This window comes from Mesorhizobium sp., from assembly GCF_005063415.1.
Taxonomy (GTDB): Bacteria; Pseudomonadota; Alphaproteobacteria; order Rhizobiales; family Rhizobiaceae; genus Mesorhizobium.
In genome coordinates, this window is sequence record NZ_SUEG01000023.1 from 1 (window position 1) to 53,301 (window position 53,301).

Genomic DNA, 53,301 nt, shown 5'->3' on the forward strand with positions numbered 1-53,301 from the left:
ACGAACGCAGTTCTGGCATTCAGGCAGGTGTAGAAGCCATGCAAGACGCCTCATTCGAGGTCACCTGTCGTATCTAGCTGCTTGAGGGGCGGGGCATTGTGATACAGGGAGGGCTGTGGGGTCCCTCCTTGTCGGCCTCGACGATGTGGGAGGAGCCTGTGCGGCGAAACGGGCTAGACGCCCCCCAGGCCCAGAACTTGGGCGAAACCAACTCCCACCAAAGGACAGCCGGTTTAGTAGCCGAACAATGAAACCTCGCTCGACGAGCCGCCGTCTCTACTGTCTCCGGCCTCACGCGGTTGAAGCGAACAGCGCAGCGGCTACTGTTCCGCACAACTCGGATGGCAATTGGGACAAGTCCGCACATGTCGTCACGTACGCTGAACGCCGCAGGTACAGCCAAACTGGGGGCGGGGCGTTTCTGCCGTTTTGATAGAATTCTATCAAACTGACAATTTTCCTTGCATAAATGCAAGGAGAGCTCGGTTGACTCCCCTCCTTTCTTGTCAAGGATGGGTTTGCAGGCTGCGGTGCGGCAGAAGCCGGACAGAACAGCGACCGGTCGAGTAAAGGCCTGCGCAAACCGCATATTGCGAGCGCCCGCGCGGAGGAGAAGACGCTCGTCCTGGTGAAAGGCAACGATGCTCAGGCGCCATTGCCATTGCCGAGGGCGTCCGCGCGCCGGAAATTTCGAAGCAACAAAGGTGAGATCGAGAATGATGATGACGAAATACAACACAGCTCACCGTCCAGTGCAGTTCTACCGGCGGGTGGCGGAGTGGGATGGGCTGCCAAATGGAACGTAAAAAGATCAGCAAGGAGATGCTTGGCGATAGTCAGGCGCTGCGCAAGCTGCGTGAGCACCTTGTCAAGGTGGCCAAGGCGAAGACTACGGTCCTGTTGCGAGGTGAATCCGGAACCGGCAAGGAGCTGGTTGCCAAAGCCATTCACGAGCTCTCGCCTCGCGCCAAGCAGCCCTTCATCAAGGTCAATTGCGCGGCGCTCACCGAGACGCTTCTGGAATCTGACTTGTTCGGTCATGAGAAGGGTGCCTTCACCGACGCGAGCAGTTTGCGCAAGGGGCGCTTTGAGGCTGCCGACAAAGGCACATTGTTTCTGGACGAGATTGGCGAAATATCAGGTTCGTTCCAGGCTAAGCTGCTGCGTGTCCTGCAGGAGCAGGAGTTTGAGCGCGTCGGCAGCAACCACACCATTAAAGTTGATGTTCGCGTGATTGCCGCAACGAACAGGGACTTGGAAACGGCAGTTCAACGCAAGGAGTTCCGGCAAGACCTCTATTATCGCATCAACGTCGTCACTTTACGCGTGCCGGCATTGCGCGAAAGGCGAGGTGATATTCCGCTCTTGGCCGCTCAGTTTCTCAAGAATTTCAATACTGAGAATGATCACACGCTGACCTTCGCTCCCGAAGCGATTGAGGTGCTGATGAACTGCGAATTTCCAGGCAACATCCGAGAGCTCGAAAACTGCGTTCAACGGACGGCAGTTCTGGCGACGGGTCCATCAATCCTCAGAACTGACTTTGCCTGTTACGCGGATCAGTGCTTGGCCGCGGCGCTGTGGAAGAACGGACCGGCGACGTCAGAGAAGTCGACTACGATCGAGCCTTCCGCCGCCTGTGCCACCCCGCCCGTCGGCGACGGGCAAGCGCCGATAGGCCCTGCCACGAGTCGTGGTAGGGTGCCCGATGCCGATACGGTCATTGCTGCCATGGAAAAGTGTGGCTGGGTGCAGGCAAAGGCGGCGCGGCTGCTCGGTTTGACCCCGCGCCAGATCGGCTACGTGCTGAGAAAACGCGGTATCGAGATCAAGCGTCTCTGAAACAACCCGCCGAGCAAGAGCTGGAGCAGGCCAAGCATTGGTGCTCTGGCGCCGAGCCCATCGGCCAGGCTTACGAAGTGGGTGTGAACAGCGCTGCCAAGATTCCGGCCGTGTGCTTTCTACCACGCAGTCATACTGGGGCTCTGCGACTGACAATTAAAGAGGAGTAATCCTATGGCTAGTAACTTCGCTCTACACCGCAAGGGCAAATCAATTCGACGTGCCTGGAATCCAGAAATAATCGATGTATCATTGGTGACACGCCAGCATGCGTAGAGGCGACGCGCAGATCTCCGCTGGCGGGACCTGGTCGATACATTAGCTGATGGCTTACCGCTCGATATCACGCAATCTGAGATGGCATGAAAGTGAGTTCGACCGCTGGACAGTTGCCGACCTCGTCAGGTATTGGCCCCTGCGACCGGTTGATCTGCGATATCCAAATTCGCGGAAGTTGGTCGAGACGAAACTGTCGCCCCGGCTCGTGACCGACCGCGCGCCCGGCAAGATCGAGTTACAAAGTTGCCGAGGCAGTTTGATGTGCGTTCCTGCATCACTGTACGGGACACGACCTGACGGGAGACTATGATGCGTAGCCAAAAAGAAAAGATGCTCGCAGGCGAGTTTTACAATGCGGCGGATCCGGAGATCCAAGCTGACCTGTTGGCCACCGGGGCTTGGCTCAAGCGGTACAATGATACGCTGGGGCAGACCACGGGGCATTGGCATGAGCTTTTGTCCGAGCGGCTGGGAGAGGTTGGGCGCGGAACGGTCATCCGTCCGCCCTTTTTTTGCGACTACGGATTCAATATCCGCATTGGAGCCAATGCCTACATCAACTTCAACTGCGTTATTCTTGACGTGGTAGAGGTCAAAATCGGGCAAGGAACGGCAATTGGGCCTGCTGTGCAGATTTATACCGCCGATCATCCACATGATGCCGAGCAGCGGCAGGCCGGCCTGCAGGTCGGGCGTCCTGTTCACATTGGCAGCCGTGTCTGGATCGGCGGTGGAGCAATCATTCTGCCTGGCGTCACGATTGGTGATAATGCAGTGGTAGGCGCTGGCTGCGTGGTCACACGAGATGTTCCCGCCGGGGCAAAGGTAGTGGGAATTCCTGCTCGCGTGGCCGACCCACATAAACAGGCATAATCAACCTCGTTGACCCTGGAGGTGCATGCGAACTGTCGAAACTGTGCCGAATTTTTGTCGAAGCCATTGAGCGCTGCATATGTTGTCGCGACTCGGGCGCTTCAGTTCTTTTGCCACGGGGGTCACAAGATCATGTGCGTAATGCCGCCGCAACGTGCTCACGTCCCGCAGCAGCGGACCCTTTCACATGGCCCAACGAATTCAGAGCCTACGTTGTGCTGCCACTAGCATTACTGCTCACGAATGTATTCCCAACTGAGTTTTCGCCCTTGGAGGCAAGCAGCGACTCACCAGCAATCGCCGGCCATTAATCCTGGCTAGCATCGACCCCGACGAGGCGAGCCGCGGCGTTGCGGATCGGCATGTCGATGACCGTGATTGCGCCTTCGGCAAGGAAACGACGTTCGTTTCTGGTCAGCGTAGCCGAATCGATCACCGCAAAATGTGGGCCAGTGGAGCGCTTCATCAGCTGTCTGGCATATGTGCGCAGCATCTGATCGTTGAAGCGGCAGCCCACGAAGAAAAAACCCCGGTTGACGCGCCGTTGCTTCACCGCGTCCGGGATCGGCGTCTGGATATCAATTTCGGTTAGGACTTCGACGTAATCGGAATCAGCCACGAGGAAGTTTGCCGCCGGCCTGACGCTGCCGTGCGGCGCATAGAGCACCGTCCTAGCCACTTGTTCGGCCTCGAGTTCTGTTCCTGACAAATCGTAAGTTCTCGTCCAGATGTTACCGATTCCGGTCGCGCGCGTCGTTCCTTGTATCTCGACAACGTCTGTTTGGCCGGCCTCTGCAAGGGCTGCTCGCATGGCGCCATCGTACCAGCTGTCGATGATGACAGACAGTTGAAGGGTTGCGAGCCAGGCGTGAAGAACGGTCGGCTCGGCGGGGGCTGCGAATATCTCCGCCATCCACGCTTGGAGAGTCCGACGATGTCGGCGCTGCTCGATAAACTGCGCGACCGACCACATATTGGTGCGAATCCTGGAAGGGGCAGGCGCCCGCTTGTTGAGGGCCGCGGCGACATCTTCAGGGGTGCAAGGTACAGGGGATTCCGGTGGGTTAAGCTGCAGAAGACCAGGACCGAGATAGGGGATCACTCGATCGGCCTTGAGAGCGCCGTCCAGCAGGTCAATCAGTTTTTTGGCAAAACTGCCCCGGACGACGACGAGATGGTCCCAGCTCAGCATCGTGTTCATACGCGTTTCCTCTCCGCCACTGAACCCACCGGCATCAGGCCCCGTCGGAAATCTTCATCGCCTCGACGGTGATCGGCAAACGCGTGTCGCGCGGAAGGTCGGGCAGCATGAGCCGCCAACCGTTCCTGAGCGTCACGGTCCCGCCCCATAAGTCAGCGTTCTCAATCTCGGTGATCGGCTCTTCGAGATCCTTCTTGGGGACATAAGCCGACAAGCCAGTAGCGGTCCTGCGAATCATTACTTTCATCCGGCTGTTCCCCCGTTGGAAATGCCTTCAGCTCCGCAGGGAACCTCGACTTTGTCGAGGCTAATGAGTTCGCGCGCTCGCATGCCGACGACCGTGCCACGATCGATCCATTCGACCGCATAGATGAAGAATTGCTGGAGAAAGGTTCCAATGTCGCGCACGTAGCCTTCGTCGCCCTTCCGCACGAGGTTTTCGCCGATCTCCTTGCCGGGATAGGTGCCGTCGTTTTTTATGTGGCGTATCGCACGGACCCGCTCACCCTGCATGAACCGTGGCGGTCTGCCGATTTCGACCTCCTGTTCGCGTCTGGACCACATGCTGTCCATTCCTTTCTCGAGGCTTTTGTTGTGGTCGCGGGTTGCAGGCGTCGTCGTGCGGCGAACCCGACCGTTTCGGTAGGAATCAAGCGGGAACGCAGGTTTTCGGTACCGGACAGACCGACACGCATTGCTGCGTATCGAAGGCCTCCTTGCATTCGGTGCACTTGTTTGGATCGATCACATAGGCGTCGCCCTTGAACTTGATCGCTTCCGAAGGACATTCGAACTCGCAGGCCCCGCATTGGGTACATTGGGATGCGATGATCTTTAAAGCCATTCTAACTCCTGGTTATCGGACGAGACGGCTCAGGCCGTCGCCGCTAGTGGTCTGATCCCAAACTCTGCCGCGTAAAGTGCGCTGACTGCGGTCTCGATGTAGTCATGGCCATAGGCGTCGGTTACGCGCAGTCCAACTCGCGAGAGTTGTTCCTTCGGGCGATTTCCGATCTTGGCGCATAGCACTATGTGTATGCCTTCGAGCGCTGCGATGACGCCCTCGAGGATGGCGTCTTCGCCCCCGCCTCCGAGGCAATACCGCTCGACCTTCCGATGCCCGACCAAGCTGATCCCTCTAGGCGAGACTTCATAAACCTGGAATTCCTTCGCGTGGCCGAAGTGTTCGTTGACCCGTCCACCTCCCTTAGTGGCCACCGCAACCAGAAGCGACTTTTCGGAGTCTGTTGCCTTGACCATACCGATGGCCTCGCTCCTCGCCGCCTCATGATCACGGCGCTCGTGTGCGACCACCTGCCGATAGGCCTGACGCTTGCCAGCATCGTAGGCGACATCGTCGGGAATACCGTCCAGCGTGAATTCCTGGCCACGATCTTCACCGAGCAGGCCGACAGCATCTGCCCGGCACTGCCGGCAGTGGCGCATCAACTTGGCGCCACCTTCAAGTCGATCCTGAAGAGCCATCATCTCCGTTGCCGTTGGGCCGCGCTGCCCGATGAGTCCGTAGTGGGTACCGTGCGCCGGGTCCGAAATCAGAGGCATCACGTTGTGCAGAAACGCGCCCCGCTCCCTGACCATTTTGTTCACCTCAAACAGGTGCTGGTCGTTCACTCCAGGAATCATCACCGAGTTGATTTTGGTGAGGATGCCGCGCGCGCTCAGCATCTCCAGGCCCAGCATCTGCCGCGCGTGCAAGATTCGAGCGGCTTCGATGCCGAAGTAGCGGCGATTTTCATAAAAGATCCATGGATAGATTTTCGCGCCGACTTCCGGGTCGACCATGTTGATGGTGATCGTCACGTGATCAACATTCATTTCGGCAAGCTCGGCGACATGGTCCGGCAGCACGAGCCCATTAGTGGAGACGCACAGCTTTATGTCGGGGATTTCCCTGATGACGCGGTCGAACGTTGCCTTCGTTTTCTCCCAATCGTAACAGGCATCCCCCGGCCCAGCGATGCCAAGAACCGAAAGCTGCGGAACTTTGTTGGCAACGGCGATGACCTTGCGTAGCGCTTGGTCGGGCGTCAACTTCTCAGACACAACACCAGGCCGGCTCTCGTTGGCGCAATCGTATTTGCGATTGCAATAGTTGCACTGGACATTGCAAGCCGGCGCGACCGCCACATGCATACGCGCGAAATAATGATGCGCTTCCTCCGAAAAGCAGGGGTGATCCTTGATCCTTTCCCAAATAGCCGGATCCTCTTCGCCCGGGCTGGTCGGCGACGAGCCGTAGGAAGACGATGCGCAGCCACCGGATTTCGCGGCTGCCAGAAGACCCTCGGATGTCGTGCTAGTCGGCCCCTCAATCGAAACTGTCGGTGAGGACATCAAACGGCTCCGTTGCTGGTAACGTCGCGGTTCAAGGTGCAAGAGCCATACCAACTGAAAAAAGCGGCTTCAGTTCACTATTCGGGTCGATATCGCATTGTGTCAGGCCGGCGCGACACAATTTTGTCCTGCTTGCGACAGTGCAAGTCCAAATCCGTTCAGAAGCACGAAGCACTCCTTGTCGCGCACAGGGCGCGCAAGACCACTGGCCTGACGATTGGCTCATCAGGCTCTTAGAAGTTCCTTCACCTCGATACTATGCCGGCGTATCGCCTAGCCGACTTGTCGCAGCTTGAGGCCGAGAATTCGAGCCGCATTAGCCTGAACCCAGCCGGCCTTCTCCATTGTGTCGATCAGCCGTCACGCTCCGTCCGCCGCGGTCCCAGCCCCCGTCCGGCCGTATCGTTAGAATCGCAAGTGGCCATCTCGTGTTCAGGCGGGCGCCGATGCGCCGAACCGGCATCGTGCTGGCCCGTGAGAGCTCGTCGATGACATTGCCACGTTCCGAAAGATTGGTTCCTTCCAGAGGAGAACGCCAAGCACGCAGTTCTCCGGCTCGCGGACGTTGCCGGGGAAATAGCATTGCGAGATCAGCTCAACTGCCGACGGCGCAAAGCCATGGTTCTCCATATTTCAAGGGTAAGCGCTGTGTCCTTCCAGGAGGACCCGCGATCTGTGGGCCTGCCGATTCTGAGGTGGATCGGAGATCGGCTTGTGTCTGAACTTGAACTTACGATTGACCCTGAGCGGCAGCCTCGGCGTTTTCGAGGGTGATCAACGGCGCTGTTGGTCGGCGGCATTGGTCGATGGACGACAAGGCATGGAGTCATCTCCGAGACCCTGGAGCCGACGCGGTGATCTCGGAGGTTGCCCGGCGCTACGGGCTGCGGCCGCGGCGGAACGCTCGCAAGCTTGCGACGTCGGCAGGACAGGCCACTCCCGCCTAGTGGTTTCGGTGGCGCCACCGGAACGACCCGTTGGGCCTACATCCTTGCACCAGAGCTCAAGGCCACGGCCTGAGAATCGGCCGCCGCTCCCCCTACTTGGTTCCTCAGCCGACAGCGCTAAGAAGGAGAGCAACTTCCGTCGGCGCGAGGATCATTGCGTCGTGGCCAGTGGCGAGTTCCTGCCACGCCCAGCCATCCTGCTTCGCGACCCATTCTCGCGCTCCCGCCATCGGCGGGTGGAGTGGATTAGTGCAGACGACATAGGTTCGGGGTCTGCCGTTGCCGAGCGGGTGCTCGAGCTTAAGTCCGCTTTCGTAGGTGCCTGCCGGATGCGGTGTTATCCGGCGCCGCACCCAGTCCGTGAGCGAGTGTCCCTCGGGAGTGCCGAATGCTGTTGGCGGCGGAGTCGGCATGAAGATACCCCGTCCTTCCTCCGCAACCAATTTTCGACGGGCGGCGACGATGTCGGGGGGCATGGTGCTGAATACACTTTGACCGCTCTCGACGATGGCGCCGTCGAGATAAACGAGATGGCTGATATGGTCGGGTATCCGGTCGGCGGCGCCGGTGATGCTGATGCCGCCTAGACTGTGACCGACAAGGATCACATCGCTCAGCTCTTCCGTTACAATGTGGTTGACGATGTCGGTCACGAATGTGTCGGGCGTGATGTCCTTGCACAGCAAACGTGCGCGTTCGCCGACACCTGTCTGGGTAGGCGTGGTCACGTGGCATCCCATCTTGCGAAGATTGGCGGCGACGTCCCGCCAACACCATCCGCCATGCCAGGCACCATGCACTAGCACATACGTCTTTATCATGGATTGTGCCGTTCCATTTGCTCACCGGCCGTTGTGGCTGCCATCCGGCACGATGGCCGGACATTGTCCAAAGGGGCTCGACCACGTTACCGGTGGTAAGTCCGGCACAGGCGCCCCGTGGCCTGAGGATACCCCTACCAAGTCGAGGAAACTTGAATTGCGAAACCCAATATTCACTAGCTCTTTGCAAGTGGATGGAGAGGCTCATGGTGTGCCGCAGTTGCTCGCTGCCGGCATGCTCTTGGCACCGGCTGATCATCCGAACTTGAACAGGACACCAAAGCCGCCGCGCGGATAGTTCCACTCGATGTCGCCGCCTTTCTCGCACAATATCCGGCAGGTGCCGCATTCCATGCAGCCGTCGGCGGTGATCTCGACTTGACCCTTGTCATTCAACTCATAGCATTTCGCCGGACAGACGTAGGTCAACGCAAGCAAGTTCGCGCTTGGCTTGTCGTGCGGTCGCACTATGATATGGGGGCGGCCGGAATCGACCAGATAGCGGTTCTGGTAAAGTTTGTCCTCGACACGAACCTTCGTCCCTGCGATCGTCATCTTGTACCCTCTTCAGCGCCATGCCAATGCCAGGCGGACCGCGTCGCTGACCAACCCCCAGCGCGAGCGCGCGTTGATGAAGGCGGCCGTGGTGTTCTTTTCCTTCTCGATCTTCGGCGTGCCGTCGACACGCATGAAGGTCTGAGCGGCATGCGACATCAACCGCGGATAGCTGTCAAAAAAGTTGCTGGAATTGGTGTGGAGTAAGGCTGGCATGTCCTTGTATTTCTTAAGATCCTTGATCACAAAGGAGTCATCCAGCATCGTCTTGTAGAGCGCAAGGTTCGCTTTGGTCATAGGACCGTTGCGGCTTTTGACTTTGATGATCGCCTCAGCCGCGACACGACCCGAGGTCATGGCAAGGTTCGAACCCTCACGGTGAATGGCATTGTTCAGTTGCGCTGCGTCGCCGACGATGACCCAACCGTCGCCGAAGAGCTGCGGAATGGCCCTGTAACCACCTTCGGGGATAAGATGGGCGGCATATTCTTTCACCTCCGAGCCAGCGATCAGCGGCCGGATCGAAGGATGGTTTTTCATCGCATCCAGGAGGGCGGACGGGCTCTCCATCGTCGCGGCGAAATCCGAGACCAGGCAGCCGATGCCGAGTGAAATCGACTCCTTATTGGTGTAAAGGAAGCCGAGCCCGGCCATGCTGCGAGAGATCGTGCCCACGGCCTCGATTACGCAGCCTTCATCGCCCTTCACCCCGAACCGCTGGCCAATGACCTCTTCGGGCAAGAAATGCATTTCCTTGACGGCAATCGCCACGGTCTCCGGCTTCGGCATCTCGCGCAGGCCTGCGCGAGTGCCAAGCAATCCCGACACCCCTTCTGCGAGAACGACCACATTCGCGAAGACCACTCCGCCAGCCCGGTCTGTGCGGACGCCGATCACCTTGCCATTGCCATCACGGACGAGTTCCGTCGCGGTCGTCTCACACAGGACCGTCGCGCCAGCCTCGCGCACCTTGCGGGAAAACCATTTGTCGAACTGGGCGCGGATGATCGTGTAGCGGTTGGGTTTCGCCTCATTGAAGTCGTCCGACCGGTAATGAATTCCGGTGTGAGACGTGTCGTCCATCACCCAAAGTCGCTGTTCGACCAGGTGCCGCTCGAGGGGCGCATCATCCCGGAAGTCCGGGATGATCTTCTCCAGCATGTTCGCGTACATTATGGCACCCTGGACGTTCTTAGAGCCCGGATATTCCCCGCGCTCCAACTGCAGTACCTTCAGCCCCTGGCTTGCCAAAGTGTAAGCAGCTGCGTTTCCAGACATGCCGGCTCCGACCACAATGGCATCGAATTGTTCAATCATGTCCTCTCCCTCAACTCGCAAGCTTGTCTCGACTGTGCGGCGACAGCCGCCGGGTGAAGGCTTCCGTCAGTGCGGGCAGGAAGCGGATTGCATCCGTGACGATCCCGAGGTGGGCGAACTCGAAAATCGGCGCATTCGGATCGGTGTTGATCGCGACGATGAGATCGGCCCCCTCGACCCCAACTCGGTGCTGGATGGCGCCGGAAATTCCGGCCGCGATGTAAAGCTTCGGTCGAATGGTCTTGCCAGTTTGTCCAATCTGTCGATCAGCCGGCATCCAGCCCTTCTGGACCAAGGGGCGCGAACAGCCATGCTCGGCGCCGATCGCTCGGGCAAGATTCTTCACAAGCTGAAGGTTCTCCGCCGCTCCGAGACCGAGGCCTCCCGCAACCACGACATCCGCATAGGCAAGATTTGCCATTGCCGACTGGTTATCCGGTAGGAAGCCGAGGACTTTGGTGACGATATCGTCCTCAACGAGCGACAGCTTGTGCCGCATGACACGCCCGACCGGCTTATCCACCCGTTGCGGCATAGGCATGACCCTTGGTCGCACCGTCGCCATTTGCGGCCGGTAATTTAGTGTATAGATCGTACACAACAATGAGCCACCAAAAGTCGGACGGGTCGCGGCGAGTGAACCGTCGGAATCTACATCAAGTTCGGTGCAGTCGGCCGTGAGCCCCGTCTGCAGGGTCGTCGCTACCGAGCCTGCAAGATCCCTGCCCAGTGTGGTCGCGCCGAGAAGGAGGATTTCGGGTTTATGGGTATTGACCAGATCCGTGAGCGCCTTGGCGAACGGCTCGTTCCGGTAGTCGGCGAGCGGCGGCGCATCGACGATGTAGACAAGATCCGCCCCGTAAGCGAAGGCCTCGGCAACAGCGTCCTCGACCATTCCGCCCGGCGGTCCCAGCACGACGCCCGCGAGCTGGACTTCAAGCTTGTCGGCTAATTTGCGGCCTTCGCCCAGCAGTTCGAATGATACAGGATGCACATTGCCGCGTTCGAGCTCGAGGAAGACCCACACGTGCCGGTAGTCTTTGAAACGGTCGGGAAGTTCTTTCTTTACACCGGCACGGCCGGGGGCAATGCGAGGGGTAGTTTGGCTTGCGGTCGACATTTTCTGCTCCTGGCCGTCACGTGCCGCTGTTGAAGGCCAGCTCATGTTCCAGCGCCGGCCGGCGGGTTAAGATATCGGCGATGAGTTCATCGGCTATGTCCTGCAAGCCCCTTTCCGCGGTGTCGATCTGCGCCGCGCTTTCTGCCCGTGCGGTGGGGGCGAAAACACGCTTGACGACTGTAGGCGAGCCACGCAGACCGCACCGGGTGAGATCGTCAATGCCGGCGTCGGCTGCAGTCCACTTCACGACTTGGCTGCGCGCCGCGCACAGAGCCTGCTGGAGCGAGCCCCGGCGGATTTCGTTGGTGTCTTCCAGCATGGTAATGAGGCAAGGGAGTCTGCTCTTCAGCAACTGGGTGCCGCCTTCGGCGCGACGCGCGACTTCGATCTCTCGCGTATCGAGATCGATGGAGGCAATCTTCGCGACATAGGTAAGTTGCGATAAATCTAGGCGCTTGGCTATGCCCGGTCCGACCTGGGCGGTATCGCCGTCAATCGTCTGCTTGCCGGTGAAGACGATGTCCGGCCTGCCGAAAGTCTCCCCAATTTTTGCGATTGCTTGCGAAAGAGCAAAGGAAGTCGCCAGCGTATCGGATCCGGCAAAATAGCGGTCCGTCAAGAGAACTGCTCGGTCAGCACCGTAACCGAGCGCCTTTCGCAGCGAGTCCTCCGCCATGGGCGGACCCATTGTGAGCACAGTAACCTCGCCACCATGAACGTCGCGCAGTTTGAGCGCTTCTTCGAGGGCGAACAGGTCGTAAGGATTGATGATGGTCGGAACACCCTGACGCATGATCGTGTTCGTCACCGGGTGCACGCGGATCTGTGCCGAATCCGGCACCTGCTTGATGCAGACTACGATATGCATTGGCGGTTTCTCTAAGCTCCCAGTCCGGATTCGTGCTTGGCGGTTCACCTCATTGCCTGCATCGTTCATGCCAAGTCGTCTTCCTGCCTCTATTCCAGAAGGTGGCTTCGTTTGCTTCCGAGGAGGCGTCATGAGGACTGGATTTGTCGACTTCTCGACATTGTCGCGTCGCAGCCGTGTCGGGCTCATTACTTTCCGAACCGCTTCTGTGCAGAGTCGAGCGGGACGAAGGCGCGGCCAGGTGCGGGACATATGTTTGGATCGTGGTCCCTTAGCACCTTGAACACACGTTGCGTGAGCGGCGAGGAAGTCGCGAAATCTTCGTAGGCGCGTTCCAGCTTGGCGCGCACCCGCGCGGCGATTACCTGGTTAGGCAGACCGGAGAAATCTTCTTCGGCAAGGTATTGGCCCACGCGCTTCATGATATGGAGCCGCGAGACATTCATCACTTTCGGGTCGTAGGAGACGTCAAGGCAGGCGAAGAAGTCCTCCGCGGCCGACAGGCCCTTCAGTCGCGCTAGGATATCGGTGCGATCGATCGGGCGGCTATCAGCGGAGCAGTTCATTGTATTCTCCCGGCGCGAAATTGTGGTGTCGATGCATTGGTGACATTGCTGACGGCGTGCCGACCTCTGGCACGGCGGCTGGGCAAGAGACTTGGCGATCTCAAGCTTTTCTGAAGTGGTGAAGGCGACCCCGAGTTTAACTGCTCTCCTTGCGCAGGGTCGTCACGTTGAGGAAGACCTCACGGCTCGTCGGCTATTGTGCCGCTCGGACCCGGGCCGGAATGAAGCTGTTCTGCACCTCGCCCGCACAGTCCAGCACTGGGAACGGCCCGTAGCTTCTCGGTGATCGCAGGCAGGACCTCAAGCACGCGGTCTACGTCATCTTCGCCGTTGTCACGCGACAAGGAGAAGCGGACTGCCCCACATGCCGCGTTCATAGCGATCAGAACATGGCTCGGTTCCAGTGAGCCAGAGGCACAGGCGGACCCGGCGGAACAGGCGATTCCCAGCCGGCTCAGGACAATTGGAATTGCATCGCCTTCGATACCTTCGAATCCAATGTTTGCAGTGTTTGGCAATCGCTCTTGCGGATCGCCGTTGATGGATGTGTTTGGGATGCGCTGGATGATCCCGTTCTCAAGGCGGTCGCGCAACCATTTTATTCGTTTTGTCTCGTCCATGAATTTCAAGGCGAGTTCGGCCGCCATGCCCAGTCCGACTATGCCGGGTGTGTTTTCAGTGCCTGCACGCCGGTCGCGCTCTTGGTGCCCACCCTTGATCATGGAGGAGAAGCGCACGCCACGTCTTACATAAAGCGCGCCTATCCCCTTTGGACCATGCAGCTTGTGGGCGGAGAGCGACAGCATGTCGATCGCGGTCGATTTCAGCTCAATCGGAAGCCTTCCGACCGCCTGCACTGCATCAGTGTGGAAAAGCGCGCCGACTTCCCTGGCTAGATCGGCAAGCTTAACCACGGGAAAGATCGTACCGGTCTCATTGTTCGCCCACATTATCGAGACGATTGCCACTTGTGGGGTGAGGGCGGTTCTGTAGGCGTCCAGGTCGAGCCGGCCGTAGTGATCGACTGGGATAATGTGCACCTTGACGCCGCGCGTCTTCTCAAGGTGCGCGCACAACTTCAGAACGGCCGGATGTTCAACCGCGGAAGTCACTATTTCCGTTCGGTCGGGCATCACCTCCAGCGCCGAAAGGATGGCTGTACTGTCGCTTTCAGTCCCGCCCGAGGTGAAGATGATCTCGTCCTCGAATCCCGCGCCGATGAGGGCTTGCAACTGTTGCCTCGCCTTTCTCACGGCTTCAGCAACCGATGCGCCATAGGCGTGCATGGACGAATGATTGCCAAATTGCTCCGTAAAGAAAGGCAACATCGCTCCAACGACTGCAGGATCAACCCGCGTCGTTGCGTTGTTGTCGAGATAGACAGGGTTCATGGGAGGGATCCTTCAACTGCTGAAATGATTCAAGGGTAGTCGGGCCATTGAACCTCTGGCGCATATCGTATCTGGTAAGGTGGGCGGCCGGGCGAGCGATGGCTTGGCTGACCGGTCGCTGTCGACATTGCCCTTTGGTGGCGGCATCCGCCGGGAATTCAGCTGTTTCGGGCAATTTTGTTTGCTTGCCCACGGCAACGATCGATGATCGCGATTTGGTGCATCACCGAACGCAATTGTTCCGGGCCGACAGTGCGTGTCGGCCGGTTCCAGAGCGCCGGCGGTTACCGGTTCGACGCAGTATTCCTTGGCGTCGCTATAGTCGAACATAGCCTGTTCCCTCGCAATCATTTGCAGGACTTGCCGCAGCCGCACGTCTCACGCGCATTGGGGTTATCGAAAACAAAGCCGGATGTTTCGAGCCCAGTGACGAAGTCCACGGTCATGCCGGCGGCATGGGGTTGGGAGCCTCTATCCATGAACACCTTGAGCCCATCTCGCTCGATGATCGCATCGCCCTCACGTGAGACGCTCTCCAGGCCCATTGAGTATTGGAAGCCGGCGCAGCCGCCGGCATGGACCATGATGCGAAATCCTTCCGCCGGCTCGCTGGCGCGGTAAAGAGCGGCCTTGATGGCGGCAACAGCGTTGTCGGTGAGCGTAATCATGGCTCGATTTCTCCTCGGTCCGGCGTTTTCGCGGATCATCTCGCATGGACCGTGCCAAAGGGAAGACGTGTCAAAAACCGTAGGACATCCCGACGTCTCTTATGCTCGATTGCTGGGGAGACGTCCGACAACCGACACTTACTGTCGGGTTTGTCGCGTCCGCGTCACAGGAAGGGCGCCTGAGTTCGCGATGCACTCACGCGTAAAGCAATGAACAGAGCCAAAGATGTTCAGAGCTTGCCGCGGAGCAACTGGCACGATTTTTGTGAAGCCTTCGTTGCGGCGGCAAAATTGCCGGCCGATTCACCTTTGGGTTGCCCTCGCAATCGAAGAACGAAGGAAAGCAATATGATCCATCAGACCCGCCTTGGTGGGAAAGCAGCACCGCGGGTGGTACCCGAATGCTCGATCGGCCGATTGGCGCCGACCACCCAACAATCGCTCGCTACCGGCGATTGGCCGCTGACCGCCCGGAGACAGGATTCGACTGGCATGTGCCTGACGATCGATCGCGTCCGCCGTGCACATCCCTGAGGCCCGTTTTTCGATCGATCGTCAAAAGAAGAACGGGGCAGGGGTAAAAACATGGATCAGCGCAAGAAGCGGTCGCCCAACGAAATCCGGCGTGCGTGGGAAGTCTGTCCGAACATTCCCGCGCGTGATTTCGCCGCCCAATTGGCCATTTCGGAAGCGGAACTGGTCGCGGCCCATTGCGGTTTCGGCGCGGCACGCATCGACCCGCGCGTCAATCACCTTCTGACGGGCCTCGAATTCGTGGGCGAAGTGACGGCGCTGACCCGCAATCAAGGTGCCGTGCACGAAAAGATTGGCGTCTTCAACAGAGTGATAACCGGCAACAATCACGCCATGGTCCTTGGTGACGAATTCGACCTTCGCGTCTTCCCGCAGGCTTGGAGGTATGGTTTCGCTGTTGAAAGGCGCCATCGCGGCGGAATCCAGCGCAGTTTGCAATTCTTCGACGCCGCCGGCGCAGCAGTGCATAAGGTGCATCTCAGGCCGGTCTCCAACCTTCATGCCTATCGAAAGCTGGTGGCCGAGCTCGTATCCGCCAACCAGGAGCCGACCATGTCGCTTAAGGCGAGAGTAGCCGACCTGGGCGCGAGGACTGCGGACTGGGCCGGCACGGTGGACGACCTACGCGAGTACTGGAGCCGGCTGACTGACGTCAACCTTCTAAAGACGCTCAAGCTCAGCCGCTGCCAGGCTTTGCGCATGGTCGGCCAGGATTACGCTTGGCTGCTCGACAATGCCGCAGTTGGCGCCGTGCTCCAGCGTGCGGCCGAAGACGAATTGCCGATCATGTGCTTCGTCGGCAACCGAGGTTCTATCCAGACCCATTCCGGCTTAATCAAGTCGGTCAAGCAGATCGGGCCGTGCATCCATGTGCTGGACGAAACGTTCCGGCTGCATCTCAGGACCCACCAAATCCGTGAGGTTTGGGCCGTGCGCAAGCCGACCAATGACAGTCACGTCACCTCGCTCGAAGCATATGGGTCCGACGGCAAGATCATCATCCAGTTGTTCGGTGCGCGCAAGGAAGGCGAACGCGAGCGCGACGACTGGCGGGTTCTGGCGGAAAACCTGCCTCGTTTCCCCGACAGCTACATGAGAAAAGACCGATCGTCGTCGGTGGGACGCCGGCGCCCATCTGCCTCCGCAGCCAGTAGCCGGGCATTGAAGCCGAGACCGGGGACACGATGACGCAATAAGCGCGCTGTATTATCGCAACGCGATGAGCAGGAAGCAATTTGGCGCTGCCCCATCGACCGCATGGTTACGACGAAGCCGCGGCCTTTGGGCCGAGCTCAGAGGTGACAATAGCGTGAACGCCGCCGACCGTCACTCCCCACCAGGCGGTCAGGTTTTGCGGTTCGGGCCGAGCAAAAATACTGTCAAGACAGCGAGGAACGTGGCAACCGCGCTGTAGACAAAGACACTGGCAATACCCGTGTGATCCACCAATAGGCCACCGAAAGTTGTGCCGGCTGCGATGGCCACTTGGAAGGTTATGACCATCAGTACACCAGCGCTCTCGGCCTGTTTCGGAGCGGCGCGTAGCACCATCCATGTCTGCAATCCGACCGGGACCGCGCCAAAAGCAAAGCCCCATACGGCAACTGCAATTGCCGAGGTCAAGGCCGATGCTCCCATGGTCAGGAGCGAGACAGCGGCTACGGCAATGAGCAGGCGGCAGGGCCGCGACCGCCTTGAGACTGTGTTTGGTGAGGAATGCGCCGGCTAAATTGCCGAAGACGCCGGCCGTGCCAAAAGCAAGGAACACGAGCGGGATTGACTTCTTGTCGAGCGCAGGAACGCTCTCGAGAAAGGCGCGGATGTAGGCGAAGCTGGCAAAATGGCCGGAAGCGACCAATAGCACGACTAGCACCGCAACCTTCATCGCCGGATTCTTCGCGACATCCAGCGGACTGCGGAATCTGCGCACTTCGATCGGAGGCAGTGGCGGAATGGTTACGAGTTGCACGAGCAGCGCAACGGCACTCACGATTGCGGCGACCTTGAACGAGGCTCGCCATCCCCAAATGTCACCGACATAAGCGCCGATTGGAGCCGCGCAGACGGAGGCGACAGAAACGCCGGTGAGGATGATCGACATGGCGCGCGGCATGAGGTGACTTGGAACCAGCCGCATCGCCAACGCTGCCGAAATTGACCAAAAACCACCAAGCGATATGCCAAGGACGACGCGTGCCGCCAGCAAAACCGGCAGCGACCCCGCAACCTCCGCCAGAACGTTCGACAGGATCAGCAGGAGCGTCATCGCCCAGATGACGACCCTGCGGTCCAGACGCTTTGTCACGATGGCGATTATCGGTGCCGAGATCGCCGCGACGATTGCGGCCGCTGTTAGCGCCTGTCCAGCCGTGCCCGTGGTGATACGGAGATCATGCGCGAGCGGTGTCAGAACGCTGGCGGGCAGAAACTCTGCCGTCACAAGCCCGAAGGTGCCGAAGGAAAGCGAAATGATGGCACCCCATGCAGGGCCAGAACGTTGATAGGGACTTTCTGGGTCAAGCCGATCTCGGTCGAACAAAGCCGCGTCCACTAAATCTGTCGCCGATTCGGTCATGAATGAGTTCTCCGGCTAGGAGCTGTTGCAGCAGGGGTGGCTACATCGCCGGGGATCAAAGCCGCGAGACCTTCCGGCGGCGGCCAGTCGGCATCAGTCGAGGCCTCGGCGCCCGACGCATCCGAGGCCTCATCGGAGGGCCGACGGACCCAACCGTCGACAATGCGGGAGAGTTCTCGGCGCGGTCGCATCGATCGCATTCGTCGAAGTGCGGTCTGTTCACTGCGAACCAAGCAAGCCGAACGCGGTGTCCTCGATCGAGGCCTTGATGGGGGGATGATCGACGATCTCTATATTGGTTTGAAGCAGGAAGTTCCGTCGCCATATGTGGTTATCCTGGCAGCCAGAATTGAGCGGTTGTCGCAAGCACCAAGGCGGTCGCAATGAGTGCAACGAGGCGGAAGTCTGATCGATGGCTGCGGTTCGATGGCCGCGCGATCGACAAAATTGAGGTGATGAGTTATCCCTTTTGAAGCCGTTGCTCCCAATTCTGGGATAAGGTAATTGCAGGCGGTCCCAGCAACGTCGGGCGGCCTTTTTGGTGATCGAATTCATGGGACGACACTCTCGGTCCGTGACGCATCTGCGAATGACTGCGCAAGTTCCGTGCCATCAACGACAAATCTGGCTCTGCTGAGCGGGTGGTGGAGGCACGAGCGTGGGCTATCCCAAGAGCTTGCCGCAAGGTTGTTCGAAGTTGAGGTGCCGGATAGACCGCAAATATGTCGGGCGGCCTGGGGTTGGCCAACACGAAGATGCGCAAGTTCAAAAGGACGAGCTGAACCCTTGCCGATATCCGTCCGAGGCTGATCTGGAGAAGGTCAAGAACTGCGTCTTGAAGGCTTCCGCCGCACCGGCAAATGCGAAGCCAAGGTGCTGGGCAAGATGGACAGGGCCATCCAACCCGTCGACTGGACGCTCATTAATGGCGTCGGTGTGGCTCTGTAGCTGGCGAGAAAAACGCCCTGCTGAAAGACAAAAGCTCGTGTGGCCGGCTCTGAAGGACGGCCAATGAGGCAGGCGAGGAGAGGCTATAGTCCATTCGTCTAGACTGATCTTGTCCCACGGAGGCGGCTAACCACCCCGCCAGACATCAGCGAGGGGAGCGCCACTAGGCTCACCCCAAGTGTTGGTCGTTTCCACCTGGTGACCTCGGCCAAGACACCAAGCCGCTTAGCGCAAGCTTTCGAACTGGATGCTCCCCGGGCACATGATCGGCTAGCGATCCCACCAGTTGAGTTGCTCCAAGTCGGTGTCTAGCTTTCTACATTCTGTGTCCGACGCTGGACAAGAATGTTGCAATCCCGACCAGTAAGTCAGCACAGGCGCCACCTGTTGCCCAGCAAAACGGCAAGGATTATCGAAAGACGAATTCGGCACGGAGCTTGCACCAACGATTGCATGCAAATGCCGACAGCATCTCATGAACGGTCTCTCGATTCTGGCGCGGTTAAATCGCGGCCGGTTCCAGATCATGTCCCGCCCGAAATGGTGAGGGACTTCAACCTGTTTACGTCGCCCGGCATGTTGCCGACGGCTAACGGGGATCCGCATGCAGCGGTTGCTTGCGTTCATGCCGGGCCTCCGATCTTTTATTCAACCAGCAACACGCGCGACGGTCGGGGTACCTGGGTCATCACTCGCGCGAGCGACCAGCGCCGGGTGCTGCAGGACACCGAAACGTTTTCCAGCCATCGCAGCATCTTCGCCTCTGTGCTCGGCGAGAGCTGGCCGATGATCCCGCTTGAGCTCGATCCGCCATTCCACGGTGTTTTTCGCTCACTGCTCAATCCGCTGCTTTCGCCAAAGCGGGTAATGGCATTGGAGCCGGCTGTCCGGGAACGAGCGATCAAGCTGATCGACAGGATCGCCGCATCAGGCACGAGCTGCGACATCATGAAGGATTTTGCAGTTCCGTTCGCGGTCAATATCTTCCTTCGCTTTATTGGGCTTTCGGACGACGGACTAGAAACATTTGTCGGCTGGGCTAGAGATCTGCTCCACGGCGATAAGGAGCAACGACCACCCGCAGCCCGGGCGATCGTGGCCTTCATCGACGAACTTGCCACCGAGCGCCGCAAGGAGCCGGTCGATGATTTCATGACCTTCATCGTGAAGGCAAAGGTCGAGGGTCGTCTGCTCAGTGACGAAGAAGTCCGTGGCATCGGCGTGCTTGTGTTCGTCGCGGGACTCGACACGGTCTCAGCAGCCATATGCTTCGACTTGGCCCATCTCGCGCGCAACCCCAAAGATCAGGAATTGCTACGAAGCGAACCTGACCGGATTGCCGTCGCTGCGGAAGAATTGCTGCGCGCCTATTCGACCATTCAGATGATCCGAGTGGCAACGAAGGATGTCGACTTCAAAGGCGCGCCGATCCGCAAGGGAGATTATGTTTCCTGTGCCACGATGATTGCCAATCGTGACCCGGCGGAATTCGAATGCCCGAATGAGATCGATCTGGCGCGCGAGGACAACCGGCACGCTGCCTTTGGCTATGGTCCCCATCGTTGTCTTGGCTCACACCTTGCCCGGCGGGAGATTGTCATTGGCCTGGAGGAGTGGCTGGCGCGCATCCCAGCCTTTCGGATCAAGACAGGGACTGAACCTATCACCTTCGGCGGCCATGTGTTCGGGATCGAGAATCTGATCCTGGACTGGTCCTGAAGTTTCAGCCAACGACATTGGAGTTCGCAATGCGTGTCGTCGTACATAAAGCCAGATGCCAGGGTCATGCGCGCTGCTGGGCGCGGGCGCCGAGAGTCTTCAAGCTTGATGACGCCGGCTACATCTTGCCCGGTGATATTGATGTTGCCGATGGGGAGCAACTGCTTGCCTCAAAAGGGGTACGAGCCTGCCCCGAACAAGCTCTGGAAGTTGACGAGCCCCCCGCTAACTCAGTTGTAGAGAGAGACACACGCAAAGTGCAGACTGGCATCGGGAAGGACAAAACAATCATACAATTCGCGATAGACCCTGTCGACCACGCGAAAATTACCGAACTGCGTGACCGAGAGGCGATCCGCAACTGCCTGTATCGGTACTGCCGCGGGATAGACCGCGCCGATGAGGCGGCGCTGCGTAGCGCATACTGGCCCGAAGCGTATGACAGGCATGGTCCCTATTGCGGACCGGCAGAGGACTTCATCCAATTTGCTCTCGGTCTGCCGGGGCACCGTAACATCCATCAAATCACGAACAGCCTGATCGACTTCATCAGTTCAGCAGAGGCCGCGGTCGAGAGCTATTTCACCGCGCTGCAACGCGGACCGGATACAGACCAAGAAATACGTCAGACGCTGCTTTGCGGCCGTTACTGCGATCTGTTTCAGAAGAGGCAGGACGAGTGGCGAATTGCGGAACGGACAGTCGTCTACGATTGGGTTGAGGAGCAAATCCCGCCAGCGATTCTTGAGGCAGATAGGTTCGGCCGGCGACAGCCGATTGGAGCACCACATCCAGACGATCCCATCTACCAGTTGCTCAAGGGTCACATCCCCACCGACCAAGATGGCGTCGAGGGTCCCCAACTGGGAGCTGCATAAGTGGGTAGAAATGGAGGATGAGCGCCCTACGGGAACGACATCTGTGTGGGGCCGCAACTGGCGGTCACTGCAACGATTTGGCTCGGCCCTTCATTCCGCCCAAGGTTGATGGGCTGAGATCACAAGCGGTCATCGTGGAGAAGCTCTCGTGAAACTGGCAGCACGCACCGTAATCATCACAGGCGCTGCGGGCGGGATCGGCCGTGCCCTGGTCGATATCCTTGCCGCGGACGGAGACACTGTAGTTGCGGTGGACCTTCCGGGCAGTGGTGTGGTTGAACTGGCTCGGGATCTCGGGTCGCCGCACGTCGGTCTGGAGTGCGATGTGTCGCGAGAGAAGGACATGCTCTCACTTTTCGGCCAGGTCGAAGCACGCTTCGCGCAAATCGATGTCCTCATCAACAATGCGGCGGTTGGACCCACGATGGATAGGATCATCGACACCGCTGTCGATACCTTCCGACGCGGCGTGACAGTGAACCTTATTGGGCCATTCGTTATGGCCAGGGAAGCGGCGCGGCGCATGAAGCCGGGCGGTGCGATCGTCAATGTGGCTTCGATGGCGGGCGTGGTCGGCAATCCCAGGCGCAACGCCTACGCAGCCTCGAAAGCTGGCGTGATCTCGTTGACAAAGTCCCTTGCATGCGAGTGGGCTATGCGAGGAATCCGCGTCACGGCGGTGGCGCCGGGCTCCGTCCGCACCCCAATGGTCACAGAACTGGCACGCGCTGGCAAAATGGACCTCGCGGCGATACGCCGCCGCGTGCCGATGGGGCGCTTGGCTCGCCCCGACGAGATCGCCAGGGTCGTGCGTTTTCTGAGCAGCACGCAGGCGCGCTACATCACCGGCTCGGTGCTGGCAGTCGACGGAGGCTGGATGTCATTCAACCAGCCGGGGGATGCTCACCCGCCGGTGGATGGTGCGCTTCAAGCCGAGCTCTCCTGTCCGGCCGAATGCACAGATGCGCGAATCGTGCTCGTCACCGGTGGCGCAAAAAGCATTGGCGCGGCCGTCGCTCGCCGCTTTGCCGCGAACGGCGACACCGTCGTGATTGCTGATAAAGATGGCACTGCAGCGGCAGAGCTGGCTACATCGCTCCCCGGCAAGCATCTGGCGAAATCGCTGGACGTGGCCGTCGAGAGCGATGTGGTGTCGATGTTCGAAGAACTGAGGGGACGCTTCGGGTATATCGATGTTCTGGTCAATAGTGCTGATACCGCCGACAGGATTGTGCCTGCGATCGAGCAACTGTCGAAACAGCTCGAACACGTCCTGGATGTCAACCTTACCGGCGCCTTCACCTGCGCGCGCGAAGCGATCAAGGCTATGCGCCCGGGCGGCGTGATCCTCAATCTCGGGTCGATCGACAGCTTTCTGCCGTTCGCGCCGCGCCATGCCTACGGCGCCTCCAAGGCGGGGATGGATATGCTGACCCGTTGCATGGCGGCCGAACTCGGGCCGGTCGGAATTCGGACAGCCACCGTCGCTCCTGGCCACATCCGCACGCCCGCACTTGCTCAGTTGGCCAAAGCCGGCCGCATCGACCTGACAGCAATCGGACGACGCATCCCCATGGGCAGGATGGGACGGCCAGAAGACGTCGCAGATGCATCGTTCTTCCTTGCTTCGTCTGACGCCTCATACATCAACGGCTCGATCCTCTACGTGGACGGCGGCTGGACCTCGTTCGGTGATGCGGGAAACGCCAGCGAGCTCTATGACGAATGTTTTGCGGAGGCCGCAGGTTAATTGCCAGGCCTTCGCAGGGCGACCGGCCGAGCATTATGAAGCCTCGGCTCCACGACGCACCTGAGGTGCTTGAGATCCAAGCATGCGCATGCCGAGCACATTCCCGGTCGGCTGACGTGTCTATAACGAGGAGAAATCATGGAATTTGCCACTTTCATTCTGGCCGCCCAGCGTGGCTATCACCAATCCTCAGAAAGCGTCATCCGCAACTCCATCGAACAGGCCGTCGCTTCGGAGCAGGCTGGGTTCAACACCGCGTGGTTTGCTGAGCACCACTTCAACAATTACAGCCTCATACCATCCCCGCTGATGATGGTGGCGCACTGCGCCGGCTTGACAAGCACGATTCGCCTGGGCACTGCCGTCTGCGTGCTGCCGCTTTACCAACCGCAGCGCCTGCTGTCCGAGATCGGCTTCGCCGACATCGTTGCGAACGGCCGTCTCGAGCTCGGCGTAGGCTTGGGATACCAGCAGTTCGAGTTCGAACGGTTCGGCGTGGACATCGATGAGGCGCCGGCCGTCTTTTCGGAATACCTGGACATCATTCTCAAGGGCCTCAACCAAAACGTCTTCGAACACGACGGCCAGTATGAGAAGATCCCCCCAACAGCGATTTCGGTCCGCACAGTCCAGCAGCCGACGCCGCCTATCTGGATCGCTGGCGGAGCCGCACGGATGGCTCGGGCCTACCGCGAGGGGCACAATTTTTTTGTCACAGCCTTCCACGACGGCTTAGAGACTTTGACCACACTGCGTGAATCAGTCGAGAGGGCGGCGGCATCCGAGGAAAAGAACGTCACCGACGTCAAGATATCGCTGCTGCGCTGCTGCTATGCCAGCCACGACGAGTTGGAGATCAACAGCTATCTCGACAATGCCCGCTTCCAGCGCCGGCTTTCTGAAGCCCTGCATCAGCGCCGCCAACAGAGCCACGATGGCTACCTGCTGCAGGAGACACCGACCCAGCAGGATCTGTCCTTCGAGACCATGCGCAAAAATTTGCCGATTGGCAGCGTAAATCGCGTGATTGATCGCCTGCTGGAAGAGATCGATATCTTGAAACCGGACCAGATCGCAGTTCAGACTCAATTGGGCGACTTCGACCAAAAGACGATGCTGCGCCAGATCGAGCTCTGGGGCGACAAGATCATCCCTGCGGTCAACAAGGCGCTTTGTCATGCCGGAAGCTGAAGCCGGCCGTTACGATGATGGCTGCCTATCCAGCGCGCAATGGCGTGGGTCCGAGCTAGGGAGGAGCTTCGATCAGCATGTGCTGCCCTGCGTACATTCACGTTCGCTTGAGGAGGTCCAGGCGGGCGAGGTGTTGGCGACGGAGGGGACAGGCCTTTCGTCTGTCGAATTGCGTGATGTCTTGGCCGCAACTTTCCCGTCTACCTCCAGCAGCGTATTCGCTTTGGAGGAGTTGAGCGAGCCCGAGCCGGAACTGGAAGAGGAACTGCTACGCCGGCTGCTGCTAGCGCATGCTGCGCCGGCCGACCCGGCGAGCGCCCGCTTGGCCAAGATCATCGCCCGGCGTGCGATGCGCATGGACCATCTTTGGCGGGATCTTGGCCTCTCAAATCGCGCTGAGCTCAGCCGCCTGCTTGCCAGACATTTTCCCGCGCTGGCGGCAGGCAACACAGAAAACATGAAATGGAAAAAGTACTTTTACCGCAAGCTGTGTGAGGCCGAAGGCTTTTCGTCATGCACAGCACCCAGTTGCGGGGAATGCCATGACTTCGAAAGCTGCTTCGGCCCGGAGGAAGTTGAGAGTCGCCTCTCGCCGACCACGAATGTCGGTTAGTCACTTCGCTTGATCGCAGCTGCGGACAAACGCTTATCGCGGCGCCGTCGTATGGAGGAAGGGATGTTCATCGCCTCGCGATATTTGGTGACGGTACGGCGAGCGACATCGATGCCGGTCTCCTTGAGTTGAGCAACGATGTCTTCGTCGGAATGTACCTTGTCGAGCGATTCTTCGGCTATGATTGCCTTGATCCGATGGCGGACAGCTTTGGCGGAGTGCGCATCGCCGCCCTCGCAGGATGCGATTGGCGCAGCGAAAAAATACTTCAGCTCGAACACCCCGCGCGGAGTTAACATGTACCTGTTCGAAGCTACCCGGCTTACCGTCGACTGGTGCATGCCGATCTCGTCAGCGACATTTTTGAGACAGAGAGGCCGCAGATGGGCGGCGCCGTGTGTAAAAAAGGCATCCTGCTGGCGCACGATTTCGGTCGCAACCTTAAGGATCGTCTTAGCGCGCTGCTTGAGACTGCTGATCAGCCAGTTCCCTTTTTCCTGGCAATGGTCGAGAAACGCTTTGCCTTCCGGATTTTGCTTGGTCAGCTGCGAGATTTCGGCGACATAGGTGTGGTTGATCAACACTTTGGGCAGCGTGGCCGGATCTAGCTCCACCCGCCATCCACCTTCGGACTTGGGCATTACCCAGACGTCCGGTACGATGGTTTCCGGCGTCCCGGACTGGAACCGGTCTCCAGGCTTGGGATCGAGCGCGCGGATTTCGTTCCTCATGTCGAGGAGATCCTCCTCGTCGACTCCGCAACGCTGCTTCAATCCCTGAAAATCCCCCCGTGCAAGCATCTCGAGATTGGCGACCAAAGCTGCCATAGCCGGGTCGAACCGGTCTTGCTGGCGCAGCTGAATCTCCAGGCATTCGCTGAGAGTTCGCGCAAAAATGCCCGGCGGATCAAATTGCTGCAAGATTCCGATGACCCGTTCCACATCAGCTTGCCGAACGTTTAACCTCCTGGCCAGATCGAAAAGGTTTACCTGAAGATAGCCAGTGTCCTCCAGATGGGCGGCGAGCTGTCCGGCAATCAGCCGCTCCTGGGGGGTGAACGGGGTGAGGGCGACCTGGCGGGCGACATGGTCGTGCAATGTTTCGGTGTGGGCGGTAAACTCCTCGACGGCAGGTCGATCGTTGCCGCTACTGCGTTGCGACTTCCATTGCCCGCGCCCGCCAGACGGCCCGCCAATGGGCGATTCGCCGATTTCGCTTCTGCTTTGACTGCTCCGCTGATCCTCCCCTGGCAGCGGCGAAACGTCGTCAAACGGGTCAGGCTTCAAAACGGGGTTCTTCTCGAGTGCCTGCTCCACGAGCTGATGGAGTTCAGTATGCGTCAATCGCAGCAAGCGAATAGCTTCAATGGCTTGAGGCGATAAGACCATACGTTGCTTCTGGCGTTGAAGCAGGCTTGCTGAGAGATGCATGTTGAACCGGTAATCTGCCGAGGAGGCTCTAGTGTGTGCTGGGGTTGTGTGAGACTTTCCACTTCTGGGTCATGCCGCCGCCTTCAGTTTGTCGAGAACGTTTTGCGGGGATGAAACGCCATAGGGGTCCGTCTCGCAGTTGTCACAGAAGCCTTCCTCCTCGAACCACTGCTCCACCACGCCATCGTCGATCAGAGCGGCGTATCGCCAGGAGCGCATTCCAAAGCCCAGATTGTCCTTCGCGACCAGCATGCCCATCTTGCGCGTGAACTCGCCCGACCCGTCTGGGATCAGCTCGATCTTCTGCAGCCCCAAGGACTTTCCCCACGCATTCATGACGAAAGCATCGTTGACTGAGACGCAGTAGATCGCGTCAATTCGCAGTTCCAGAAATTGATCATAGAGTTTTTCGAAATCGGGCAGTTGGAAGGTCGAGCAGGTCGGGGTGAAGGCGCCAGGCAGCGAGAACAGGATGACGCGCTTGCCCCCGAAATAATCGTCGGAGGTCTTGTTCTCCCACCGATAAGGATTTGGCCCCCCGATCGACTCATCGCGAACACGCGTGCGAAAGGTCACGAGAGGAACGTTCTTTCTATAGGTCATTGATTTGCTCTCAGGCCAAAGTGGTACGGTGCATTTTTCGGTTAAACTGAAGCGGCATCGACTTCGGTCGACAGTTCCGGCAGCCTCGCGCCTTGGCGTGGTTGCCTCGGACCGGTCTTGTGCAAGACCGCCCCCGAGCAGGCACGTTTAACGGCGACGAGCTTCCGCGGAGACGGGGAATTTTGCTCGCGTGCTTTATCGAGCTTTGAGAGGTAGGCATGGTTTGCAACCGTGATTTTGACTGCGTTCTATCGACCGAGTCGCAAGCGCCATGCCAATTGACCCGATGCCTTGGGTTCACTTCGGTTTTTGCAGCAACTTTCGTGTTGTGCAGTAATGCCGGTCGATATTATTGCTCAAGCAGCACTGGAAATTGGGTGCGACTCCGTTCGGCAAACCCGGCCTTTGTCCGAAGCCGGACACGAATGTCGGAAATTAGCCAAACGCCAGGACCTGGGGCGGGTTAAGAAACGTTGCCGTGGGCACCGGCTTCAGCACAATTGCGCCACGCGAGCATGGCTCCCAGCGTCAATGCCGTGCAGCAGCGAGACGAAAGTCACTGCAGAATATCAACCTCTGCGAAGTCGTTGAGACCCAGCATGTGCGAGCCGTTCGAGGCGCAGATCAAGGCATGCTCGAGGAAGAGCTCGTGCTCTCGGCAGCAAGTGTTGCGACGTCTGACAAGGATAGTCGCGCTTCAAGGAAAAGAACCTGAATGGTGCACGGCTTGTGAAGGCCGGCGCATGGAAATGGCTGGGCTGATCATCCTCCATGAGGGTTGAATGAAGAGCTGGCCCCTATCTCCCTCAGCTGCAACGGGGGGAAATAGGGCATGTCCGTCTATCGCGCTGGGTAACATTCCTCGGTGAGGCGATAAGGGGGAGCAATTTCTCATTTCGGCAGACACGACCCAGCTCTCCTTTCATGCGCTGATTCCCCCAAGGGAAATCGCGACTCCAGGCTTCCTATGCAGCGAATCGCGGTGCTGTCCGATGTCCGACAATGTCGGATGCGGATCGTAGCTGGGCTAGATCCGTCACTTTGCCTCGATGGTTTCCCACTGGCCTGATATCTGCTTCGCCCCAAATGCGGCGACATAACCTGTGCGGCATCTGTGAATGGATCGACTTCAATCGAGACCTCGGAGGTCCCGATGCGCGAAGGGAGCTTGCCGATATGACGGCCACCATAGCGAACCACGGTCCGGACGACGAGGGGACTTGGATCGGCGGGCCTGCGGCGCTGGGACACCACCGCCTGGCAATCATCGATATCCAGGGCGGCCGTCAGCCGAGGATGCTCCAGGAGGATGGCCGACCTGACTTGTTGCTCGTCTACACGGGTGAGACTTACAACTACCGCGAGCTGCGTCAACAGCTGGCCGGCCTAGTCCATCGCATGAACACGAGCAGTGACACCGAGGTGGTGCTGCACCGCCCCCGCGAGTGGGGCTCTTCGGCGGGTACACTTTTTTCACGAAATCCGTGAATGTTTCTCGCGACATCATCCCGCAATCGGTGGTGCAGCGGGTGAAGAGCCCGTATCCGGCTATCCAGAATGCCGCCTACGACAAAATACTACGTAGCGGTTCACTGTGATGCTGGACGACCTAGTGCCGGCAGCGGCACCGCTGTTGTCCGTCGACAGGTCCCGCGCTTGCTCGGTGCGACCAACAACCTTAAGCGCTAGGGCGTAACCTGACCCTGCAAGATCTCCTCACCGACTATAAGGTGCGCCTCACGATCTGAGACGATGGGACAGGATGGCTAAGGAGGTGCGCCGTCTTGCATGCCCCGCCAGCGAGGCGAACCCTCTTGGCTACGCGCGCCACCAGCGACGCTCCATATCGTCAGGCCTGCGTCTCATGCTCAGATGAGCCGGTATTTGGCTCTCTCATCAGCAAACCGAGAGAGCCCATGCCAAGACGGAAGCAAGCAAGACGAACGAGCGTCAGAGATATCCTGCGCCTGACCCATAAACAGGGCAGTCCGGTGGGCCAGGTGGCAGAGCAACTGAGGTTCGGCAAGACTTCGGCTTCCACCTATCTGCGGGCGCTGGAGACGGGCTGTCGTGCAGGCCCTGCATGCGGCTTTGAGGACGATGCGATGTTGAAACACCGTCTGTTGCGCCGAATCGGCCGTCGGCCAAACGTTGGGTCGTCATCAGGTTCTCGACAGCTTCCCGGTGTCAAATCCAAACCGTGGTCGGCGATCCCCACCAGGGTGGGAAGGCAGCGCTGATATAGCCGAACGTCGATCAAGTCACGATCAACGATTGCCTCATGTCACATGCCCTGCGGGACTGAAAAACGGAGAAGAACATGTGCGATGCAAAACTGAAGACCGTGCTTTCGCTTTTTTCGCCGGTGGCCAGCAAATTAGATGCTCTCTCGTCCAACGGACCAGCGACGGATGCAAATTGCGTTAAGCTAAATACGAACGAGAACCCGTTTCCGTTGCCGAAGAGCGTAATGCAAAGTGCAATTGCTGCGATCGAACACCAGTATCTTTATCCGGAAGACGACAATCTCAGCTTAAGGGTAGCTGCCTCTGATGCTTACGGATTTTCCAAAGATCAGGTGATTGCCGGCAACGGTTCGTCGGAGCTGCTCGGACTCATCTACAGAGCTTTCCTCGCCCCAGGAGATAGAGTGGCAATGCTGTCGCCCGGATTTTCGTTCAACCGTAAACTTGCCATGTTGCAGGGTGCCGAGTTTCTCGAAATCGCATCGAGCGAAGCTCATCCCCTGCCGATAGAAAAACTGCTGTCCGGCCCCGCAAAAGACGCGAAGTTCATTCTGTTGGCTAATCCGAACAATCCGACCGGAACATTCGTGCCGGTGGCCGAAATCGAACGCCTTGTGGAGCAAGCAGATCGCTTGATCGTCTTGGATGAGGCCTACGTTGACTTCGCACCCGACCATGCCCTGCGCCTCGTCAATAGACATCCGAATCTTTTGATCTTGAGGACTTTTTCAAAGAGCTATGCTGCCGCTGGCGTGCGAGTCGGCTTCGGTTTCGGTCACCCAGAAATCATTGGCAGGCTGCGCAACATCCAGAATGTCTTCAACATGAACGTGATCGGGCAGGCGGTCGGGAAAAGCATTCTTGCGCATCGCCACGCCTACGAAGAGAACCACAGGCACATCAAGCATGAACGACAGCGAGTGACCCTGGCGCTGTTGCAACTTGGCTTTTCCGTAACACCCTCCCACGCAAACTTTTTGCTGGCCCGTGTGCCGGCGGGACAGGAGGGCTCATGCTGGCAAGCCGCGTTGAAAGAGCAGGCGATCCTCATCGCCAGCTTTCCTGACGTAGATTTGAAGAACTGTATTCGCGTCAGCATTGGCACCACAGAGCAGATGGACAAATTCCTTGCTGCCGCCAAACGCGTCTGTATGAGCTTTAAGAAGAATCGCGGTGTGCACAAGCATTAAGTCAATTCACATTAAGCGCCAAGTAATAGGTGCTGATATGTCGCCAGCTATGATGATTAGCGAATAAATAATAGGTAATTTGGAGAACAATTAATTGAAGAACATTTCCGCTTCGGGCCTGACCTTCGGCATTTTCGATCATCTGGACGAAAACGGCGATGACATCGCACAACAATATGCAGATCGGCTGAGCCTAGCAGAAGCGTGCGATGGCTATGGCTTTTATGCGTATCATCTCGCCGAGCACCACTGTACGCCGCATGGCAGAGGTCCATCACCGAATTTGTTCTTAGCGAGCGTCGCCCAGCGAACCCGCAGTCTTCGTGTTGGTCCCATGGTAATGCTACTTGCGCTCTATCATCCGCTGCGTGCCTTCGAGGAGATCTGCATGCTTGATCAGTTGAGCGGCGGCAGGCTTGAACTCGGCATAGGGCGCGGCTCTGCTCCCACTGAATTGGGATACTTCGGGGTTGCTGTAGAAGCAGCACCAGAACAGTATGCGGAGGCCAGTGAGATTCTCATCAATGCGATGAAAGGCGGGACGCTTTCTTATCAGGGCCGCCACTTTGAGTTGAAAGATGTTCCGCTGACGTTGAGACCTCACCAATATCCCCATCCGCCGACATGGATCGCCACCAATCGACCCGAGCCGGCTAGCTGGGCCGCTGCGAATGGGGCAAACATCGCCTGCGTCGGACCTTCCACTTTTGTTCGCAGCGTTACCGACGCGTTCCGCGCCGCCCGAATTCACGATGCTGACATTGGCCAGCAAGCGCCATTTCTTGGATTGCTCCGAATGGTGGTGATAGGGCGTTCTGAAACAGATGCGTATTTGCTCGCAGCACCTGCCTATGAACGATGGCTCAATAGCTTCAAATTTCTATACGAACTAAATGCCATTTCCACTCCACCAAACTTGCCTTTGAACTTCGATGCAGCAATTGAAAGTGAATTGTGCGTCGTGGGAACGGCAGATTCTGTCCGAAAAGCTCTCCTTGATCAGCTGGAAGAGGCAGGTGCTAATTATCTTCTGTGTCAACTGGCATTTGGGGATTTGCCGCTGGATGCCTCACTATACACCGCATCGGCCATTCGATCCGAAATCATGGCTCGAGTTGCCGCATCGTGAATCCGTCGTGTGATTGGAGGAGCAGCGGCAGCGCTGCTCCTCATTGCGAAACGGTTGTGGGGGCCGGACTCCTGTCAGGTGTAAACCATTGGAGCACGTCCTATCTGATCCAGGTCATATCCTGCGGCTTTGAAGTAGTTGGCACATTCGGCTGGGGTGAAGAGGTCGACGACCGCGCCGAGGCCTTGCCCCTCTGATCTAATCCGGTTTGAAGTTCGTTCTGGCCCATCCAGAGGATCAGGACATGAAACGCAGCCGCTTCTCTGAAGAGCAGATCATCGGAATTTTGAAGAAACACGAGGCCGGGGTATCGGTTGGCGATCTGTGCCGCAAGCACGGGGTCAGCGACGCCTCGATCTACAACTGGAAGGCCCGCTTCGGCGGGATGGATGTCACCGAGGCTCGGCGACCTGAAGGGCTGGAGGACGAGAACACGCGCCTGAAGCGGCTTCTGGCCGACGCCATGCTCGACAATGCCGCGTTGAAGGACCTTGTGGGAAAGAAATGGTGACGCCCGCCGCCAAGCGGAAAGCTGTCGCTCGCCTGAAGGAAGGCTTCGGGATGAGCGAACGGCGGGCGTGTAAAGCCATCGGCTGTTGCCGCATGACGGTTCGCTACCAGACCAGCAGGCCGGACGACCGGGAGGTTCGCGAGCGGATGAAGGCGATCGCGCAGGAGCGTCGCCGGTTCGGCTACCGGCGTCTTCTCGTGATGCTGAGGCGGGAGGGCCTGGTCGTGAACCACAAGAAGCTGTTCCGGCTCTATCGGGAGGAGAAGCTCGCCGTTCGCCGCCGTGGCGGCCGCAAGCGGGCGATCGGGACCAGGGCGCCGATGCTGGTGCCGCTGAGGCCCGACGAGCGCTGGTCGCTCGACTTCGTATCGGACCAGCTCACCGACGGGCGCCGCTTCCGCATCCTGGCCGTCGTCGACGACTGCACGAGACAGTGCCTGGCACTCATCGTTGATACGTCTCTCTCGGGCATGCGGGTTGCCCGCGAATTGGACCGGCTCATCACCAGCGCGGCCGGCCCAGGATGATCGTCAGCGACAATGGCAGCGAGTTCACCTCGAACGCCATCCTCTCCTGGGCGGATCAGAACCGCGTCGAATGGCATTACATTGCGCCCGGCAAGCCGATGCAGAATGGCTTCATCGAGAGCTTCAACGGCCGACTGCGCGATGAACTGCTCAACGAGACGCTGTTCACCTCGCTGGCTCAGGCGCGCGTAGCCATCGCCCTGTGGCACGCCGACTACAACACCGCGCGGCCGCACTCCCAAATCGCCTGGCAGACCCCGGCCAAGTTCGCCAGCACCTTCAATCCGCGACGGTCGCTCGCGCTGCGCTATGCCAAAGGCTCCGCGCCAGCGCCCGTCGCTTCACCCGCCCAGCAGGGCACAACCCACGCCGGAAACGAACTCAAAACTGCTGGGGCAAACGTCAGTCCCATAGAGCCTTGATGGTTATCTCGGCCTTTGCTCGCAGCAGCGCCTTAGGTTGGGCGAAGGCGTTCTCAATCGGATTGAAGTCGGGACTGTAGGGCGGCAGGTAGAGCAGGCTCGCCTGCGGCCTCAATCGCGCCGCGCAGGGTTCTCCAGGCGGATGTCGCCAATGTCAAATTTGCTGGCATCCATGTCGCCCTCGCTTTCTGGTTCGAGATCGGAAAATCGCCGAATAATCAGCACATCAACCTGCGCCTGAAGGAGCTCACTGCCACTTTCGGCTGGCGGGGTGTGCCGCCCCACAAATAGAATATCAATTGTCGTGCCAACCGCACAAGCGAAGGCCAGAAAGCCAACATGTGTTCTGCGGCTTAATTGAGAGTCAGCCGATGTCGGCCGAACATCACCTTGTCTCGAAGTCGACGATCCGACAGCAGGTTGCGAAAGTTGGCGCGATGCGAAACAAACTGCTGAAGCGCTCAACTTTTATTGATCACGCGTGTTGGACGCGACGCACTCCCGTTCCAATCGGGCTGAGCGCAAATTCTCCCGGTTCACAAAACTGAGTCGCTGGAGTAGTGGGGGCGCAGAGAAATCTCCGGTCGCAGCCTTACCCGGTCAAAACAAGGATACCAATGATGAAGACTCTCGCCGTCTGCTCTGGCGGATTGGACTCCGTTTCCCTTGCTCACATGGTGGCAGCGGAGCACGAACTCACCGGCCTTCTATCTTTCGACTATGGCCAACGGCACAGGAAGGAATTGGGCTTCGCCGCTCTTTGCGCGCAGCGACTGAAGGTCCCGCACCAGATCATCGACATCGGCGAAATTGGCCGTGGCCTTTCCGGCTCAGCGCTGACTAGCAGTATCGACGTGCCGGACGGCCACTACGCCGAAGACACGATGAAGATTACGGTGGTGCCGAACCGCAATGCCATCATGTTGGCAATCGCCTTCGGTCTCGCCGCCGCCCACAGCGCCGAAGCGGTGGCGGCGGCCGTGCATGGTGGGGACCATTTCATCTATCCCGATTGCCGTCCGGCCTTCATTGAAGCTTTCCAGACAATGCAAGACCGCGCGCTCGACGGCTATGCGCAGATACGCCTCTATGCACCGTATGTGAATCTCGGAAAAGCTGACATTGTTGCGGATGGCGCAAGATACGGCACCCCGTTTGCTGAGACCTGGTCCTGTTACAAGGGCGGCGTGCGTCACTGCGGACGATGCGGGACCTGCGTCGAGCGGCGCGAAGCGTTCCATCTCGCCGGGCACGCTGATCCCACCGACTACGAGGACGCCGATTTCTGGCTTGAGGCGCTGCGCAGGAGGCGCGCGTAATGTTCCACATCAGCAAGGAATTCCACTTCTCGGCCTCGCATCAGCTCACCTCCTTGCCTCCCAACCATCAATGCGCGCGCCTGCACGGGCATAACTATGTCGTCGTAGTGGAGCTGTCGGCCAAGGAACTGGACGCCCACGGCTTCGTGCGCGACTATCACGATCTGGCGCCGCTCAAACGCTACATTGACGAGAGCTTCGACCATCGGCACCTCAACGACGTGCTGGGACATGAGAAGGTCACGGCGGAATGCCTGGCCAGACATTTCTATGAATGGTGCAAGGCACGTCTGCCGCAGACCGCGGCCGTGCGCGTTAGCGAAACACCGAAAACTTGGGCGGAATACCGTCCGTGACCGACATGCATCCCGCAATCCGTGTGAGCGAGATATTCGGGCCGACTATCCAGGGCGAGGGCGTGCTCATCGGCTTGCCGACGGTGTTCATCAGAACCGGCGGATGTGATTATCGCTGTTCATGGTGCGACAGCCTTCACGCGGTGGACAATCAGTATCGCCATGAATGGCTACCGATGCCGATCGATGCCGTGTGGCAAACCGTCCATGCGCTTTCCGGCGGCAGGCCGGTTATGGTCTCCTTGTCAGGCGGCAACCCGGCCATTCAGCCGTTCGGTCCCCTCATAGAACGAGGCCATCGCGAGGGCTATCGTTTTGCACTGGAAACGCAGGGTTCCGTGGTGAGGGAGTGGTTTGCGGATCTTGACGTGCTGACCCTTAGCCCAAAGCCGCCATCCAGCGAGATGACGACCCGTTGGGCTGCGTTTGATGCATGCCTCGAAGCGGCGCAAGAGAAGCCGCAAATCGTGCTCAAGCTCGTCGTTTTCGACGAGAGTGACTATGCCTACGCCAAAGAAGTCGCGGCGAGATATCCGCACCTTCCGATCTATCTGCAACCCGGCAATCACACGCCGCCGCGCCCTGGCAGTGAAGACGCCTCTGTCGACTTGGACGGAATAATGATGCGAATGGAATGGCTTGTCGAAAGGGTGACTAGCGACAGGTGGTTCGAAGCCCGCGTGTTGCCGCAGCTGCACGTTCTGCTTTGGGGTAACAAGAGGGCGGTCTAGTCTGCGGTTTGCGTCGCACCGGAAGGCCGGGCTCCGACGGCTTGGCAGGCTCTCTTCGCGTGCCGAGTACAGCCGAGCTTTGTTCGCGTCAGCGGTCTCGCGATTGTGCGGCTGGAAACCGCCCGGACACCCCGCTGCCGGCGTGTGTCACCTTGACTCCGATGAGCTGTCGTCACGCAAAGTTGAAATCCGCAAGAACTGGCCTTCTCGCCCCACCTGCTCCGTCGCAAGCACGTCATCCCCTCATCCTTGTCCAGCTCTTATCGATGTATCTCATTGTCCGGCCTGACGCACGACTGTCAGCATGGGAATGCATCCATTGCGCAAATGCCTTCCATAAAGAAGATCGATTTCCTCATTGGCCCAACGTGAAATATAGCAACGTTTTCGTGGCGTGGGTCGGCTGCGTCGGGAGTAGCGATGAAAACGTATTGGGGTCGCCTGCGTCTCCTTGGGCAGCGAGTGTAAAGTATAGCGATGCGGCCTCCGGCGCGAACGGCAGCCGCGCAGTGATCACCTTCGCCTGTGCCTTTGCGGCGGGGGTCAAGCGCTGGTCTGCTCAAATTTTTTATCGTTTAGCTGGTTGAAACTGCCCCCGTTGCGGGCTGCAGAAGCCGGCCAGCCGAGAAACGGCAGCCGCACTTATGAAAGCACGCCAAGGCATGCGGGCATCTATCAGTTGCAAAGGACAATACTGGCCGCGCCGATTGGCCATCACGCGTCCATTAGGGCAGCCACCAACATCAGTTCGCAAGAGGAGCAAAAGTAATATGTATCGTCGTCACCTGATCAAAGGGTTGGTTGCGCTCGGCGCATGCCGGATTTGCGTTCAAGCCGCCCAAGCGACCAGTGCCCATTGGGGGTACACCGGTCCGGTCGGACCGGAGCACTGGGCTGATCTGGATAAGGAAAATTTCGTATGCTCTGCCGGCACGCAGCAATCGCCGATCAATATCAACAGCGCGGTCAAGGCGGATATCCCGCATATCGCCATCGGCTGGCACAAGGGCGGCGGCAATATGGTGAACAACGGCCACACCATTCAAATCAATATGCCACAAGGCAGCACGCTGACCCGCGGCGATCGTGTCTACGAACTGGTACAGTTCCATTTCCATGCGCCAAGCGAACATCACGTGGCGGGCAAGAGCTTCCCGATGGAGGTGCATTTCGTTCACAAGGACACGCAAAGTGGTACTCTGGGCGTGCTGGGCGTCTTTTTAACGCCCGGCGCGACAAATGCCAGCTTTGCTGCCCTTGCTGCGGCCTTTCCCGAACTGCCGAATGGGGAGGTGACGATCGACGAGGTGAATCCCAACTGGCTTCTGCCAGCCTCGCTTGGCTATTGGACTTATGAGGGCTCACTGACGACGCCGCCGTGCACCGAAAACGTCGAGTGGATGGTGGCGATGGAACCGGTTGACGTTGATCCGGCAGACATCCAGCGATTTGCCTCACTCTACCCGTCGAACGCGCGCCCTATTCATTCACCCAATCGACGCTTCATCCTGCGCCAGAGTTGAGCGCCGCCCCAGCGGTTCCGCACGGTCCAACATTCTTGGCGCAACTTGGCGCGAAGCCTCCTCTTCCGGTCTGGCGGTCTGACGGCGCTCCCCAAGCTGGCTAGTCTAAATGATAGGGATTCGGTGCCGACACCACTCCTCCCAAAGACGTCGCGGCGAGGTTTGTCTGCAACCCGGCAATCAACACGCCGCCCCGCCGTGGTAATGAAGACGTCTCTGTCGAGTCCGACGGAATATGATGCGCATGGAACCGCTGGTAGAAAAGGTGACCAGCGACAGGTGGTTCGAAGCCCGCGTCTTGCCGCAGCTGCACGTTCTACTCTGGGGTAACAAGAGGCTGGTGTATACCTTCTCCTAGCTTCGCCGCCAACTACTCGGTTTTCCGAATTGCTCTCTATATTCTTGAAGACGATGCGTTCGTTAAAGACATGTGCTGCGCACCTGGTGTAAAAGCTGCTCTCATCATGCAGAGGTCAAGCCAGTCGGGCTCATCCGAGGCTATGGCCGTGAGCACTGTTCAGTTCGGCAGAGAGGGCGCTTTTGTACACACTTTGCGATCGTGGCGGCCCCGTGGGCAGATCTGCAAGCTGCCGCGACACTAACCTCTCGAAGCCCGCCCGCCCGCCTTTCGTGCAGCTTCCTCTGAACAAAACCACCGCTCGCCCTTCAATAGGTTGATGCGTGTCTCCCAGTAAGATTCCTGTCCAAGAACGTGATAATCTTCTTGCCAGTGTTGTAGCTGATGTTGCCCTTGATGCCGCAGCCTACCGCGGCGGGACCAAACTCAATGGCAAGCAGGCCGGCTAGGATCGTGCAGCCAGTCGCGAGCCTCGCCCACAACGGGGTCTCACGCGCATGAGGGCGCCGACCATGGGTTCGGCGGTTCATACGCGTATAACACGTGTCTTTCTGAAAAAATCAATGCTCTCGGCTAAGCTACTGAATTATTTGGCTTCCATATAGCGCGTCGGCGGAACCAACTTGTAGACGGGCTATGAAAGGTTAAGCGCGGATGTCTATCGGCCGCCGGCGTTCCCGCTCTGTAAGCCTGCCTGAACTACCCGCGCCGCGGTCAAGCCCCAGGCTCCTGCTCATCCAGCGACCGCCCGATCAATGGCAGGCTGGAAAGACAAGAGCCGATGTCTTCAGATGGTCTCGCCATCAGCTTTGGGCTAACTTCCCCATTCTCCCGCTTCGAGCTCGACACACGGCGGGTTGGATGGCGCACGACAATCTGTGTCGGCTTTGTCGTGTCCGTGACAGACGCCTGAAAGGCCCGTTCGCGCGTTTTGCCGCCGTCTAAGCGGCTGGAATTTAATGACAAAGTTTCTTCTGGGATCGGCCGATCACGCTGGTACGCTTTTTGCGATGCTTGGTGTGAGGCGGCACGAGCTGCCTATCGGCACTTGTGTCGCGGGCAGTCGCGATGATTAGAACGAAGGAAGGAAAGCTATTATGTCAGGTCTGCGTCAGATCGCCTTTTACGGAAAAGGCGGCATCGGCAAGTCCACCACGTCCCAAAATACGCTCGCTGCCCTTGTCGACCTGGGGCAGAGAATCCTCATCGTAGGATGCGACCCCAAAGCCGATTCCACACGCTTGATCCTGAATTCGAAAGCTCAGGATACCGTCCTGGATCTCGCCGCACAGGAAGGTTCGGTGGAAGACCTCGAACTCCAGGACGTGCTCAAGGTGGGCTACAGAGGCATCAAGTGCGTGGAGTCCGGCGGCCCCGAGCCGGGTGTCGGTTGCGCCGGCCGCGGCGTCATCACCTCGATCAATTTCCTCGAGGAGAATGGCGCTTATGACGATGTCGATTATGTCTCCTATGACGTCCTCGGCGACGTGGTATGCGGCGGCTTCGCCATGCCGATCCGCGAAGGCAAGGCCCAGGAGATCTATATCGTCATGTCCGGCGAGATGATGGCGCTCTATGCCGCCAACAACATCGCCAAGGGCATCCTCAAATATGCCCATTCGGGCGGTGTGCGGCTGGGCGGGCTGATCTGCAATGAACGTCAAACCGACCGCGAACTCGATCTGGCCGAAGCACTGGCTGGCCGATTGAATTCCAAGCTCATCCACTTCGTGCCCCGCGACAACATCGTCCAACATGCCGAACTCAGGAAGATGTCGGTGATCCAGTACGCGCCGGACTCAAAGCAGGCAGGGGAATACCGCGCTCTGGCCGAGAAGATCCACGCCAATTCGGGCCAGGGTACGATCCCGACGCCGATCACCATGGAGGAGCTGGAGGAGATGCTGCTCGACTTCGGCATCATGAAGACCGACGAGCAGATGCTTGCCGAGCTTCACTCCAAGGAAGCGGCGAAGGCGGCGGCCCAGTAGTGACATTAGCGCTGCCATCAATCGGCGCGCCTTGCAGAGAACGGCGCCTATTCTTTGAGGCGTCACCCAACCTTGAAAGGGGGACTCATGAGCCGGGAATACGAGAATGACGGTGCTCTTCATGCGAAGCTTATCGAAGAGGTGCTGTCGCATTATCCCGACAAGGCGGCGAAGCGCCGCAAGAAGCACCTCAACGTCGCAAAGAGCGGCAACGAGGCTGGCGGGGAAAGCGAGGTCCTTTCCGAATGCGACGTCAAATCGAACATCAAGTCCATTCCCGGGGTGATGACGATTCGCGGCTGTGCATATGCTGGTTCGAAAGGCGTGGTGTGGGGGCCAGTCAAGGATATGGTCCATATCTCGCACGGCCCGGTCGGCTGCGGCCAATATTCTTGGTCGCAGCGCCGCAACTACTACGTCGGTACAACGGGCGTCGACACGTTCGGGACAATGCAGTTCACCTCCGATTTCCAGGAGAAGGACATCGTCTTCGGCGGCGACAAGAAGCTGGAACAGATCATTGACGAGATTGAAGTCTTGTTTCCGCTCAACAACGGCATCACCGTGCAGTCCGAATGCCCTATCGGCCTGATTGGCGATGACACCGAGGCCGTTTCTCGCAAAAAGACCAAGGAGTATGACAAGACGATCGTGCCGGTACGCTGCGAGGGCTTCCGCGGCGTCTCGCAGTCGCTTGGCCACCACATCGCCAATGATGCAATCCGGGATTGGGTCTTCGACAAAAAGGATGTCAAGTTCGAGGCCGGCCCCTACGACGTCAACGTCATCGGCGACTACAATATCGGCGGCGATGCCTGGGCCTCGCGCATACTGCTTGAGGAGATAGGGCTGCGCGTGGTTGGCAACTGGTCGGGTGACGCCACACTCGCAGAGATCGAGCGCGCCCCGAAGGCTAAGCTCAATCTTATCCACTGCTACCGGTCGATGAATTACATCTGTCGGCATATGGAGGAAAAGTATGGCGTCGCCTGGATGGAGTACAATTTCTTCGGTCCCTCCCAGATCGAAGCCTCTCTGCGCAACATAGCCAAGCATTTTGGGCCGGAAATCGAGGAGAAGACCGAAAAGGTCATTGCCAAGTACAGGCCGCTTGTTGATGCGGTCATCGCCAAGTACCTGTCGCGCCTGGAAGGAAATACCGTGATGCTCTATGTCGGCGGCCTGCGCCCCCGCCACGTCGTCACGGCCTACGAGGACCTCGGCATGGTCATCGTGGGCACCGGCTATGAATTCGCCCACAGCGACGACTATCAGCGCACCGGCCACTACGTGAAGAACGGCACGCTGATCTACGATGACGTGACCGGCTATGAGTTGGAGAAATTCATCGAAGGGATTCGCCCAAATCTGGTCGGCTCGGGAATCAAAGAAAAATACCCGGTGCAGAAGATGGGCATACCGTTCCGCCAGATGCATTCCTGGGATTATTCAGGCCCGTATCACGGCTACGATGGCTTTGCCATTTTCGCGCGTGATGTGGATCTCGCCATTAACAACCCGGTCTGGGACCTATTCCACGCGCCTTGGAAAAGAAGCCGGGGCGATGAGCGGGCGATGGCTGCCGAATAAACATTTGCTTCAGCCCCATTCTCCCACTGAGACGGTGAACTCCCGCGGCCTCTGATCCGCCGGAGCCTGGAACGTCTTGACGTCCTGAGCTGCCGTCCCGCGCAGCCAGATGCAAAAGAGGTAATCATCATGCCGCAGTCGGCTGAAAAAATTCTCGATCACGCTCCCCTGTTCCGCGAGCCGGAATACAGAAAGATGCTCGCTGAGAAGAAGCTAAACTTCGAATGTCCGCACCCCGATGAAATCGTTTCCGATCAGCGCGATTTCACCCAGACGTGGGAATACCGCGAAAAGAACCTCGCCCGCAAAGCGCTTGTCGTGAACCCGGCCAAGGCCTGCCAGCCGCTGGGTGCGGTATTCGCTGCCGCCGGCTTCGAGCGAACCATGTCCTTCGTCCACGGCAGCCAAGGTTGCGTCGCCTATTACCGCTCGCACCTGTCGCGCCATTTCAAGGAGCCTGCCGCGGCGGTCTCCTCCTCAATGACCGAGGATGCGGCGGTGTTTGGCGGCCTGAAGAACATGGTCGACGGGCTCGCCAACACCTACCAGCTCTACGACCCCAAGATGATTGCCGTGTCGACGACCTGTATGGCAGAGGTCATTGGCGACGACCTGCACAGCTTCATCCAGAACGCCAAGGACGAAGATTCAGTCCCGCGCGACTTCGACGTGCCCTTTGCCCACACCCCGGCCTTCGTTGGCAGTCATGTCGACGGCTATGACAACATGGTCAAAGGCATTTTGGAGCACTTCTGGAAAGGTCAGGAGCGTACGCAAATCGAAGGAACCATCAACATCATTCCGGGCTTCGACGGCTTCTGCGTCGGCAACAACCGGGAGCTCAAGCGCCTGCTCGATGTAATGGGCGTGTCCTATACATTGATCCAGGATGCCTCTGACCAGTTCGATACGCCTTCGGACGGTGAATACCGCATGTATGACGGGGGCACGAAGATCAACGAGGTGAAGAAGGCCCTCAACGCCGAGGCAACGCTTTCGCTGCAGCATCACAACACCCGAAAGACACTGGGCTATTGCGAGGAGGTCGGGCAGGCGACGGCCTCGTTCCACTATCCGCTCGGCGTTCAGGCGACGGACGAATTCCTGATGGAGGTCGCGGCGATTTCCGGCAAGGAGATTCCCGAGGCAATTCGCCTCGAGCGCGGCCGACTGGTAGACGCCATGGCGGACAGCCAATCCTGGTTGCATGGTAAGAAATACGCCATCTACGGTGATCCCGACTTCGTTCACGCAATGGCCCGCTTTGTCATGGAGACCGGCGGCGAGCCAACCCATTGCCTCGCCACCAATGGCACCTCGGCATGGGAAGCCGATTTGAAGAAGCTGCTAGCATCCTCGCCTTTCGGCAAGGCTGCCCAGGTTTGGGCGGGCAAGGACCTGTGGGCGCTGCGCTCACTGCTCTTTACCGAGCCGGTGGACCTTTTGATCGGCAATTCCTACGGCAAGTACCTGGAGCGCGACACCGGAACACCGCTGATCCGGCTGATGTTTCCGATCTTCGATCGGCACCATCATCACCGCTTTGCGCTCTTTGGCTACCAGGGAGCGTTGCGCGTGCTGACGACGATCCTCGACAAGATCTTCGACAAACTCGATCGCGAGACGAGCGAGACGGGTGTGACGGATTATTCCTATGACCTCACGCGCTAAGAGCCGTGGCCGGCTTTTCGCCGAGGCCATTCCTTGCCCAATGGACTGGGGAGGCTGAGCAATGTCCTCCCTCAGCGCCAAAATCAAGGACGCCTTCGATGAGCCCGCCTGCGATAAGAACCGTGGCAAAGATGCCAAGGCGCGCAAGGAGGGCTGCTCGAAGTCGCTGACACCAGGGGCGGCAGCCGGCGGCTGCGCCTTTGACGGAGCCAAGATCGTCCTGCAGCCGATCACCGACGTTGCGCATCTGGTCCATGCGCCGCTCGCCTGCGAGGGCAATTCTTGGGACAACCGTGGTGCGGTTTCGTCAGGGCCGACCTTGTGGCGGACAAGCTTCACGACCGACCTCACCGAACTCGACCTTGTGATGGGGCAGGGCGAGCGGAAACTCTTCAAGGCGATCCGCGAGATCAAGCACACATACGCGCCGCCGGCGATCTTCGTCTACTCGACTTGCGTAACGGCGCTGATCGGTGACGACATCGAGGCCGTGTGCAAACGCGCCACGGAAAAGTTCGGTTTGGCCGTGGTGCCGATCAATGCGCCTGGCCTGGCAGGCTCCAAGAACCTCGGCAATAAGCTCGCCGCCGAGGCGTTGCTCGATCATGTCATCGGCACGGTCGAACCCGACGACCCCGGACCCTACGACATCAACATCCTTGGCGAATTCAACCTCTCGGGCGAATTCTGGCTTGTAAAGCCGCTCCTCGATCGGCTCGGGATCCGGGTGCGCGCCTGCATTCCCGGCGATGCGCGTTACCGCGACATTGCTTCCGCGCACCGCGCCCGGGCGGCAATGATGGTGTGCTCGACCGCGCTGATCAGTCTTGCCCGCAAGATGGAGGAGCGCTGGGACATCCCGTTCTTCGAGGGCTCCTTCTATGGCATCTCCGACACATCGCAAGCTCTTCGAAACCTTGTCAGGCTGCTGGTGAGGAAGGGCGCCGATCCGGAGATCCTCGAGCGCACAGAGACGCTGATCGCGCAGCAGGAGGCGATCGCGTGGAAGAAACTCGAATCCTACCGGCAAAGGCTCCAAGGCAAGCGCGTGCTGCTCAACACAGGCGGTGTGAAGTCCTGGTCGGTTGTCCATGCGCTGATGGAGATCGGAATCGAGATCGTCGGCACCTCGATCAAGAAATCTACGGTGCAGGACAAGGAGCGCATCAAACAAGTTCTCAAGCACGACAAGCACATGTTCGAATCCATGGCTGCGAGCGAGCTGTACGCCATGCTCTCTGAACACAGGGCCGATATCATGCTGTCGGGCGGTCGCACGCAATTCATTGCGCTCAAGGCCAAGACGCCCTGGCTCGATATCAACCAGGAGCGCCAGCATCCTTATGCCGGCTATGACGGCATGGTGGAACTCGTACGCCAGATCGACCTCGCCATTCACAATCCGATCTGGTCTCAGGTGCGCCAGCCGGCCCCGTGGGATTGCCAGCCTGAGCTGATAGGCGAATTGCCGTGCACGAGGAACGAGACCGCGTACCTGTTTGATGAATTCGCCTGCGCGACGGCACACGAGTGTTGAGGCGACCGATGGCCCGCATCCTTCCCCAGAGCAAATCGGCGGCAGTCAACCCGCTGAAGTCGTCGCAGCCGCTGGGTGCCGCCTTTGCCTTTCTTGGCGTCGACGGTGCGATGCCGCTGTTCCACGGCAGCCAAGGCTGCACAAGCTTTGCGCTCGTTCTCTTCGTGCGGCACTTCAAAGAAGCGATTCCCTTGCAGACTACGGCGATGGATGAGGTGGCGACCATCCTCGGCGCAGCCGACCATCTGGAAGAGGCGATCCTCAACCTCAAGAACCGCACGAAGCCAACGCTGATCGGGGTGTGCACGACCGCGCTGGTGGAGACGCGTGGCGAAGATTGCGCGGGTGATATTGCCAACATCATGCGGAAGCACACGCAACAGCTTGCGGGTACGGAGGTCGTGCTGGCCAACACGCCGGATTTTGACGGCGCGATCGAAGAGGGCTGGGCCAAGGCAGTCACCGCAATGATCGAAGGGATTACGCGCTCGGGCGAACGGGCGCGGCACCCGAAGAAGATCGCAATCCTGCCCGGATGCAACCTCTCTATCGCCGACATCGAGCATATGCGGGACATGGTTGAAAGCTTTGGGCTCAAGCCGGTTATTCTGCCCGACATTTCAGGCTCGCTCGACGGTACGGTTCCTGACCGCTGGGTAGCGACCACATACGGCGGCACCAGCGTCGAAGACATTCGCGAGTTGGGTACGGCCATGCGATGCATCGCCATCGGTGAGCACATGCGCCGCCCGGCGAAAGCGCTGCTCGGGTTGACCGGCGTGCCTTACGTGTTGTTCCAGTCACTGACTGGGCTGCAGGACACGGACCGCTTCGTGTCGCTGCTGTCTTCGATTTCGGGCGCGGCGGTACCGGCCCGCGTGCGCCGGCGCCGGGCGCAATTGCAGGACGCGATGCTCGACGGACATTTCCATTTCGGCGGCAAGAAAATTGCCATCGCTGCCGAACCAGACCAGCTGTTCCAACTTGCAACCTTCTTTGCTGGTCTCGGCTCCGAGATAGCCGCGGCCGTCACAACGACCGACAGGTCTAAAATTCTCAAGAAAGTCCCGGCCGTTTCGGTTCAGATCGGCGATCTCGGCGATCTGGAAAGTCTTGCCGTCGGTGCTGACCTGCTTGTCACGCATTCGCACGGGCGCCAAGCATCGGAGCGGCTCGGAATTCCGCTCATGCGCATCGGGTTCCCGGTCTTCGATCGACTAGGCAGCCAGCACAAGCTCGCAATTCTCTATCAGGGCACCCGCGACATGATCTTCGAGGTCGCCAACATCTTCCAGGCCAACCAACACGCGCCCACTCCTGAGGCGCTTGATCCACTCCGTAATCGAGAAATATCACGATGAACGCTGTTCGCCGCCTCTCGCTGGTCAGTAATGAGGTTTTCGCCCCGATGCCTGAACGACGTAAGGGCGCATTGCGCGTTGCGATCGCCACTCAGGACATGCAGAACCTCAATGCCCATTTTGGGTCGGCCAGGCGCTTTGCTGTCTACGACGTGACGCGCGAGGAATGGAATCTCGTCGAAGCCGTGGCCTTCGATGACGTGTCCGATGAAAGCGGGGAGCATCGGGCCGAGCGCGATGATCGCATCACGCCAAAGGTGGATGCGCTCAACGGCTGTCAGATCCTGTTTTGTCTGGCAATTGGCGGCCCTTCGGCAGCCAAGCTTGTCGCGGCAAAAATCCACCCGATCAAAGTGGCGGAGCCCCAATCGATCCCACAGGTGCTCTTGCGCACGCAGATGATGCTCAGGACGTGTCCTCCGCCTTGGCTGCGCAAGGTGCTGGCGCGAGCGGGCATTGCCGAAAAGAAACCGTCCTTCGAGGACGAGGACTGAAAAGAGGAGGACGCCAATGCCTGACCCCGCAATCCCCCCAGCTGTCGCCGAAGACGAGGCGGCTCTTTGCACCCCGTTCGTCAAATGCCTCGTGCGGCTGATCCGTTCTCAGGATTCCTATGGCTCGTGGGAACGCAAAGCGGACGCTGAGCTGCTGGGCGACTTCATCATTACCAAGGAACAGCGCCGAGGGATCCCAATCATCGGAGATCCCGATCCCGACGTGCTGTGGAGGCTCGACAAGTACTACGCCGCCATCGGGCTTGCGATCGAGGAGCGCTGCGGCCTTATGGCATCGCCGATGATCCAGGTGAGCCATGAGGGTTTTGGTCGGGTGCTTTTCACGACCGGACGGCTGGTCGTTTTGTCCAAAACGCTGCGCGATGTCCACCGGTTTGGCTTCGAGACGCTCCTGAAGCTCGCCACGGCCGGTACGAAGCTGGTCGACGATGCGATTTCAGTCATCGAAACCTTTCCCCACGTGGCGCTGGCATGATGGGCGCGATTTTCGAGAAAGGCCATCATGACGGACCCGAGAAACTATGTTGGCCAGTCCCCTCGATCCAGGGACTCGAGGCCGACCAGGTTGTTGGGGTATCGCCGATGAAGAAGCCGCTGGTCCTGATCTGCTCGCAAGATGCCGAGTTCTATCTGCTCTACAGCCACATACTGGAGGTTGACGGTTTCAGCAGTGAGACGGCAGACGGCGCGAAGGCTGCGCTGGCCTTGGCCGAACAACGGGAGCTTCAGGCCGTAGTGCTGGATTGCGACCCAGCCAGCATAAACGGGTCCGCAATTTGCGCCCACCTCAAGCGGGAACCGCGCACCACCGACCTGCCTATCATCGCCCTGATCGCGCCTGGCGCCGAGCACCAGCACCTCGATCTCTTGAAGGCAGGCGTTGAGAGCTTTGTGCGGCCGGTGGCTCCGGCCAAGCTGCTCGACTGCCTGCGGGCGAGGCTCGGGCTGACCAAGCGTGGTCCGAACGGGGTTGAAAACGACAGTTGGATTTGTTGTGGAGGCCTGGAGATGAAGCTCGATGCCCATCGGGTTCGCGGTAATGGCCACGACATCCATCTCGGACGGATCGATTTCAACGTGCTGCGGCTTATGATTGAGGCCCCCGGCAAGGTCTTCAGCCGGGACGAGCTTATCGGGGCGGCCTGGCTGCCCAACATTCATGTCGGTGCACGCACCGTCGATGTCCATATCAGCCGAATCAGGAGGGCGCTGAAAACGGCCTTGCCCGGCAGCGTCATTCGAACCGTCAGGTCGGCCGGCTACTCGCTCGAGAAGCCGGACGACTGAAATCGGTGATCGAACGTGGTGCCGCTCTCTCTTCCTCCTGAGAGCGGTGTTGCCGCTTTGAGGCGCTCCTAACGAAGACCAGGAGAAGCAGGCAAATGGAATTTAAAAGCATATTCAGTGTGACGGGTGCTGATCATTCTGATGAGGACCTCACAACAGCTGCCGGACTGTGTGCCGAGGTCGGCGCGCACCTATCGGTACTCATTATACCGCCTCCATTGCTCTTGATGTCGTCTCCGCCCCCCGAATGGAATACAGGACGTGCACAGGCAATTGCAGTACCGAACTATCGATTTCAGCAAATCGAGAAATTTTCACAGGACGTGACCAGAATGGAAAGACGGTCCGCGGATATCCTCAAAAGGCTGAAAGCTATGTCGCTTTCCTGTGACGTTGACACCGACTATTGCGATCCGGCTAGCCTCGGTGAAGTGGCACGACAGCGGGCGCTCTGCGCTGACCTGACGATCGTTGGAGGAGACCTCCTCAACGATGAGACTCTCGGACCTCCTGTTGTCAACGGCTGCTTGTTCGATAGCGGAAAGCCGGTGCTCATCGTGCCGAAGGGCGTTAAGGCGACGCTGTCGCCTCGACGCGTGCTGGTCGGCTGGGATTCGCGTGTAGAGGCCTCGCGTGCGGTTCGGGAAGCTCTTAGTATCCTATCCGCTGCCAGGGAAGTCTGTGTCGCTATGGTCGATCCAAAGGCGCAAAACAACGGGAAAGGCGCGCAGTCCGGAGCTGACATCGCTGCCTATCTTACTCGGCACGGTGCTCGGGTCTCCGTTGACCTGCTTAAGAGCGCCGGCAACTCGGCGGGCACAGTGCTGACCCAGCACGCGAACGACATCTGTGCTGACATGATGGTCATGGGTGCTTATGGCAGCCGTGGGCTGCGTGAGCGGATTTTCGGCGGTCCGCCGAGCTGGAGCTTTGGGAAGACCACATTGCCGCTGTTTTTGGCTCGCTGATCAGCTCCGTAGGAACACCGATCAGGTCGTAGGACCGCCAACCAGTCCGAAGTCGTCGTCGGTTACCGGTCGGATTGCGGAGACATGGCTGGATCCGCGAACATCTTGCGACGCTTGTCAGAGCCAAACCGGACGCCTCGACTGCTTCACGACGCTCTTGTGAACCAACTCGTGCGAGATCGTCCGCAACGGGCAGTAAAGACGAACGGCTGCAGCAGACCGCAGCCAAGCCACAGGGCGGGTGTACCAGGAGACCCCGCCTCGTGCGCGAACCCTGTTGGAAGGCCCCTTATCAGTACCCGGACGCGCGTCAAATCGGCGGCTGTCCCTGTCAGCCTGCGGTGTGCAAGGGCCGCTGCCGCGGAGCTTCCCCTGCCCGATCGTCGGGCGTGCGACAATGTCGGATTCCAGACGAGCTGGAACTGCGCGAACTCGTTGGTTTGACAGGTCTTTATCCGGCACGCCGCATGCATGGGAGTCTCCGAAAGCATTAAGAGCCGTTATCCATGGTTACGCCCCTCGAAAGAAAGAGCCGCTTCCGTCGTGGCAGGGAAACAGCCACTCCTGGGGTGGAGGCCGGCGCTAGAAGCCGCCGTAAGATCCGGAAGAGCCGCGCGACAGCATCACACACTTTCCTTCTGCTCTTGGGTTCGGATCACGCCGCGCCGCTGTCGATGCCGCCGACATTGAGCCCAAGACCTGGAAGGCGGCACACGCTCTTGCTGTCCTCTCAGTCGGGACCGCGGCTCAAGCATGCCTGTGAGGTTCGCATTGCTCAATGCCCGGCGATCGACGTCAACATGCCGCTGAGTTGGAAAACACTCCTAGAGGAGTAAGGATAAGTGGACCTCTTTTGTATTGGTGTGGGTGCTGGACCATCTAATTTGAGCCTTGCGTGTCAGATACAGGAAGAGATTGCGCAAGGGGCACTGTTCCTGGACCGGGAGGTCGATTTCCGAGGACATCCAGGCAGCGCTTTCGATTGCGCGGAGCTCCAGGTCGGCCACTTCCAGGATCTGGTTACTCTGGTCAATCCGCGATCAGCCTACACATTCGTAAACTACCTCCACGAGAACGGGCGTCTTTACAATTTCCTCAATGCGCAATTTCACGGGGTGCTTAGAGCCGAGTTCGCCCAATATCTCAACTGGGCGTTCCAGAAGAATCCGCTTGTCCGTGGCGGCGAGGCCGTTCGCGAAATCCGCTTTGACGGCGAGTTTCGCGTGCGGACGGACAACGCGGTCCTTGATGCAAGAAACCTCGTCATCGACATAGGCAAGCAGGCGCAAATTCCGCCTCAGTTTCATGGCTGGACTGGACCCAACCTGTTCCACTCATCTGAGTTGGCCCACATCAATCCTGAGGTGCAAAAAAAGCATGTCTGCGTTGTTGGCGGCGGACAGTCGGGAGCCGAGCTGCTACTGCACCTTGTCGGCCGGCCGAAAGAACGGCGGCCCGCGGCGATCACATGGGTCTTGACGCGCGAGATGCCTTTCGACGACCACGCGTTCACAAACGGGCTGTTCACGCCATGCTTCTCGGATCGTTTTGCTGCGATGAGCGAGGTGCATCGACAGCTGTTCCTGCGGCGTTTCGCGCTTGCCTCCGAGGGCATTTCAGAAAGCAAGTTGCGCGCGGTCTATCAGGCGCTCTACCACCACGCCTTTCTCGAGCCACACCAATGCGAGATCACATTGCGGCCAAGTTGCAACGTGTCGCGCTGCATCAATGCCGGAGCAGGGCACAGGCTCACGCTGCAACGCGGCTTGGACAACATCGGAGAAGTAACCGCCGATATCGTCATCCTGGCCACCGGGTACGAGAAACCGCTGCCGGGTTTCCTAGAACCGATCGCAGATCGCCTCGAACAGATCGGCAATGAGCTCGCCATCGGCGAGGATTTTTCGGTGTACTGGGACGGACCGCGAGACCGACGCCTTTTCGTTCAGAACGCCTGCCTTGGACAGCGCGGGCTGGCTGATCCGAACTTTGGGCTGCTGGCCTGGCGAGCGCGCCGCATCCTTGACAGCCTTCTGCGGCGCGCGCCATGCGCCAATCCCGAGCATCTAGGGTTCATCAACCGTCCCTTGACGGAGTGCTGGCCCGACCTCGGAGTCGAACAAATGGGCAGCGGGATATGATTCGTCGATATTGATGATCGGCGGTGGCATTCAGGAAAGATTTCCGCCTCTGGCGGCAAAAGCGGGACGAGCAATATTCCTACGGCGTCAGATCGCTCTGCTCGCGCTTGAGCAAGGTAGCGTCGCGCGACTCCTGCTTGGCGTGAAACAGCAAAGGGCATTCAATCACGATGCAGCTTTACGTGCTGTCGGGCTCAACGCCACGTGGATCGAGCCCAACGCCGCCGTTGGCAACCGCGACGCGAATTATGACGCCGGGCCACATGCGGCGGTGGCTGCAAGGGTACCGAGCCTCTCCCGCACTTTCGACCCCATCGCCGAAGTGCGACTACTCCAGGACGCCGAAGCCGGTCTTATCGCCAGCGGGCCAGCCAAACTCTCACCTTCCTAAACGGCAGCCGCTAAGGTGAGCCGTCCAAAGCCGACATTCAGGTTAACGTCAGCTGGCCATGTTAGGGCTCGCTTATTCAAGGCGGTACCGGCGCTTGCCGAAGCTAAGAAGGGTTGGCATGCCCTTTGCCGTGCTTGATGTGCGGCAACACGGTGAGAGCTCCGCTGAAGCAAGCGAGAGGGAGCAATGCCCTCGAGACCGTGTCCGATTTTGACTGGAAAATATTCCGCGACAAAAGAGACGAAAGGTATGGAATGACTTTGGACACCAAGATGGAACTGCGTATGGGGTCCCCGGCTCCTGCGCTGAAAGTGGAGAACTGGCTGCGTGGCGAGCCCCTCACGAGCCTTCGGCCCGGCAAGGTCTACCTCGTTGAATTTTGGGCGACTTGGTGCCGACCATGTGTCCACGCCATGCCCCATTTGATCGAACTGCAGGAGAAATATAAAGACAGCGGATTTGAGATTATCGGAGTCGCAGCTTGCGAAAAGGCTGCAACCGCGGACGAAGCGCGGACCAACGTGGATGCCTGGCTGACCGAGAAGTTCCCGAATCTGAATTATCGGACAGCGTTCGATTGCACTGGCGAAATGAAAAAGCTCTGGCTGGAACCCAGCTCTTCGTTCGGGATTCCCACCTCGTTCGTGGTCGACCGCGACGGCCACATCGCTTATATCGGCCACCCGGCACCTCTCGATGACGTTTTGCCGAAAGTCCTTAACGGCAGCTGGCGCAGCAGCTATGAAGCGAAAGCCGTCGATGCAAAGCGAATCTCGCGTGTGCGCGAATCGTCGCTGAGTCAGCCGATATACGCCAAACTTGGGCCGGCGATGCAGGACGAGGATTGGGCAGCGGCACTATTGGCCATCGAAGAAGGCCTCGCCGTGATGCCAGACTCTTTTGATTTTCGGCGGGTTCATGCGGATATTCTGCTTCACAAGCTGCGCGACATCAAAACCGGCTTGCCGCTTATGCGCGAATTGGTCGAGGACGCGATCAACAAAAAGTTCGAAGCGATGTCTTGGGTGGTGATGGCGCTGAACCAACTCTTCCATCCCACGATCGACAACTCCCATCTTCCGCATGATGATCGCTTTGCGATGGGCAAGGAGCTCTCCGAACAGATCCTGGAACTTAATCCTCCGCAAGGCGATGGAGACTTTAAATTCGGGTGTTACTTTCCGGTCGCTCAGTATTATTACGAGAGCGGCAACAAGGACCGGGCGATCGAGTTGATCGAGGTGGCAATCAAATCGCTGGACCATTCGGAGCCAGTGCCGGACCAAACCAAACAGCGCTACCTCACCTCGTTGCTCCAAGCCCTGGCCAACTACACGGGTGAGCCTGCCTGTCACGCGGGTCTCTGTGTGGCTCCGCAAAACAAGACTTCCGAAACTCAAAACGCTGTCACTTCCTGAGCAAGGATCGCGAAGGGCATGACAATTGGAATTGAACACCGGCAAATCCGCCCGCCCAGGCGCACTTCGCAGCAATAACGTCGATGCCGCAAAAGTGCGCGGCTTGCGGCAGGTGGAATTTCCATTGCGTTTACCTCGGGTCGAACCGCGGCGCAGGCGTTCGCGCCGCGGTGAAAGGTCTCGCACTGGTGGACGTGCTCGAGGTCGGCCACGGGACACTGTTGCGTGGGATCGGCTCGCCCAAGCCATTCCCCGCCCACGCAAGCGCCCGAACCACACATCGCAGAAAAAGAGATCGTCCTTCAAGAGGAGTACTGAAATTGGGGAAAAGCGAAATTCCTCATGAACCGGTTGGCCCTGCTGTCCACAAGGACGACGAGGCCCTTGCTTCCCCGTTCGTCAAATGCCTCCTGCGGCTCATTCGTACTCAGGATTCCTTCGGCTTATGGGAAGGCCATTCGGATGCCGAGCTGCTGGCCGAGTTCATCATCACCAAGCAACAGCAACGTGCGGTACCCTTTGGCGGCGATCCCGATCCTGACGCGCTGTGGAGGCTCGACATGTTTTACACCGCCGTAGCGCTTGCGATCGAGGAGCGCTCCGGCGTGTCGACGTCGCCGACAATAGAAATGAAACCCGTGGGGGCTTCCGGCGGTTGGGCGTTCTGTCGAGACGTCCACCGGTTCGGCTTCGAGACTTTCCGCAAACTTGCTGAGGCCGGTACGAAACTGGTCGACGATGCGACTGCAGCCATTGAAGCCTAGCCCGAGATGGAGCGCATCAAGAAACCATTGTTCCAGGAAGGATCTATGTCAGACCTAGATAGGATGAGGAAAAAAGTCTGAAAGCTCCAGTTGCGTGCAGCTATTGCCAAGATGGCATTGCAGGACCTTGTCGAGGGTCTGCCGGGCAAGTGGGCCGACATACAGGAAGTCGCCGAGAAAACCCAAGCCGTTTATGCCGAGTTGGATGTTGCCAAGAGAGAACTCGCTTCAATGAAGAATTTAGGATGATGCGCAAATTCACCACCCGTGACGGCTCCATTTGGATGCCGTCGTACCTGACCTCCATCGAT

General features: G+C 58.8%; 44 protein-coding genes and 8 pseudogenes. 32 read left to right on the forward strand and 20 right to left on the reverse strand.

Annotated elements, in window-relative coordinates; genetic code table 11:
* Window positions 1–798: 798 nt before the first annotated feature.
* Together nifA and E5W70_RS08990 are read left to right on the forward strand one after the other, a co-directional pair.
* Window positions 799–1,842, forward strand: a pseudogene (nifA, locus tag E5W70_RS08985) (nif-specific transcriptional activator NifA); the annotation flags it as partial.
* Window positions 1,843–2,427: 585 nt separating this feature from the next.
* Complete coding sequence (locus E5W70_RS08990; protein WP_024505228.1) at window positions 2,428–2,994, forward strand: sugar O-acetyltransferase; 567 nt, start codon at window positions 2,428–2,430, stop codon at window positions 2,992–2,994.
* Between the two features lie 307 nt (window positions 2,995–3,301).
* On the opposite strand, the gene E5W70_RS08995 is transcribed toward E5W70_RS08990, so the two are convergent.
* The 15 genes and pseudogenes from E5W70_RS08995 to E5W70_RS09065 form a co-directional block, all read right to left on the reverse strand.
* The gene (locus tag E5W70_RS08995; protein WP_292656681.1) at window positions 3,302–4,195 is read right to left on the reverse strand and encodes an SIR2 family protein; all 894 of its coding nucleotides are present in this window, start codon (window positions 4,193–4,195) and stop codon (window positions 3,302–3,304) included.
* A gap of 34 nt (window positions 4,196–4,229) precedes the next feature.
* Window positions 4,230–4,442 carry a putative nitrogen fixation protein NifT gene (gene nifT, locus E5W70_RS09000; RefSeq protein WP_024505230.1) on the reverse strand — a complete coding sequence of 71 codons (213 nt, stop codon included), beginning with the start codon at window positions 4,440–4,442 and terminating at the stop codon, window positions 4,230–4,232.
* A complete protein-coding gene (locus E5W70_RS09005; protein ID WP_024505231.1) occupies window positions 4,439–4,759 on the reverse strand; it encodes a nitrogen fixation protein NifZ in 321 nt (106 codons plus the stop codon). The genes nifT and E5W70_RS09005 overlap by 4 nt, the downstream gene beginning before the upstream one ends.
* A gap of 85 nt (window positions 4,760–4,844) precedes the next feature.
* Window positions 4,845–5,039, reverse strand: coding sequence for a 4Fe-4S binding protein (locus E5W70_RS09010; RefSeq protein WP_024505232.1), 195 nt, complete (start codon window positions 5,037–5,039; stop codon window positions 4,845–4,847).
* A gap of 29 nt (window positions 5,040–5,068) precedes the next feature.
* Entirely contained in the window at window positions 5,069–6,550 is a 1,482-nt protein-coding gene (gene nifB / locus E5W70_RS09015) for a nitrogenase cofactor biosynthesis protein NifB (RefSeq protein WP_063169393.1), read from the reverse strand.
* A gap of 273 nt (window positions 6,551–6,823) precedes the next feature.
* Window positions 6,824–6,927: pseudogene (locus E5W70_RS09020) on the reverse strand (helix-turn-helix domain-containing protein); the annotation flags it as partial.
* 674 nt (window positions 6,928–7,601) lie between these two features.
* Entirely contained in the window at window positions 7,602–8,318 is a 717-nt protein-coding gene (locus tag E5W70_RS09025; protein ID WP_063169392.1) for an alpha/beta fold hydrolase, read from the reverse strand.
* Window positions 8,319–8,573: 255 nt separating this feature from the next.
* Entirely contained in the window at window positions 8,574–8,873 is a 300-nt protein-coding gene (locus E5W70_RS09030) for a ferredoxin family protein (RefSeq protein WP_292656683.1), read from the reverse strand.
* A gap of 12 nt (window positions 8,874–8,885) precedes the next feature.
* On the reverse strand, window positions 8,886–10,190 hold the full coding sequence (locus E5W70_RS09035; RefSeq protein WP_063169391.1) for an FAD-binding protein: 1,305 nt from the start codon (window positions 10,188–10,190) through the stop codon (window positions 8,886–8,888).
* A 10-nt stretch (window positions 10,191–10,200) separates the two neighbouring features.
* On the reverse strand, window positions 10,201–11,310 hold the full coding sequence (locus E5W70_RS09040; RefSeq protein WP_292656685.1) for an electron transfer flavoprotein subunit alpha/FixB family protein: 1,110 nt from the start codon (window positions 11,308–11,310) through the stop codon (window positions 10,201–10,203).
* A 16-nt stretch (window positions 11,311–11,326) separates the two neighbouring features.
* Window positions 11,327–12,178: an electron transfer flavoprotein subunit beta/FixA family protein gene (locus E5W70_RS09045; RefSeq protein WP_292656687.1), complete on the reverse strand. Its 852-nt coding sequence runs from the start codon at window positions 12,176–12,178 to the stop codon at window positions 11,327–11,329.
* Between the two features lie 188 nt (window positions 12,179–12,366).
* The gene (nifW, locus tag E5W70_RS09050) at window positions 12,367–12,744 is read right to left on the reverse strand and encodes a nitrogenase stabilizing/protective protein NifW (protein ID WP_292656690.1); all 378 of its coding nucleotides are present in this window, start codon (window positions 12,742–12,744) and stop codon (window positions 12,367–12,369) included.
* A 179-nt stretch (window positions 12,745–12,923) separates the two neighbouring features.
* Window positions 12,924–14,135: a cysteine desulfurase NifS gene (gene nifS, locus E5W70_RS09055; protein WP_063169388.1), complete on the reverse strand. Its 1,212-nt coding sequence runs from the start codon at window positions 14,133–14,135 to the stop codon at window positions 12,924–12,926.
* Between the two features lie 12 nt (window positions 14,136–14,147).
* Window positions 14,148–14,465 (reverse strand): hypothetical protein, encoded by a 318-nt coding sequence (locus E5W70_RS09060; protein WP_128234971.1) that lies wholly within the window; start codon window positions 14,463–14,465, stop codon window positions 14,148–14,150.
* A 17-nt stretch (window positions 14,466–14,482) separates the two neighbouring features.
* On the reverse strand, window positions 14,483–14,803 hold the full coding sequence (locus E5W70_RS09065) for an iron-sulfur cluster assembly accessory protein (protein WP_029356570.1): 321 nt from the start codon (window positions 14,801–14,803) through the stop codon (window positions 14,483–14,485).
* 585 nt (window positions 14,804–15,388) lie between these two features.
* On the opposite strand from E5W70_RS09065, the pseudogene E5W70_RS09070 reads away from it, so the two are divergent.
* Window positions 15,389–16,420: pseudogene (locus tag E5W70_RS09070) on the forward strand (ChuX/HutX family heme-like substrate-binding protein); the annotation flags it as partial.
* 261 nt (window positions 16,421–16,681) lie between these two features.
* Here E5W70_RS09070 and E5W70_RS09075 read toward each other — a convergent pair.
* Window positions 16,682–17,912, reverse strand: a pseudogene (locus tag E5W70_RS09075) (MFS transporter).
* Window positions 17,913–19,400: 1,488 nt separating this feature from the next.
* Between E5W70_RS09075 and E5W70_RS09080 the strand changes: the two are divergent.
* The 6 genes and pseudogenes from E5W70_RS09080 (at window position 19,401) to E5W70_RS09105 (ending at window position 25,011) form a co-directional block, all read left to right on the forward strand.
* The gene (locus E5W70_RS09080; protein ID WP_024505246.1) at window positions 19,401–20,579 is read left to right on the forward strand and encodes a cytochrome P450; all 1,179 of its coding nucleotides are present in this window, start codon (window positions 19,401–19,403) and stop codon (window positions 20,577–20,579) included.
* Window positions 20,580–20,608: 29 nt separating this feature from the next.
* Window positions 20,609–20,731 (forward strand): annotated as a pseudogene (locus E5W70_RS09085) (ferredoxin); the annotation flags it as partial.
* A gap of 150 nt (window positions 20,732–20,881) precedes the next feature.
* Window positions 20,882–21,457 carry a nuclear transport factor 2 family protein gene (locus tag E5W70_RS09090; protein WP_292656710.1) on the forward strand — a complete coding sequence of 192 codons (576 nt, stop codon included), beginning with the start codon at window positions 20,882–20,884 and terminating at the stop codon, window positions 21,455–21,457.
* 148 nt (window positions 21,458–21,605) lie between these two features.
* On the forward strand, window positions 21,606–23,207 hold the full coding sequence (locus E5W70_RS09095) for an SDR family oxidoreductase (RefSeq protein ID WP_063169384.1): 1,602 nt from the start codon (window positions 21,606–21,608) through the stop codon (window positions 23,205–23,207).
* Between the two features lie 138 nt (window positions 23,208–23,345).
* Window positions 23,346–24,398, forward strand: coding sequence for an LLM class flavin-dependent oxidoreductase (locus E5W70_RS09100; RefSeq protein WP_024505249.1), 1,053 nt, complete (start codon window positions 23,346–23,348; stop codon window positions 24,396–24,398).
* Window positions 24,385–25,011, forward strand: a complete 627-nt coding sequence (locus tag E5W70_RS09105; RefSeq protein WP_063169382.1) for a nitrogen fixation protein NifQ — start codon at window positions 24,385–24,387, stop codon at window positions 25,009–25,011. The genes E5W70_RS09100 and E5W70_RS09105 overlap by 14 nt, the downstream gene beginning before the upstream one ends.
* Here the strand turns inward: E5W70_RS09105 and rpoN are convergent.
* Window positions 25,008–26,441, reverse strand: a complete 1,434-nt coding sequence (rpoN, locus tag E5W70_RS09110; RefSeq protein ID WP_292656693.1) for an RNA polymerase factor sigma-54 — start codon at window positions 26,439–26,441, stop codon at window positions 25,008–25,010. The two genes, E5W70_RS09105 and rpoN, sit on opposite strands and share 4 nt — an antisense overlap.
* Window positions 26,442–26,510: 69 nt before the next feature.
* Window positions 26,511–27,044, reverse strand: coding sequence for a peroxiredoxin (locus E5W70_RS09115; protein WP_126104981.1), 534 nt, complete (start codon window positions 27,042–27,044; stop codon window positions 26,511–26,513).
* A 1,176-nt stretch (window positions 27,045–28,220) separates the two neighbouring features.
* On the opposite strand from E5W70_RS09115, the gene E5W70_RS09120 reads away from it, so the two are divergent.
* The 4 genes and pseudogenes from E5W70_RS09120 to E5W70_RS09135 all read left to right on the forward strand — a co-directional run bounded on the left by E5W70_RS09120 (window position 28,221) and on the right by E5W70_RS09135 (window position 33,069).
* A complete protein-coding gene (locus E5W70_RS09120) occupies window positions 28,221–28,532 on the forward strand; it encodes a hypothetical protein (RefSeq protein WP_292656695.1) in 312 nt (103 codons plus the stop codon).
* Between the two features lie 832 nt (window positions 28,533–29,364).
* A complete protein-coding gene (gene hisC / locus E5W70_RS09125; RefSeq protein WP_292656698.1) occupies window positions 29,365–30,480 on the forward strand; it encodes a histidinol-phosphate transaminase in 1,116 nt (371 codons plus the stop codon).
* Between the two features lie 94 nt (window positions 30,481–30,574).
* A complete protein-coding gene (locus E5W70_RS09130; protein WP_292656700.1) occupies window positions 30,575–31,609 on the forward strand; it encodes an LLM class flavin-dependent oxidoreductase in 1,035 nt (344 codons plus the stop codon).
* A 244-nt stretch (window positions 31,610–31,853) separates the two neighbouring features.
* A pseudogene (locus E5W70_RS09135) lies at window positions 31,854–33,069 on the forward strand (IS3 family transposase).
* Here the strand turns inward: E5W70_RS09135 and E5W70_RS09140 are convergent.
* A pseudogene (locus E5W70_RS09140) lies at window positions 33,056–33,197 on the reverse strand (transposase); the annotation flags it as partial. The pseudogenes E5W70_RS09135 and E5W70_RS09140 sit on opposite strands and share 14 nt — an antisense overlap.
* Window positions 33,181–33,534, reverse strand: a complete 354-nt coding sequence (locus tag E5W70_RS09145) for a hypothetical protein (protein WP_275954942.1) — start codon at window positions 33,532–33,534, stop codon at window positions 33,181–33,183. The gene E5W70_RS09145 and the pseudogene E5W70_RS09140, both read right to left, overlap by 17 nt.
* A 155-nt stretch (window positions 33,535–33,689) precedes the next feature.
* Between E5W70_RS09145 and queC the strand changes: the two genes are divergently transcribed.
* From queC to E5W70_RS09240, 19 genes and pseudogenes are all read left to right on the forward strand, one after another.
* The gene (gene queC, locus E5W70_RS09150) at window positions 33,690–34,388 is read left to right on the forward strand and encodes a 7-cyano-7-deazaguanine synthase QueC (RefSeq protein ID WP_063170389.1); all 699 of its coding nucleotides are present in this window, start codon (window positions 33,690–33,692) and stop codon (window positions 34,386–34,388) included.
* Window positions 34,388–34,744: a 6-carboxytetrahydropterin synthase QueD gene (queD, locus tag E5W70_RS09155; protein ID WP_063169374.1), complete on the forward strand. Its 357-nt coding sequence runs from the start codon at window positions 34,388–34,390 to the stop codon at window positions 34,742–34,744. Before queC ends, queD begins: the two co-directional genes overlap by 1 nt.
* A 5-nt stretch (window positions 34,745–34,749) precedes the next feature.
* Entirely contained in the window at window positions 34,750–35,475 is a 726-nt protein-coding gene (gene queE / locus E5W70_RS09160) for a 7-carboxy-7-deazaguanine synthase QueE (RefSeq protein WP_164752747.1), read from the forward strand.
* A gap of 770 nt (window positions 35,476–36,245) precedes the next feature.
* Window positions 36,246–36,998, forward strand: coding sequence for a carbonic anhydrase (locus E5W70_RS09165; protein WP_063169372.1), 753 nt, complete (start codon window positions 36,246–36,248; stop codon window positions 36,996–36,998).
* A 235-nt stretch (window positions 36,999–37,233) separates the two neighbouring features.
* Window positions 37,234–37,356: pseudogene (locus E5W70_RS09170) on the forward strand (7-carboxy-7-deazaguanine synthase QueE); the annotation flags it as partial.
* Window positions 37,357–38,453: 1,097 nt separating this feature from the next.
* Entirely contained in the window at window positions 38,454–39,347 is an 894-nt protein-coding gene (gene nifH, locus E5W70_RS09175; protein WP_024505261.1) for a nitrogenase iron protein, read from the forward strand.
* Between the two features lie 87 nt (window positions 39,348–39,434).
* The gene (nifD, locus tag E5W70_RS09180; RefSeq protein ID WP_024505262.1) at window positions 39,435–40,937 is read left to right on the forward strand and encodes a nitrogenase molybdenum-iron protein alpha chain; all 1,503 of its coding nucleotides are present in this window, start codon (window positions 39,435–39,437) and stop codon (window positions 40,935–40,937) included.
* A gap of 129 nt (window positions 40,938–41,066) precedes the next feature.
* Window positions 41,067–42,608: a nitrogenase molybdenum-iron protein subunit beta gene (gene nifK, locus E5W70_RS09185; protein ID WP_024505263.1), complete on the forward strand. Its 1,542-nt coding sequence runs from the start codon at window positions 41,067–41,069 to the stop codon at window positions 42,606–42,608.
* A 61-nt stretch (window positions 42,609–42,669) separates the two neighbouring features.
* Window positions 42,670–44,145, forward strand: a complete 1,476-nt coding sequence (gene nifE, locus E5W70_RS09190) for a nitrogenase iron-molybdenum cofactor biosynthesis protein NifE (protein ID WP_095489376.1) — start codon at window positions 42,670–42,672, stop codon at window positions 44,143–44,145.
* Window positions 44,146–44,153: 8 nt separating this feature from the next.
* Window positions 44,154–45,506 carry a nitrogenase iron-molybdenum cofactor biosynthesis protein NifN gene (gene nifN, locus E5W70_RS09195; protein ID WP_292656703.1) on the forward strand — a complete coding sequence of 451 codons (1,353 nt, stop codon included), beginning with the start codon at window positions 44,154–44,156 and terminating at the stop codon, window positions 45,504–45,506.
* A complete protein-coding gene (nifX, locus tag E5W70_RS09200; RefSeq protein WP_292656705.1) occupies window positions 45,503–46,000 on the forward strand; it encodes a nitrogen fixation protein NifX in 498 nt (165 codons plus the stop codon). Before nifN ends, nifX begins: the two co-directional genes overlap by 4 nt.
* Before the next feature lie 16 nt (window positions 46,001–46,016).
* Window positions 46,017–46,496, forward strand: a complete 480-nt coding sequence (locus tag E5W70_RS09205) for a NifX-associated nitrogen fixation protein (protein WP_024505267.1) — start codon at window positions 46,017–46,019, stop codon at window positions 46,494–46,496.
* Window positions 46,497–46,603: 107 nt separating this feature from the next.
* Window positions 46,604–47,308 (forward strand): response regulator transcription factor, encoded by a 705-nt coding sequence (locus E5W70_RS09210; RefSeq protein WP_224571202.1) that lies wholly within the window; start codon window positions 46,604–46,606, stop codon window positions 47,306–47,308.
* A gap of 95 nt (window positions 47,309–47,403) precedes the next feature.
* Entirely contained in the window at window positions 47,404–48,276 is an 873-nt protein-coding gene (locus tag E5W70_RS09215; RefSeq protein ID WP_292656707.1) for a universal stress protein, read from the forward strand.
* An 842-nt stretch (window positions 48,277–49,118) separates the two neighbouring features.
* Window positions 49,119–50,417: a SidA/IucD/PvdA family monooxygenase gene (locus tag E5W70_RS09220; RefSeq protein WP_063169368.1), complete on the forward strand. Its 1,299-nt coding sequence runs from the start codon at window positions 49,119–49,121 to the stop codon at window positions 50,415–50,417.
* Window positions 50,418–50,427: 10 nt separating this feature from the next.
* Window positions 50,428–50,808, forward strand: coding sequence for a hypothetical protein (locus tag E5W70_RS09225; RefSeq protein WP_126080606.1), 381 nt, complete (start codon window positions 50,428–50,430; stop codon window positions 50,806–50,808).
* 272 nt (window positions 50,809–51,080) lie between these two features.
* Window positions 51,081–52,226, forward strand: a complete 1,146-nt coding sequence (locus E5W70_RS09230) for a TlpA disulfide reductase family protein (RefSeq protein WP_063170388.1) — start codon at window positions 51,081–51,083, stop codon at window positions 52,224–52,226.
* Between the two features lie 320 nt (window positions 52,227–52,546).
* Window positions 52,547–52,990 carry a DUF269 domain-containing protein gene (locus E5W70_RS09235; protein ID WP_245454719.1) on the forward strand — a complete coding sequence of 148 codons (444 nt, stop codon included), beginning with the start codon at window positions 52,547–52,549 and terminating at the stop codon, window positions 52,988–52,990.
* A 90-nt stretch (window positions 52,991–53,080) separates the two neighbouring features.
* Window positions 53,081–53,239, forward strand: a complete 159-nt coding sequence (locus E5W70_RS09240) for a CCE_0567 family metalloprotein (RefSeq protein ID WP_224571204.1) — start codon at window positions 53,081–53,083, stop codon at window positions 53,237–53,239.
* Window positions 53,240–53,301 lie beyond the last annotated feature (62 nt).

Bases quoted from the DNA above. Each gene is read 5' to 3' on its own strand.
- E5W70_RS08990 (WP_024505228.1), top strand. From the start codon at position 2,428: ATGATGCGTAGCCAAAAAGAAAAGATGCTCGCAGGCGAGTTTTACAAT.
- E5W70_RS08995 (WP_292656681.1), bottom strand. From the start codon at position 4,195: ATGAACACGATGCTGAGCTGGGACCATCTCGTCGTCGTCCGGGGCAGT.
- nifT (WP_024505230.1), bottom strand. From the start codon at position 4,442: ATGAAAGTAATGATTCGCAGGACCGCTACTGGCTTGTCGGCTTATGTC.
- E5W70_RS09005 (WP_024505231.1), bottom strand. From the start codon at position 4,759: ATGTGGTCCAGACGCGAACAGGAGGTCGAAATCGGCAGACCGCCACGG.
- E5W70_RS09010 (WP_024505232.1), bottom strand. From the start codon at position 5,039: ATGGCTTTAAAGATCATCGCATCCCAATGTACCCAATGCGGGGCCTGC.
- nifB (WP_063169393.1), bottom strand. From the start codon at position 6,550: ATGTCCTCACCGACAGTTTCGATTGAGGGGCCGACTAGCACGACATCC.
- E5W70_RS09025 (WP_063169392.1), bottom strand. From the start codon at position 8,318: ATGATAAAGACGTATGTGCTAGTGCATGGTGCCTGGCATGGCGGATGG.
- E5W70_RS09030 (WP_292656683.1), bottom strand. From the start codon at position 8,873: ATGACGATCGCAGGGACGAAGGTTCGTGTCGAGGACAAACTTTACCAG.
- E5W70_RS09035 (WP_063169391.1), bottom strand. From the start codon at position 10,190: ATGATTGAACAATTCGATGCCATTGTGGTCGGAGCCGGCATGTCTGGA.
- E5W70_RS09040 (WP_292656685.1), bottom strand. From the start codon at position 11,310: ATGTCGACCGCAAGCCAAACTACCCCTCGCATTGCCCCCGGCCGTGCC.
- E5W70_RS09045 (WP_292656687.1), bottom strand. From the start codon at position 12,178: ATGCATATCGTAGTCTGCATCAAGCAGGTGCCGGATTCGGCACAGATC.
- nifW (WP_292656690.1), bottom strand. From the start codon at position 12,744: ATGAACTGCTCCGCTGATAGCCGCCCGATCGATCGCACCGATATCCTA.
- nifS (WP_063169388.1), bottom strand. From the start codon at position 14,135: ATGAACCCTGTCTATCTCGACAACAACGCAACGACGCGGGTTGATCCT.
- E5W70_RS09060 (WP_128234971.1), bottom strand. From the start codon at position 14,465: ATGTTCGACTATAGCGACGCCAAGGAATACTGCGTCGAACCGGTAACC.
- E5W70_RS09065 (WP_029356570.1), bottom strand. From the start codon at position 14,803: ATGATTACGCTCACCGACAACGCTGTTGCCGCCATCAAGGCCGCTCTT.
- E5W70_RS09080 (WP_024505246.1), top strand. From the start codon at position 19,401: ATGGTGAGGGACTTCAACCTGTTTACGTCGCCCGGCATGTTGCCGACG.
- E5W70_RS09100 (WP_024505249.1), top strand. From the start codon at position 23,346: ATGGAATTTGCCACTTTCATTCTGGCCGCCCAGCGTGGCTATCACCAA.
- E5W70_RS09105 (WP_063169382.1), top strand. From the start codon at position 24,385: ATGCCGGAAGCTGAAGCCGGCCGTTACGATGATGGCTGCCTATCCAGC.
- rpoN (WP_292656693.1), bottom strand. From the start codon at position 26,441: ATGCATCTCTCAGCAAGCCTGCTTCAACGCCAGAAGCAACGTATGGTC.
- E5W70_RS09115 (WP_126104981.1), bottom strand. From the start codon at position 27,044: ATGACCTATAGAAAGAACGTTCCTCTCGTGACCTTTCGCACGCGTGTT.
- E5W70_RS09120 (WP_292656695.1), top strand. From the start codon at position 28,221: ATGACGGCCACCATAGCGAACCACGGTCCGGACGACGAGGGGACTTGG.
- hisC (WP_292656698.1), top strand. From the start codon at position 29,365: ATGTGCGATGCAAAACTGAAGACCGTGCTTTCGCTTTTTTCGCCGGTG.
- queC (WP_063170389.1), top strand. From the start codon at position 33,690: ATGAAGACTCTCGCCGTCTGCTCTGGCGGATTGGACTCCGTTTCCCTT.
- queD (WP_063169374.1), top strand. From the start codon at position 34,388: ATGTTCCACATCAGCAAGGAATTCCACTTCTCGGCCTCGCATCAGCTC.
- queE (WP_164752747.1), top strand. From the start codon at position 34,750: ATGCATCCCGCAATCCGTGTGAGCGAGATATTCGGGCCGACTATCCAG.
- E5W70_RS09165 (WP_063169372.1), top strand. From the start codon at position 36,246: ATGTATCGTCGTCACCTGATCAAAGGGTTGGTTGCGCTCGGCGCATGC.
- nifH (WP_024505261.1), top strand. From the start codon at position 38,454: ATGTCAGGTCTGCGTCAGATCGCCTTTTACGGAAAAGGCGGCATCGGC.
- nifD (WP_024505262.1), top strand. From the start codon at position 39,435: ATGAGCCGGGAATACGAGAATGACGGTGCTCTTCATGCGAAGCTTATC.
- nifK (WP_024505263.1), top strand. From the start codon at position 41,067: ATGCCGCAGTCGGCTGAAAAAATTCTCGATCACGCTCCCCTGTTCCGC.
- nifE (WP_095489376.1), top strand. From the start codon at position 42,670: ATGTCCTCCCTCAGCGCCAAAATCAAGGACGCCTTCGATGAGCCCGCC.
- nifN (WP_292656703.1), top strand. From the start codon at position 44,154: ATGGCCCGCATCCTTCCCCAGAGCAAATCGGCGGCAGTCAACCCGCTG.
- nifX (WP_292656705.1), top strand. From the start codon at position 45,503: ATGAACGCTGTTCGCCGCCTCTCGCTGGTCAGTAATGAGGTTTTCGCC.
- E5W70_RS09205 (WP_024505267.1), top strand. From the start codon at position 46,017: ATGCCTGACCCCGCAATCCCCCCAGCTGTCGCCGAAGACGAGGCGGCT.
- E5W70_RS09210 (WP_224571202.1), top strand. From the start codon at position 46,604: ATGAAGAAGCCGCTGGTCCTGATCTGCTCGCAAGATGCCGAGTTCTAT.
- E5W70_RS09215 (WP_292656707.1), top strand. From the start codon at position 47,404: ATGGAATTTAAAAGCATATTCAGTGTGACGGGTGCTGATCATTCTGAT.
- E5W70_RS09230 (WP_063170388.1), top strand. From the start codon at position 51,081: ATGGAACTGCGTATGGGGTCCCCGGCTCCTGCGCTGAAAGTGGAGAAC.